This window comes from Catellatospora bangladeshensis, from assembly GCF_016862575.1.
Classification (GTDB): domain Bacteria; phylum Actinomycetota; class Actinomycetes; order Mycobacteriales; family Micromonosporaceae; genus Catellatospora; species Catellatospora bangladeshensis.
In genome coordinates this window covers 54,143-110,671 of record NZ_BONF01000009.1, presented here as the reverse complement: position 1 = coordinate 110,671, position 56,529 = coordinate 54,143, and the positions used below count along the sequence as shown (strand labels likewise).

Sequence of the window (56,529 nt, the reverse complement as noted above, 5' to 3'; positions counted from 1 at the left end):
CGGCGAGCAGGCTGTAGCCGACGACCCAGCCGTTGTTGTTGACGGCCTGCGCGGAGGCGCTCGAGCCGCCCAGCGTGCCGAGGTCGGTCATGGTGCCGTTGCGCCACCGGAACGCCCGCTCCGGCGGGTTCTCACCGGTGCCGACCTGGCTCGCCCCGACCACGACCCCCTGGTCGTTGAGGTCGTACGCGACGCTGCAGCAGGTGCCGGTCAGCGTGCCGAGGTCGACGGCGTGCAGGCCGCCGCTCGCCGCAGCCGGGGCGGCGGTCAGCGACACGGACAGCACGACGGCCGCGGCCGCCGCGGACATGGTCCGCCGGAGTGTCTTCACGGGCGCTCGCTCTCACTGGGGGACGGTGGACATCACGCCGTGTGACGGCGTGATGTCCACAGTCCCCCGTGAGGCACCTGTCACGCAGTCAGCATGCTGACCACGGGTGTCCATTGCGGACCTGTGAACGAACTGTTAAGAAGCCAGCCGGTGCATCCAGGACTCCACGTCGGACGCGGTGCGCGGCAGCCCGTCCGACAGCATCCGGTAGCCGGTCTCGGTGATGAGCAGGTCCTCCTCGATCCGGAAGCCCATGCCCCGCAGCTCCGCCGGGATCAGCCCGTCGTCGGGCTGGAAGTAGATGCCCGGCTCCACGGTCAGCACGTGCCCCGGCGTCAGCGTGCCGTCCAGGTAGTTCTCGGCGCGCGACGCGGCGCAGTCGTGCACGTCCAGGCCGAGCATGTGGCCCGAGCCGCACAGCGTCCAGCGCCGGTACAGGCCGCTCTCCTCGTCCAGCGCCTCCTCCGCCGACACCGGCAGGATGCCGAGATCGGCCAGGCCGTACGCGTACACCCGCATCGCCGCGCGGTGGAAGTCCCGGTAGGCCGCGCCCGGCACCAGCGCGGCCAGCGACGCGTCGTTGGCCTTGCGGCACAGCTCGTACAGGTCGCGCTGCAGCGGGGTGAAGTGCCCGGAGATCGGCACCACCCGGGTGATGTCGGCGGTGTACAGGCTGCGCGTCTCCGCGCCCGCGTCGAGCAGCAGCAGGTCGCCGTCGCGCACCGGGCCGTCGTTGTCGATCCAGTGCAGCGTCGCCGCGTGCGCCCCGGCTGCCACGATCGAGTGGTAGCCGACCTCGTTGCCCTCCAGCCGGGCCCGCTGCCAGAACACGCCCTCCAGCAGCCGCTCCGAGGTGGCCTTCGCCTGCGGCAGCGCCCGCACCACGTCCTCGAAGCCGCGCGTGGTGATCGCGACGGCCTCCTCCAGCTGCGCGATCTCCCAGGCGTCCTTGACCAGCCGCAGCTCGGCGAGCACCGCCTTGAGTTCCGCGTCGCCCGACGACGGCGCGACCGCCGTGTCGACCTCGGCGTCCAGGCCGCGCAGCACCAGCGTCGGGGTGTCCGGCTTCAGCGCGGCGAGCAGCTCGTCCCGGTGGCGGGTGGGCACGCCGAGCGCGCGGGTGCTCTCGCCCAGGGTGGGGCGGCGGCCAGCCCACAGCTCGCCGTAGCGGCGGTCGCGGAAGAACTCGCCGTTGTCGCGGGCGGAGCGCGGGCGCAGGTAGAGCACGGCGTCGCCGTCCGGCTCGACCACGACCACGCCGTCGCTGGACTGGTCGCCGGTCAGCCACACGTACGCCGAGTGCGGCCGGAAGCGGTAGTCCTGGTCGTTGGAGCGGGCCTTGAAGGTGCCCGCCGGGACCACGAGCCGGTGTCCCGGGAACGCCCGGTGCAGCGCGGCGCGCCGGGCCGGCGTCCACCCGGCCACCTCCGCCCGCGGCAGGTCGTGGTGCTCGGAGTCGAGCCAGCCCGTGCGCATGAACTCGTCCAGCGCCGCGGAGACGGGCAGGTCGTGACTACCGGTGTGGAATCGCTGCTCGGCCATGGCGCAGACAGTACCGTACCGCGGTTGACTCCTTACACCCCCGCGTGGGACGGGCCGGTCAGGGCGGCGGCCCGTCCCACGCGCGGGTCAGCTCTTGACCGAGCCGGCCATCATGCCGCCGATGAACCAGCGGCCCAGCAGGATGTACACCAGCAGCGTGGGCAGCGACGTGATCAGCGCCCCGGCCATCGACGCGGCGTAGTCCGGCGACTGCGCCCCGGCCAGCGCGTTCAGGGCGATCGTGATCGGCCCGTTGCGCGTGTTGGACAGGAAGATGGCGAACAGGTAGTCGTTCCACGACGAGGTGAACTGCCAGATCACGGTCACCACGAACCCCGGGATCGAGATCGGCAGGATCAGCGAGCGGAACGTGCGCAGCAGCCCCGCCCCGTCCATCTGGCCCGCCTCGATCAGCTCCTCCGGCACCACGGTGGCGTAGTAGTTCCGGAAGATCAGGGTGCAGATCGGGATGCCGTACACGGTGTGCACGAAGATCAGGGTGGGGATGCCCGACGGCACGCCCAGCCAGAGCACGATCTCCCGCAGCGGGATCATGACCGCCTGGTACGGGATGAACATGCCGAACAGGATCAGCGTGAACACCAGGTCGGCGCCGGGGAAGCGCCAGCGCGACAGCACGAACCCGTTGGCCGCGCCGATGATCGACGACAGCAGCGCCACCGGGACGGCGAGCTGGAACGTGCGCCCGAACGACGGGCCCAGCGCGGTCCACGCCTTCGCCCAGGACGCGAAGGTCCACTGCTCGGGCAGGTTCCACTGGCCGTTGACGCCGATCTCGCGCCCCGACTTGAAGCTCGTGACGACCAGGACGTACAGCGGCATCAGCACGATGAGCACGAAGAACAGCAGCAGCCCGTACCGGATCAGGGCGGCCCACGGAAAGCCGGCCCGGCGCGCCGGGCCGGGAGCCGGGGCCTGCGTCTGGACGGCGGGGTCGGCGACGGCTGCGGTCATGATCGCTTCTCCGAGCGGTTGACGTGGATCAGGTACGGCACCACCACGACCGCGACGACCAGCAGCAGGAACACCGAGATCGCGGCGGCCTTGGCGTAGTCGCGGGTGAGCAGGGTCTGCCAGACGTACACGGCGGGGACCTCGGTCAGCCACTGCGCCCCGGACACCGACATGATCAGGTCGAACATCTTCATGGACATGTGCCCGGTGATGATGAGCGCTGACAGGATCGTCGGGGTCAGCTGCGGGAAGAGCACCTGGCGGTAGAGCTGGAAGGTGGTCGCGCCGTCCACCACGGCGGCCTCGCGCAGCTCCTCGGGAATGCCGCGGAACCCGGCCAGGAACAGCGCCATCACGTACCCGGCGAGCTGCCAGATCGCGGGCATCGCCATGGCGGCCATACCCCAGTCGGGATGGGTCCACCACGGGCTCTCCAGGAAGCCCAGCCCGAGGCCGTGGAAGATCGCGTTGATGCCGCCCGCGCTGTCGCCCTGACCGGTGTTCATCAGCCAGCGCCAGACCACGCCCGAGGCGACGAACGACACCGCCATCGGGAACAGGTAGATCGTGCGGAAGAAGCCCTCCGCCCTGGCCCGCCGCTCCAGCAGCAGCGCCCAGATGAGGCCGAACAGCAGCGTGCCGGCCATGAACACCACCGTGAACACGACGAGGTTCTGCAGCGAGTGCACGAAACGGTCGTTGATGTCGGCGGTGAACAGCTTGGTGTAGTTGTCGAACCCGACGTAGCCCTTGGCGGGCCGGGCGTTGTGGCGGTCCTGCAGGGACAGGTTGAACGTCCAGCCGATCAGGCCGTACACGAAGACGGCCAGCAGGATCAGGGACGGGGAGATGAGCAGCAGCCCGGGAATCCAGGTCCGCCTACGGTGGCGCAACGCGACCTCCTCGTTGAGGAAGGGCACCCTCCTCGGCTCGGGAGGGTGCCCTTCGCTGCCTTGCGGCGAACCTACTTCTTCTTCGGGCCGAACTCCGCTGCGGCCGACGCCAGCGCCGCCTGCAGCGCGGCGACGTCACCGTCGCTGGAGAACTTGCCCTGCGCCGAGGAGACGGCGCCCTGCCAGGTCTGCGCGCAGGCCGAGCCGTGCGGGCAGCTCGGCACCTGGGTCGCGGTCTTCCAGTCGGCCATCGCGGCCTGCTGGTACGCCGGGAAGCCGTCGGTGCCGACGTCGGTGCGGGCCGGGATCGAGCCCTTCTTCTGGTTGAACGCGGCCTGGCCGGTCGCGCTGCCGACCGTCTTCAGCCAGCACTTGGTGCCCTCGGCGTTCTTGGCGCCCTTGGGCAGCACGAACGAGTCGGCCAGCCACTGGAACACGTTGCCGTTGCCCGGGAACACCGACCAGCCGTAGTCCTTGAAGCCCTTGGCGTCGAGGTCGGCCGCCTCCCAGTCACCCATCAGCTGGTACGCCGCCTTGCCGTCCATCAGCAGCTTCTCGGCGTCGGTCCAGTCGAAGGTGTCCCGGTCCTTGTTGGTGTAGGTGAGCAGCTTCTTGTAGTCGTTGATCGCCGCGGTCATTTCCGCGCCGGCCCAGTCGCCGCTGCCGTTCCACAGCGCGTTGAACTTGTCCGGGCCGAGCTTGCTGATCAGCAGCGCCTCGAACAGCATCTGCTGGGTCCAGTCCTTGCCCAGTGCCAGCGGCGCGGCCACCCCGGCGGCCTTCAGCTTGTCAAGGTCGGCGAAGAAGCCCTCCAGCGTCGTCGCGTCCTTGGTGATGCCCGCCTTGGCCAGCACGGTCTTGTTGCTCCACAGCACGTTGGCGCGGTGGATGTTGGCCGGCACCGAGTAGATCTTGCCGTCCACGGTCAGGTTGTCGATGAGGCCCTTGGGGAACGCGTTGGTCAGACCCCACTCGGAGTACTGCGCCGACAGGTCCTCGACCTGGTCGTCGTTGATGTAGTCGGACAGCTCGGCACCCGCGTGCGCCTGGAACGTGTCCGGCGGCTCGTTCTGCTGCAGCCGCGAGGCCAGCACCTGCTTGGCGTTGCTGCCCGCGCCGCCGGCCACCGCGCCGTTGACGAACTTGAAGTCCTTGCAGTCGGTGCCGAATACCCCGACCAGGCCGTCCAGACCGGCCTTCTCACCGCCGTCGGCCCACCAGGTGAAGACCTCGACGTCCGCGCTCGCCGCGCCGGGCTCGTCGGTGCTGCCACAGGCCACGGTCGCGAACATCGTCCCGACCGCGACGGCCACGACCGCCACACGCCTGGAAAGACGCATGCTTCCTCCATCCGAGATTCTTGACATCGTTGTCTCATGCGCCCACACAGACTTGTCCCCTGGCCACGCGGGTGTCAATGCCGGTTACAGATTTGTTGCCGGACACGGCGAAAACTGAGATCCCGGGCACTTCGCCGGTCTACCGCCGTCCAGCTCAGACGGTCAGTTCCGCTCGCTCCATGTCATGCGCCTCGATCGCGGCGGTGTCGGCGTCGTCGGTCACCGCCACGGCGAACGCGGCCAGCCCGATCGCGGTCACGTCCTCGGCGACCGCCCAGTACCGGTCCGGCACGTTCGTGCGGGCGTCCAGCAGGGCACGCACGTGGTATCCGCCGTAGGCGCCCAGGCCCGCGCCCGCCGCGCCCAGCACCGCGCCGGCGAGGGTGCGCCGCAGCCCGCGATCGTCGGACCAGCCGATCACGCCGCCGGCCAGGCCGCCCAGCGCCAGCCGGGCCAGCAGCGGGCCCTTGTTGAGCCGGCTCGGGGTGGCCGGCAGCTTGTCCGCGACGATCTCGCCCGCGGCCGTGGCCACCAGGCTCTTGCGCACGGCCGGACTCGCCAGCAGCTGCGTCTGCACCAGCTTGGAGAACCCGGACTTCTCACGCCGGGCCTTGCCACGGCTCTGCACGGCGACCGCCAGCGCGGCCAGGCCGAGCTGGGAACGCATGCCGGTGGCCACGCCCAGCGCCAGCGGCCGCAGTACGGCGATCGCGCCCATGCCACCAGGCTATGCCGGTCACCGCCACGGCGCGCGGTGAACGAGCCCGCCGGTTCAGGGGGTGCGGGTGGCGAGGAAGCGGGCGGGGTCGTCGAGGATGCCCTGGATGACGGCGCGGGCGGCGCCGATCATGGCCGCGTCGGCGCCGAGGGCGGACGGGCGCACCTCGACCGGTGACCAGGCGGCGGTGAGCACGCGGCGAGACAGTTCGCGTTCCAGGGCGGGCCGCAGCCAGTCGATCAGCTCGGCGTAGTGGCCGCCCAGCACCACCGTGGCGATGTCGAGCAGGTTCACCGCGCCGGACAGCGCCACGCCCAGGGCCGTCCCGGCACGGTCCAGCGCGGCGAGCACGGGCGCGCGGCCGGCACGGGCGCCGTCGGCCAGGCCGGCGAGCACGGGCCGGTCCCCGTCGGCGGACAGGCCTGCCGCGGCCCGGATCGCCTCCTCGCCGGCGTACTGCTCCAGGCAGCCGCGCGCGCCGCAGTGGCACGGCGGGCCCTGCGGGTCGATGGTGACGTGGCCGATCTCGCCCGCCCAGCCGTGCGAGCCGCCGAACAGCTCCCCGTCGAGCACGATGCCGCCGCCGACGCCGATCTCGCCGGACACGTAGAGGAAGCTGTCCAGCCCGGTGGCGTGCCGCTCCCCCAGCGCGGCGAGGGTCGCCTCGTTGCCCGCGCCGAGGTCGAGGCCGTGCAGGGCCGGGAAGTCCGCCGCGGCGGGCAGGGCCACCCCCTGCCAGCCCAGGTTGGGCGCGACGCGGATGGTGCCGCCCTCGATCAGGCCGGGCACGGCCATCACAGCGCCCGCCGGGACGAGCCCGAGGGCGCCGACCGCGGCGGCGGTGCGGTCGGCGAGCCCGGCCAGCGCCCGCCAGGTCTGCGCGGGGGTGCGCTCGCGCTGGTCGAGGTGGCGCAGCTCGCGGTGGCGGACCGCGCCGGCCAGGTCGACCGCGCACACCGCGAGGTAGTCGACGTTGACCTCCATGCCGAGCCCGGCCGGGCCGGTGCCGGCGGGCACGATGCCGGTGCCGGGACGGCCCACGCCGGAGCGCGACACCGGGCGCAGTTCGGCGACCAGCCCTCCGGCGATCAGCTCGTCCACGATGGTGGAGACGGTGGCCCTGGTCAGGCCGGTGGCGGCGGCTATGTCGGCCCGCGACGGCGGCCGGGGCGCGGACGTGACCTGGCGCAGCACCAGCGCCAGGTTGTGGTCGCGCAGGCTGCGTTGACGCACCGGATCATCACGGCGCGGCGGGCGGGCGGGCATGGTCTTGACAATGCCACACCCTATAAGTTCAATGGCTGAACAAACAAGATTTCAGGGAGATGACATGACGCAGCCGACTGCGGCCGACAAGTTCACGTTCGGCCTCTGGACCGTGGGCTGGGCCGGGCGTGACCCGTTCGGCGACGCCACCCGCGACGCGATCGACCCGGTCGAGACCGTGCACCGCCTCGCCGAGCTGGGCGCGTACGGTGTGACGTTCCACGACGACGACCTGATCCCGTTCGGGTCCGACGACAGCGAGCGCGAGCGCGTCATCAAGCGCTTCCAGGCCGCGCTGGCCGAGACCGGCCTGGTCGTGCCGATGGCGACCACCAACCTGTTCACCCACCCGGTGTTCAAGGACGGCGGCTTCACCAGCAACGACCGCGCCGTGCGGCGGTACGCGCTGCGCAAGGTCATGCGCAACATGGACCTGGCCGCCGAGCTGGGCGCGCAGACGTACGTGCTGTGGGGCGGCCGCGAGGGCACCGAGTACGACGGCTCCAAGGACGTGCGCACCGCGCTGGAGCGCTACCGCGAGGGCCTGGACCTGCTCGCGCAGTACTCGACCGACCGGGGCTACGGGCTGAAGTTCGCGCTGGAGCCCAAGCCGAACGAGCCGCGCGGCGACATCCTGCTGCCCACCATCGGCCACGCGCTCGCGTTCATCGAGTCGCTGCAGCACAAGGACATGGTCGGCCTCAACCCGGAGGTCGGGCACGAGCAGATGGCCGGCCTGAACTTCCTGCACGGCATCGCGCAGGCGCTGTGGCACGGCAAGCTGTTCCACATCGACCTCAACGGCCAGCGCGGCATCAAGTACGACCAGGACCTGGTGTTCGGCCACGGCGACATCGTGAACGCGTTCTTCCTGGTGGAGCTGCTGGAGTTCGGCGGCGCCGACGGCGGCCGGGCGTACACCGGCCCGCGCCACTTCGACTACAAGCCCTCGCGCACCGAGGACCTGGACGGCGTGTGGGCCTCGGCGGCCGCCAACATGCGCACGTACCTGCTGCTCAAGGAGCGCGCCGCGGCGTTCCGGGCGGACCCGCGGGTGGCCGAGGCGCGCGAGGCGGCCCGCTACCACGAGCTGGCCGTGCCGACCCTGGGCGCGGGCGAGAGCTACGACGACCTGCTGGCCGACCGCACCGCGTTCGAGGACTTCGACGTCGACGCCCAGGCGGCCAAGGGCGGCGCCTTCGTCCAGCTCAACCAGCTCGCCCTGGAGCACCTCCTCGGCGTCCGCTGACCCGGGCACCATATGAAGATCGCCGTCTCGTGTCGAAACCTCAGGTCACACCCCAGGTTCTGACACGAGACGGCGATCTTCACCTACCGAGCGTCAGGACGCCGTGGCCAGAGCCTGGCGGGTTTCGGCGGGGCGGCGGCGCAGGAGGTTGTCGGCCGCGAAGGCGCCGGGGCCGAGCACCGCGATGATCAGGAACGACCAGCAGAACAGCGCCGCGGTCTCGCCGCCGTTGTTGAGCGGCAGCAGCCCGAGCTCCTGGTGTACGACGAAGTAGGCGTACGCCATCGAGCCGGAGCAGAGCAGCGCGGCCGGGCGGGCGGCCAGCCCGGCGATGACCAGCAGGCCGCCGGCGAGCTGGATGAGGGCGGCCCACCAGCCGGGCCAGGCGGCGAACTCGACGGCCTGGCCGGAGCCGCGGTTGCCGCCGAACCAGCCGAACAGGGAACTCGCGCCGTGGAAGGCGAACAAGAGGCCGGTCACGACCCGGAAGAGGGCGAGCGTGAGCGCAGCCGAACGGGCGGAGGACATGGAGGTCTCCTCAGGGTAGAGATCTGGATGTCGTTTGCCCGGATGTCCTCCACATTAGATTCAGACAGTTGAATCAAGCAACAACTGTCCCATCGATCGGGATTTATGAATCGTGCTCACAACCGGCGCATTCGCGGAATCGGGGAGGCGAGCAGCCACAGCACCCCGGCGAGCGCCCCGACGGTGGCGATCCACAGCGTCTCCCGTACCCCGATCGCCGTGCCCAGCGCACCGCCGACGAGCGCGCCGACGGGCCGGATGCCGTAGTTGATGGTGCGGTGCGCGCCGGTGACCCGGGCCCGCAGCTCATCGGGGATCACGCTGGCCTGCAGTGACCCGGCCGCGGTGTCCAGCAGCATGACGCCGACGCCGGACAGGAACTCGGCGGTGAACACCATGGCCAGCACCAGCCAGTGCGGCCCGCCGGCGAGCGGGATGAGGATCAGCGGGGCCGGGAACATCAGGTAGCCGAAGACGTACATGGGACCGACGCCGAACCGCTCGGCGGCGCGCCGGGCGATCGCGGCCCCGATCAGCGCGCCCACGGCGGCCAGGCCGAGCCCGACGCCGAGGACCGCGGCCGAGATGTTCAGCTCCGTGGTGAGGTACAGGATGACCAGCGCCGCGTACATGTAGTTGAACAGGTTGATGGTGGTGCTGGCGCTGACCGCGGCCCGCATGATCGGGTGCCGGGCGATGAAGGTGAGGCCCTCCCGGAGGCCGAGGCCGCGCCGCGGGACGGGCACGGGCTCCACGACCTCGACCCTGGCGATCATGACGGCGGAGAAGACGAACGACAGCGCGTCGAGCAGCAGCGCGAACGGTGCGCCGACCAGCCGCACCAGCACGCCGCCCACGCTGGCCCCGGCCACCGTCGAGAACGCGCGCGAGCCATTGAGCAGCGCGTTCGCCTGCAGGAAGTCGTCCCGGGAGACCAGCGACACGAACAGCGTGCTCCGGCACACCTCGAACAGCACGCTGAACGTGCCGACCGTGAACGCGACGAGGTAGAGCTGTGTCATGTCCAGCGTGCCGAGCAGGTAGAGGGCCGGGACGGCGAGCAGGGCGACCGCGCGGGCCACGTCGGCGGCGACCATGATCTGCCGCTTGTACGCCCGGCGGTCGGCCCAGCCGCCGAACAGCAGGGAGAACAGCAGGTTGGGCACGAGCGCGGCGGCGGTCAGGTAGCCCATCTCGGCGGGCCCGGCCGCCGCGACGAGCACCGCGAACAGGGGCAGGGCGAGTTCGGTGATCTGATCGCCGAGCAGCGAGACGCTCTGCCCGGTCCAGTACCGGCGGAAGGGGGTCTGCCGCAGCAGGGGTGGGATCCAGCCACGGGTGGCGGCGGGGGTGGCGGTGGCGGTCATGAGGGGTGCCTCCGGGGGTCAGCGCTGCTCGAGGGTCGTCACGTAGTAGCCGAGGTGCACGGGGCGGGCGCCGGGCGGCCGCAGCGACGGATCGGCCTGGCGCGGCCGGTACTCGTCGAACAGCGCGTCGATGCGCCGGGACAGCTCGCCCAGCTCCTCGGGTGTGAGGTAGGCGAGGTCGTCTCCTGGACCTGTGACGGACCGCCACGCGGGCGGGTCGGCGTCGCGGCGGCCCAGCCACTGCATGGCGCGGTCGTAGAGGCGGCGGATGACGACCGCGTCGAGGTGGTCGGCGGCGGCCCGGATCTCGGGGTCGTCGGAGGCGGCGGTCCAGGTGGTGGAGAGCGCGGTGGCGCGCCACGGCTTCTCCCGCGCGTCGGCGCCCTCGACCCGTTCGACCAGGCCGTACTTGGCGAGCTGGCGCAGGTGGAAGGAGCAGCTGGGCACGCTCTCCCGGAGCAGGCCGGCGGCCTGGGTCGCGGTGAGCGGGCCCTCCCGGCGCAGCAGGCCGACCAGGGACATGCGCAGCGGGTGGGCGTACGCGCGCAGGGCGAGGGGGTCGCTGAGGGCGACGGCAGGACGCTCGGACATATTCTAAAGATAGCTTTAGAAAGCTTCCTCTAGAAAGCCGGCCCGCACCGTCGCGTATCCGACATACCGGTCCTTCGATCGAGATAAGTCGATCATGTGTCGCTGCCGGTACTGCCGAGTACCCCGCGCTCAGCAGCACTCACGAAAGTTCTTTCATCGAAGGTCAGGGATGCCTAGGCCTTCCAAAGTTCTCACAGCTTCTATATACATAGCTCTCAGTGGCTACCGTCACACTCCACTGAGTCGGGGAGGACTCGTGAAAAGAACCCTCGCGGCCGGCAGTGTCGCCCTACTCGTGGGCGCCATGCTGTCGGTGTCGGCAACCTCCGGCAGCGCGGCGCCCGCAGGCGCCTCGCCGGTCGGCGTCGCCGCCGCCGAACGCGCCCTCGCGGAACACCCGTCCGACGTTCGCGCGGCATCGGGCGACGCCTACCGCATCGACCGCAGCATCAGCGACGCCAGCGGCACCCACGTGCGTTACGAGCGCACGTTCCAGGGCCTGCGGGTGTACGGCGGCGACTTCGTCGTGCACACCGGCGCCAACGGCGTCTACAAGGGATCGTCGGTCGGCCTGGAGGCCCCGCTGACGCTGTCGACCACCCCGAAGGTCACCAGCGCCAAGGCCGCCCAAGCCGCCCGCGGCCGCTTCAGCGGCACCGTGAGCACGGTCGGCACGCCCGAGCTGTTCGTCGACGCGAGCAGCGGCAAGGGCCGGCTGGCCTGGGAGACCGTCGTGGCGGGCATGCGCCCCGACGGCCAGACCCCGTCGAAGCTGCACGTCATCACCGACGCGGCGAGCGGCGCGTACATCGGCTCGTTCGACGAGGTCAAGCACGTCAACGGCACCGGCAACAGCATCTACTCCGGCGCCGTCACCGTCGACACGACCCTGTCCGGCTCGACGTACACGATGATCGACCCGTCGCACGGCAACGGCCGCACCTGCGACATGAACAACGGCACGTCGACCTGCACCAACTTCACCGACGCCGACAACATCTGGGGCGACGGCACCAACGCCAACCGGCAGTCCGCCGGCGCCGACGCGCACTTCGGCGCGGCGAAGACGTTCGACTACTTCAAGAACGTGCACGGCCGCAACGGCATCTTCGGCAACGGCACGGGCGTGCCCAGCCGCGTCCACTACGGCAACGCGTACGTCAACGCGTTCTGGGACGGCGCGCAGATGACCTACGGCGACGGCTCGGGCAACAGCCGCCCGCTGGTGTCGCTGGACGTGGCCGGCCACGAGATGAGCCACGGCGTCACCGAGGCCCTGGCGGGCCTGGTCTACTCCGGTGAGTCCGGCGGCCTCAACGAGGCCACCTCGGACATCTTCGGCAACATGGTGGAGTTCTACGCCGCCGCGCCGAACGACCCGGGCGACTACCAGGTCGGCGAGAAGATCAACATCAACGGCAACGGCACGCCGCTGCGCTACATGTACAACCCGACCCTCGACGGCTCGTCGCACGGCTGCTGGTCGACCAGCACGCAGAACGTCGACGTGCACTACTCGTCGGGCCCCGGCAACCACTTCTTCTTCAACCTGGCCGAGGGCACCGGCGCGACCGCGTACGGCACCAGCCCGGTCTGCGGCTCGGCCCCGGCCGTGGTCGGCATCGGCCGCACCAAGGCCGAGAAGATCTGGTACCGCGCGCTGGACGTGTACTTCACCTCCAGCACCCGCTACGTGCTGACCAGCAACCCCGGCAACACGTCGCGGGCGTACACGCTGTCGGCGGCCACCGACCTCTACGGCCTGTGCTCGCTGGAGTACAAGACCGTGCAGGCCGCCTGGACCGCGGTCAACGTGGCCGGCAACGACGCCGCCTGCCCGGCGGGCAACGACTTCTCGCTGGCGGCCGCGCCGTCGTCGGGTTCGGTCAACCCGGGCAGCTCGATCAGCAGCACCATCACGTCCACGCTGACCAACGGCAGCGCCCAGACGGTCAACCTGACCGCCTCCGGCCTGCCCGCGGGCGCCACCGCGTCGTTCAGCCCCACGTCGATCACCTCGGCGGGCGGCACCTCGACGCTGACCATCGCCACCACCGGCAGCACCACGCCCGGCACGTACGCGGTGACCATCACCGGCACCGGCGCCAGCTCGACCCGGACCGTGACGTTCAACCTGACCGTCAACGGCCCGCCCGGCTGCTCCGGCACCAACTCCACCGACGTGGCGGTCCCCGACAACACCACCGTGGAGTCGTCCATCACGATCAGCGGCTGCACCGGCAACGCCGGAGCCGGCAGCACGGTCGCGGTCAACATCCTGCACACCTACATCGGTGACCTGGTGGTGAACCTGGTCGCGCCGGACGGCTCGACCTACCTGCTGCACAACCGCACGGGCGGCAGCGCCGACAACATCAGCCAGACCTACACGGTGAACCTGTCCAGCGAGGTCGCGAACGGCACCTGGAAGCTGCGGGTGCAGGACGCGGCGTCGGCGGACACCGGCACCATCGACACGTGGACGCTGAACCTGGTCGGCGGCGGCACCCCCGCCTGCACCGGCACCAACGGCACCGACGTGACGATCCCGGACAACACCACCGTCAACAGCCCGATCACCCTCGCGGGCTGCTCGGGCAACGCGTCGTCGACGTCCACCGTCGCGGTCCAGATCGTGCACACCTACATCGGTGACCTGGTGGTCACCCTCGTCGCGCCCGACGGCTCGACCTACGTGCTGCACAACCGCGCCGGCGGCAGCACCGACAACATCAACCAGACCTACACGGTCAACCTGTCCAGCGAGGTCAAGAACGGCACCTGGAACCTCCGCGTCCAGGACGCCGCCTCGGCCGACACCGGCTACATCAACACCTGGACCCTCACCCTCTAACCCCACCACCCCCCAAGGCGCTGCCCCGGCCCTCCCGCCGGGGCAGCGCCCCTCTTTGTTCCTCCCCTCCCCCGCCGATCTTGCGCGATGTGTGGGTACGACACGCACCAACCGGGCAAATGGGCAACAGTTCGCGCAAGATCGACGCGATCTTGGCGACGGCTGGTGAGGCGCGGCCGGGGGCGGGTTGTTCACAGGGGTGGGTGAAGATGGGGGCATGACGGCTGGGAACTTCGGGGGCGATCCGCTGGTGGAGCGGATGCGCCCGTTCGGGACGACGATCTTCGCGACGATGTCGGCGCTCGCGCTCAAGACGGGCGCGGTGAACCTCGGGCAGGGCTTCCCTGACACCGACGGCCCGGCGGAGATGCTGGACGCGGCCGCGAGGGCGCTGCGCGAGGGGTACAACCAGTACCCGCCCGGTCCGGGGCTGCCGGTGCTGCGCCAGGCGGTCGCCGCGCACCAGCGCCGGTTCTGGGGACTGGAGTACGACCCGGACGGTGAGGTCGTGGTCACCGCGGGGGCGACCGAGGCGATCGCGGCCGCGATCCTGGGCCTGTGCGAGGCGGGCGACGAGGTGGTCTGCTTCGAGCCGTACTACGACTCGTACGCGGCGAGCATCGCGCTGGCGGGGGCGGTGCGGCGGCCGGTGACGCTGCGGCCGGGCGACGGCGGGCGCTACGGGTTCGACCCGGCCGAGCTGCGCGCCGCGTTCGGGCCGCGCACCAGGCTGGTGCTGCTCAACACCCCGCACAACCCGACCGGCAAGGTGTTCACCCGCGAGGAGCTGACCCTCATCGCGCAGCTGTGCCAGGAGTTCGGGGCGTACGCGGTGACCGACGAGGTCTACGAGCACCTGGTCTTCGACGACGCCGGCTCGCCGCACCTCCCGCTGGCGTCGCTGCCCGGCATGCGCGAGCGCACGCTGCGCATCTCGTCGGCGGGCAAGACGTTCTCCTGCACGGGCTGGAAGGTGGGCTGGGCCAGCGGACCGGCCGCGCTGGTGTCGGCGGTGCTGCGGGTCAAGCAGTTCCTCACCTTCGTCAACGCCGGGCCGTTCCAGCCCGCGGTCGCGGTGGCGCTGGGCCTGCCCGACGACTACTTCACCGGTTTCACCGCGGGCCTTCAGGAGCGGCGTGACCAGCTCCGGGCGGGGCTGGCCGAGGCCGGGTTCGGGGTGCTCGCCGCCGAGGGGACGTACTTCATCACCACCGACATCAGGCCGCTGGGCGGCAGCGACGGCATCGAGTTCTGCCTCGGGCTGCCCGAGCGCAGCGGCGTGGTGGCGATCCCGGCGCAGGTGTTCTACGACGACGTGGACGCGGGGCGGCACCTGGTGCGGTTCGCGTTCTGCAAGCGCCCCGAGGTGATCGCCGACGCCGTGGCCCGGCTCAAGCAGTAGAACCGGGCCGCCGCGGGTGCCCGCCCGCGGCGGCCCGGCCGACCGCGGGCTGCCCGGTCCCGCGGTCGATCGACGGCCCGCTCCCTGGCCGTCTTCAGTGGTGGCTGACGGTGGCGCGTGGCATCGCGCCGGACTGGAGCAGCTCCCACATGTGGCGCCGCCGCGGTTTGCCGCTGGACGTACGGTGGATCACGCCGCGGCGGCCGGCGACCACGGTCAGGAACGGGTCGGGGCCGAACTCGCCGCGCAGCTGGGCGGCCACGTCCTCGGTCCACGGGCCGGGGCTCGCCTCGACGAAGACGACCAGCCCCGGGCGGCCCTCACGGAGCGCGCCCACCACGACGACGCTCCCGCGTTCCACCCCGGCCGCGGCGGCGACCTTGACGTCGAGGTCCTCGACGTACACGTTGCGCCCGCGCAGCTTGACGCTCTCCCCCATCCGGCCCAGCACGTACAGCTGGCCCTCGTGGAGGAAACCCGCGTCGCCGGTGCGCAGCTCGCCGTCGACGAAGCGGGACGAGACACCCTCCCGGCCCGCGTGGTATCCGGCGGCGACGGAGCTGCCCCGGACCGCGATCTCGCCGAGGCAGCCGTCGGGCAACTCGCGGCCGTCGTGGTCGACCAGGCGCACGGTCAGCCCGTCCGCCGGGTCGGGCAGCCCGTGGCCGATCATCCAGCCGGAGCCGGGCGGGGTGTCGGCCTCGGACAGCCGTCCCTTGGCGTCGAGCTGCACCGGCTCGCCGAAACGCAGCTTCGCCCAGTCGGGCCGGACCACCTCGGACAGCTCGCCGGGCGGCGGCGAGGTGACGGCCAGGGTGCACTCGGCCAGGCCGTACGACGGCTGGAAGGTCTGCGGCCGGAACCCGGTCCCGGCGGCGAACCGGGCGAACCCGGCCAGCGCCGCGACGTCGGTGGTCTCCGCCCCGATGCAGACCGACTTCCATTCGGTGAGGTCCAGGCCCGCCAGCCGTTCCGGCTTGACGCGGCGGGTGGCGTACGCGAACGCGAACGACGGCGACGCCGACGCCGTGGCCTTGCCCGGCGCGAAGCAGGCCAGCCAGCGCAGCGGGTCGCGGATGAACTGGTCCGGGCGCATCAGCCACAGCGAGCCCTGGTGGCAGATCGGGAACAGGAACAGCCCGATCAGCCCCATGTCGTGGTAGAGCGGCAGCCACGACGCCATCGCGTCGCCGTCGCGCCACGCGTTCATCCGCGCGATGATCCGGAAGTTGGCCGCCAGGTTGTCCCAGGTCACCCGCACGCCGCGCGGGCGGCCGGTGGACCCGGAGGTGAACTGGAGCAGCGCCAGCTCGCCGCGCGGCTGCGGCGTCAGCTCGTCGGTCGCGTCCGCGCACGGCAGCAGCGGCTTGTCGGACCGCCCGGCGGCGGCCATCGCCCGCACCGCGACCGGCTCCAGCCCGGCGCTGGTCACCACGAGGCTCGGCTGCGCCTGCTCCAGGATCGCGGCGACGTGCGCGACGTACTCGTCCTCGCGCTGGAAGCTGGGCGGCACGACGGGGCAGATCGCCGCGCCGGCCGCCCACACCCCGTAGATCACGGTGAGCACCGGATAGCCGGTGGGCATCAGCACACACACCGCGTCACCGGGGCGCACCCCGGCCGCGACGAGCTGCGCCGCCATGCGCCGGGCGGCGGTGGCCAGCTCCGGGTAGGAGGCGTAGGTCCAGCCGCCGGTCTCGTCGGCGAGGTGCACCCCGCGGTCCGGATGCGGCTGCGTTAGCCATCCGGTGTGGATGTCCGGCACGTCGTCCCCCCTGGTCTGGCCGGTGTCGTCTGCTGCGGAGAAGGCGGCTCCAGGGACACCCCCGCATCCCTGGAGCCGCGTGTCAGGCGACCCTGACGGGTGCGCCCAGCCTCGGCGTGAACCGCCCGGTGCGGCCCATGTACTCCTGGTACTCCGCGCCGAACTCGGAGACCGCCAGGCGGCGCTCCTCGCGGGCGGCCGTCAGGTTCAGCGCGATCACGCCGTAGAGGAACGTGGCGCCGGTGACCCAGTGCGGGTGGTAGAGCAGCGCGGCGAACAGCGCGAAGATGAACGACGCGTAGAACGGGTGCCGGATCCAGCGGTACGCGCCGTAGGTGACGATGCTGCGCGGCGCGTCATTCTCCTGGTGCCACAGCGAGATCGGGATGCGGTGCGTGCCGAGCGTCATCCAGATCAGCGCCACCGACGCGACGCTGAACGGCACCGCCGCCACCGCGAGCCACCGCAGCCACGACGCGGGCGCCAGCGCGGCCCAGTCGGCGAAGTACGCCCCCACCAGGAACAGGCAGGCCACGAAGAACGGGCTCGCCGTCGCCCACCAGCGGGCGTTGAGCGAACCGTCGGACCGGAAGAAGATCCGCGGCAGGATGCCGATGAACGCGAAGTTCAGGGTCAGCAGGACCAGGACGGGCTCGTTCAACGCAGGGCGTCCTCTCGTACGGGCAGGGCGGGTGACGAAACAGGGGTGGCGGTGGGGCGGCGACCCGGCAGCCACCAGTTCCACCGGCCCATCAGGCGCATCGAGGCGGGCACGATGACCAGGCGGATCAGGGTGGCGTCCAGCGCTACGGCGACGGCGAGGCCGAAGCCGAGCTGCTGGATCGGGTTGATGCCGGTGAGGGTGAACGCGCCGAACACGGCGAGCATCAGCACCGCCGCGCCGGAGATCAGCGGCGCGGTGCGGGCCAGGCCGGTGGCGACGCTGACGGTGTCGTCGCCGGTGCGCTGCCACTCCTCCCGGACCCGGTTGAGCAGGAACACCTCGTAGTCGGTGCTCAGCCCGAACAGGATGGCCAGCAGCAGGATCGGCACGAAGTTCTGCACGTACCCGTGGCTGACGGTGCCGAGCAGCTCGACGCCGAAGCCGTGCTGGAACACGATCGCCAGCAGGCCGAACGTCGCACCGACCGACAGCAGGTTGAGCACGATCGCCTTCAGCGGCAGCAGCAGCGACCGGAACGTCACCAGCAGCAGCACGTAGATGATCAGGAGCATGATGCCCAGGACGTACGGCAGCTTGTCGCTGATCGCCTGGTTCGCGTCGACGCCCTCGGCGGTCTCCCCGCCGACGACGCCGCGCAAGCTGTCCGACGGCAGCTTCGCCACCTCGGCCCGCACCTGGTCGTAGAGGGCGATGACCCCCGGGCTGGCCGCGTCGCCGTCCGGGATGACCTCCAGCACGACGGTGTCGCGGTCGGCGGAGACGAAGTGCTCGACGGTCTGCCGGGCGTCGGCCGGCATCCGGTCCAGCCCGGCCAGCGCCGCGACCGGGCGGGCCGGGTCGACCGCGCGCAGCACGTCCAGCGGCGAGTCGACCCGCTCGACGTGCGGCAGGCCGCGCAGCCGCTCGGCCAGGCCGGTCAGCGCCGCGCCGTGCGCGTCGTTCAGCTCGCCCGCGACGGTCACCACGACCTGCATCGGCGAGGCGGCGCCGGTGCCGAACTGCTCGCGCATCAGGTCGTAGCCGTAACGGACCGGCGAGGACGTCGGCACCACCCGGGCGTCCGGCGTGAACGTGCTCATGCCCAGGCCGGGCACGGCCAGCGCGATGAGCGCGATCGCCGGGGGCAGCAGCCACAGCACCGGGCGGCGCATGATCCGCATGGCCAGCCGGTACCAGGGGTTCTCGGAGACCTCCAGCGAGCGGGCCCGGCCGCCGGGCAGCTTGACCGCGCCCTTGAGCACCCGGTCGCCGAGCAGGTAGAGCACCACGGGCAGCACGAGCACGCTGCTGAGCACCGCGAACGCCACCACCAGCACGATGCCGAGCGCGATCGAGCCGATCACGTTGAGCGGCACCAGGAACAGCGCGGACGTGGACAGGGCCACGATCAGGCCGGAGAACAGCACCGTCTCGCCGCTGGTGCGCAGCGTGGTGACCAGCGCCTCGAAGCGGTCCCGGCCACGGCGCAGCTCCTCGGCGTACCGGGAGATGATTATCAGCGAGTAGTCGACGCTGACGCCGAGGCCGATCATCGTGGCGGCGTTCTGCACGAAGATGGACAGCTCGAACCGGCTGGCCAGCAGCGACAGCAGGCCGAAGGTGAGGCCGAGCGCGGTCATGCTGACCACGAACGACACCGCGGTGGCGACCACGCTGCGGTACAGCCACAGCAGGATGACCAGGATCAGCGGGAACGCGATCAGCTCCGCCTCGGTCAGGCTGCTCTGGCTCAGCGCGTTGATCTCGCCGAACAGGGACGCGGCGCTGACCAGCGACACCCGCAGGCCCTCGGCGGCGAACCGGTCGGCCAGCTCGCCCTGCACGTCGGGCAGCACCCGGCGCGCGGTGCCGTCGTCGACGTCGAGGCCGACCAGGGTGACCACGGTGCGCCGGTCGTCGCCGACGAACGCGTCGCGCCCGTCGCCGGTGAGGCTCATCCAGCCGTACGAGCTGGCCGCGTCCAGCCGGTCGTCGTCCAGCACGGCGTTGACCGCCCGCCCGGCGCGCTCGGCGAACTGCGGGTCGGCGACGGTGTGCCGCTCGTCGTGGACGAGCACGACCAGGTTGCTCTCGCCCCGGCCGGTGAAGCCCGAGCGCAGCGCCTGGGCGGCGAGCTGGGAGTCGGAGCCGGAGACGTACCAGCCGCCGCCGCTGAGCTTGCCGGCCAGCGGCAGCGCGGCGACCCCGGCCCCGGTCAGCACCACGAGCCAGGCGGCCAGCAGCAGCCAGCGATAGCGGCGGATCGCGTGCGCGAAACGCTCAGCCATGGTCGGCCGCCGCGCGGGCCCGCACGTCGGCGGCCCCCGAGGTGTTCAGCAGCTCGACCAGGTCCCCGACCGTGCTCACCCGGTGCAGGTCCTCCTGGGTGAAGATGGCGTCGAACTCCTCCTGCAGGTCGACGGCCATCTCGACCAGCAGGAAGCTGTCCAGGGCGAGTTCCTTCAGCGTCGTCTCGGGGCGCAGCCGGTCGACCGCGACACCCGAGGTGACGCTGATCCGCTCGGCGACGGCCGCGAAGGTGGCCTGCATCGATTACTCCGTTTCGGTTCCGTGGTAGTGCTCGGTGGTCTCGCCGAGGAACTCCAGGCGCTGGCCGTACTCCTCCAGCGTCTTGGCGTAGACCTCGTCGTCGGCGGCGGTGAACCGGGCCAGCGTCGTGTCGATCAGCTCGGCCCCGTACTTGCCGGACAGGTCGGCGAGGGCGTCGCGGACGTACTTCACGTGCCAGCGCTCGTCGAGCATGATCTTCTGGATGGTCGCCTTCGCCAGCGGATGCGTGCCCGCGTAGCGCTGGTGGCGGCCGTACTGGCCGATCACCCGCTTCTCGAAGACCTGCGTGATCGCCATGACCTCCATGACGTTGGCCGGCATGCCGACCGCCTCCAGATACTGGTCCTGGTAGGCGCGGTTCTGAGGGACCGGCGTCAGGTCCATGTCGTCCAGGCACTTCGTCCAGTAGTTGGCGTGGTTGGCCTCGTCGGTGAAGTGGTGCGTGACGTCGACCAGCAGCGGCCCGCGTACGGTCCGCGCCACCCGCCCGAAGAACAGCGCCCCGTTGATCTCCGAGGCCCGGTAGTAGCTGAGCAGCCAGCGCTCGTTCTCGCTCACGGCCTGCTTGTTCACAGCGCGCCCTCCAGCTGACGGGTCACCGGCTGCCTGCCCCACCGCGACGCGACCAGGTGGTCGCAGACGGCGTCGGCCAGCGCCAGCGGATCGGGCGCCGCGTAGCCCGGCCAGGCCGCGCGCAGCGCCTCGTTGCGGAACGTCTTGTGCAGGTAGAGCTGCGTGCCGAACGGGGCGACCGAGGCCACCGCCTGCTCGATCGGGCCGCCCTTGAGCCGCCGGGCGATGTCCACCATGTCGTCGAAGCTCTGCCGGTCGCAGTAGATCGGGCGCATGAGGTTGCGCCGCCGGAAGTTGTCGTCGCGCTCGTACACGTCGAACGTCAGGTCGATGAGCTGCCCCAGGGTCAGCGTCTGCGCCGGGTCCGGGGTGACGTGGTAGATCCCGGCCGGGACCTCGGGCCGGACCAGGTGCGCGACGGCCGCGCTGGTGAACGCCGCGGTGCCCAGTGCCAGCGGGGTCGACGGCTCGCCCGGCATCAGCGACAGCAGGCCGTAGTAGAACAGCTTGAGCGTGTTGTGGAAGGCGTTGTACTGCACCACCGTGCCGCCGTCGTCCTCGGCGATGACGGTCGGCAGCCGCAGCACCGACAGCGGCAGCCCGCTGTCGAACAGGTGCTGCTCGGCCCGCCACTTGGACCACTCGTAGAAGTTGACGAACCCGGCGTCCTCGTGGCGGCGCTCGGGCACGTCGCCGGTGTGCCGGCCCGCGGTGTACAGCGTGGACAGCAGCGTGAAGCGGCGCAGGTCCGGGCAGCGCCGGGCGAACCGGGCCAGCCGTACGGTGCCGTCCACGTTGACCCGCTGCGCGGTCTCCCGGTCGACGCTGAACCGGGTGACGGCCGCGGCGTGCACGATCGCGGTCACCCGGCGCGGATCGACGTCGGCGAGCGCGTCGTCGCGGGTCAGGTCCGCCCCCACGACGGTGACCCGGCCGTGTCCGGCCGCGCCCAGCTCGGCGTCGAGCCGGTCGCGCTTGGCGGCCAGCTCGGCGGCGTCGGCGGCGCGCACCGCGAGCACGAACTCGTCGCCGGTCGTCTCCAGCAGCGCCGACACGGCACGGCGGCCCAGGTAGCCGTCGGCTCCGGTGATCAGGATGCCCATGCGTGTGCCCCCTCGCTCACAACTGCACCTCGCGGGCCACCGTGCGGGTGGCCACGGTCACCGCCGCCTGGGCGGGCGACGGCCAGTCGGACGGGTCGAGCCCGTGCCGGTCCGTGATCGCCCACAGCCAGCGCTCGATTCCGAAGGCCAGGCAGGCGGTGTTCACCGGCCGCCCGGCCCGGCGCAGCCCGAACGCCGCGCCGAAGTGGTCGTGGTGCAGGTTCACCGACGCGATGGCCAGGTCGCCGCCGTAGGTGGCCTCGTGCTTGCTCGGCTGCAGCCGCTGCATCAGGTACTGCGGGTTGTCGCGCGGCCGGAAGAACGGGTCGGTCGCCGTCGGCCACGCCACCGGCAGGTCCAGCAGCCCGAGGAACTCGTCCACCACCGCGCGGGCCTGCGCCAGGAACGCCTCGGTCTCGTCGTGGGTGCCCAGGCACACGATCTCGCGCATGCTGAACGCCCACTGGCGGCGCAGCGGCTCGTAGCGCTCCTCGTGGCGGTAGCAGGTGTTGCGGGTGGTCAGGTACACCGGCGCGGAGAAGCTGCTGCCCTCGTGCGCGTGGTAGAGGTGGTAGCAGGCGGCCGGGGTGAGCACCGAGGTCACCGGGGCCAGCGGGGTGAGGTCCACCGCACCGGACTCGGTGACCGGCTCCCCGGCCAGGAACTCGTCCAGGTGGGCCGGGTCCAGCCGGGCCGGGAACGTCGCCTGGTGCGGAAACGAGTGCAGGTAGTCCAGCCGCTGCAGCCGCTCGGCGGGCAGCGCGGACGGGTGGCGCTCGTCGGCCGCCTCCCAGACCGAGGCGAGGGTACGGAACGCGCGGTCGCACTCCTCGGCCAGCCGCAGCAGGGGGCCGCTGAGCCCGGCCTGCCCGGTCTCGTACCAGCGCAGCCCGATCGAGGACAGCCCCGCGGACACGGTGACGGTCACGACGCCGCCCGCGCCGGGCCGAACTTCGCCAGCAGCGTGTCGATGTCGCGGAAGTCGCCCGCGCCCAGGTCCTCCACGTCGATCGGCTCGCCGCGCAACCGCTCCAGGAGCAGCAGCAGCTCCGGCACGTGCAGCGAGCGCAGGTAGCGGCGCTCGAACAGCGGAGTGGTGTCGGTCAGCGCGGCCGGGTCCAGGTCCCGGGCCTTGCCGAGGATCCACTCCCGCAGCGCCTGGCGGATCTCGGGCTCAGAATGCATCGACAGGCTCCTTGACCAGGATTCCGGTGGAGGTGAGGTAGCCGAGCAGCTTGGTGGAGGTGCGCCTGCGGTGCTCGCGCTGCGCGGGCGCGGCCCACGCCTGCTCGGCCAGGTCGTACGGGTCGGCCAGCCCGGCGTCGGCGTACACGGCGGGGTTGTAGTACTCGCGCCAGCTGGTGACGAGGAACTGGGTGAGGTGCTCGCGCACGTCCTCGATCAGCTCGTCGTCCCAGGCGGGGGCGCAGGCCTGCCACATCGCCTCGACGAGGCGGCGCCCGAAGATCAGGTGCCGGGCCTCCTCGAAGTGGTGGTTGTTGTTGATGAAGCGGGCGACCGGGTGCAGGCGCTCGTCGCGGCCCTGCCACCAGTTGTAGCGGTCGACGATCTCCTCGAAGACCATGACCCGGGCGAAGAACAGGAAGTCCTCCACGTCGCGCGGCCGCTTCACCTCGAACGACACCTGCTTGGTCGGGTAGACCCGGGCGTAGCGGGTGCAGAAGCCGCCGAAGAAGATGCTGTGCTTGTTCTCCTCGTCGAGGAAGTGGTGCAGGTAGTCGGCCACGTCGGCGAGGTCGCGCCGGTAGAGCCGGGCGGCCAGCCCCTGCATGAGGCCCTTCTCGCCGTGGATGTTGAGGCTGTAGAAGTTGGCCGCCTCGTGGAACGCCAGCCGGCAGCGCGCCCGCTCGTCCAGGGTGTCCCAGACCGGCGTGCCGTACAGGCTGAGCAGCTCCGGCGAGCTGAACCACTCGGTCTCCGGGTCCACCGACTCCGGCCAGTCCACGGCGGTGTACGGGTTCTGGTACGAGCGCTGCGACAGCCGGCTCAGCCGGTCCGAGGTCTCCTTCAGCGACGCGATGGCATCGCGCAGCCGGGCGGCGGCGGTGACGGTCACACGGCCTCCAGGATCAGGCTCTGCCAGTTCAGGCCGAAGCCCGCCATCATCAGCACCACCCGCTGGCCGGGCCGGAGCTGGCCGGACGCGATCAGCTGCGCCAGGTTGACGATGTTGTCCGCCGAGATGATGTGCCCCGCGTCGGGCATGGACGGGAACCACACCCGGTCGAGCGGCACGCCGAGCAGCCGGGCGAGGATCTGCCATGCCTTGTCGTTGGTGTTCTGGGTGACCACCCAGTCCACGTCGGCGACGGTGAGCCCGGCCCGGTCCAGCGACTCCCGGAACAGCCGGTGGGTGAAGGAGAAGTAGGAGCCGACGGTCTCGTCGTCGGTGGCCTGGCCCAGCGCGCCGTTGGTGATCTGGTGCGCGCTCACCAGCCGGAAGCCCTCCGGCTCGCGGCCGACCAGGCAGGCCGCGCCGCCGTCGGAGATCAGGTTGTACGCCTGCTCGTAGATCGCGCCGTCCGGGAAGCGGTCGGCGGTCACGCACAGCACCTTGCGCCAGCTCGGCTCGGCGGCCAGCAGCGCGCCGGCCAGCCGCACCGAGCCGGGCATCGCCGTGCACGCCTGCTGGTTCAGGCCCAGCACCACCGCGTCGGTGAGGCCGAAGTCGGCCTGCAGGCGGCTGGCCGGGAAGTCCATCAGGTGCTTCACGTCGCGGGTGCGGGCGAACTCGCCCGGGTCGCCGATGTTGCCGTTGAGCGGCAGGCAGGTGGCGTAGACGATCGCGTCGATCCCGGTCAGCCGGCCGCTCTCGGCGAGCTGCGCGGTGACCGCCTCGGCGAGGCCGTACGCCGACTCTCCGGGCTCGCACAGGTGGTGCCACGCGAATCCGGCCGACTCCAGGTCCTCGGCCGACGACAGCAGCCGCCCGGCCGCCTCGGACTCGGTGACGTGTGTCTTGCGGGAGCCGAGCGCGTACACGAAGTCGCTCACGTACACGTTGGACATGCGCCATCCCCTCGCGGTCGCCCCAGCCTGCTTGCCCGTCCTCGGGCGGGGTCCATGAAACCGCAGCGTGCAAGCCGAACGGAACGTCACCGCAGCAACCTGCCAGCGCAGGTGCCGGAGGCGGGCGGGGTGTGACCACAAGCTGCCAAGCCGCCGTCCCGAAGTACGGACGCCTGTCGCCGATGCGACGGAGATCGACATCGGCGCAGGTGACATTGTTCTCAGCCGGTGGGAAGGCTGCCCTCAATGCGCAGGTCAGCGTCGGTAATGCGCCGGTCTGACCCTAATCCGCGCCATCGTTCTTCCTGCTGACACCTTTCCGTGATTGCAGGACCGTCCACATTGGCCTACGCTCGCGATCTTGGATGGACATACACCAGGCCGAGGCCGGGTCCAGGTGTTCGTCCGCCACGAGCACGCGGGCGCGAACATCGGCCGGAAACATACTGATCGTAGTTTGTGGATGGATACGGGCGTGGAGGGGCGCACCGCGAAACATCCGAGCGCGACATGTTCCTGCCAGCATTCCGAAACTCGGGGGGAGTTTTGATGAAGGCATCACAGAGCGGCCTGCCGCACCGGGGGTTCCACGAGCCCCGGGCAGGTCACGCCCGGTCACGACCGTTCGAGCCGGCGCCGGACCACCACGACGAGGTGGAGACGGTCCTGTCGCAGGCCCAGGAGCTGATCGAGCGGGCCATGTCGCGGCGGCGCGGCAACGGCCACCACATCCGCCACCTGCCCGGTGACGACGCGGTGTTCCACGCGGTCGCGGGCGAGGCGATCATGCGGGCGCGGCGGGAGGTGCTGTGCGTGCTGTCGGCCGGGGACATCGCCGACGACCGCCGCAACCACACCGTCGACCTGCTCCGGCACGCCGACCGGCGGGGCGTGCGGATCAGGGCGCTGGTGCCCGCAGCCGCCACCGGCCCGCTGGTCGCGGCCGACCGGGCGCTGTACGAGCACCCGGGCTTCCGTTCCTGGGACTTCCAGGGCCAGAACCTCGTCATCACCGACGGCCGTGAGGCGATCCTGCGCAACACCGCCGAGGACCACGCCGCCGCGCAGACGGTGCTGCTGTCCGCCCAGCCGCTGGTGCACTTCCTGCGCAGCGTCTTCGAGGTGAGCTGGGGCGCGGGCACTCCCCTGGCGGAGATCGTCCGGCTCAGCGACAAGCTGCGCGAGGAGACGGCGCAGTCGGTCCTGACCTACCTCGGCGCGGGCGCGAAGGACGAGGTGGCCGCGCGCCGCCTCGGCATGTCCGTGCGCACCTACCGGCGGCACGTGGCGGACATGATGCGCGACGTGAGCGCGACCTCCCGCTTCCAGGCCGGTGTGCGCGCCGCCGAGCTCGGCCTGGTCAGCCGCGTCGGCGGCGCGACGGCGACGGCGATCGACGACGACGGCCCGGCAGAGGGCGATCCCGAATGACACGGCGGCTCCTGGGTTGTGGCCACGACCCGGGAGCCGCCGTGCACCCGATGTCTCAGCCCTCCTCGCGGGTCGCGCGGTCGAGGCGGCGGCGCCAGTCCTCGTGGTCGCGCTGCACCGAGGCCACCGCCTGCACCGCCCCGTAGACCAGGCCGACAGCCATCAGGTAGCCGCCCAGCACGTACAGGGGCACGGTGAGGTCGCCGTCGCGGGTGACGTACGAAACTGCGGCGACCAGCAGGAAGCCGACCATCCCGTAGCTCAGCGCACGGTTTCCGTAGTGCTCGGTGTCGGCGGGGTGGCGCACGGGTTCTCCTTCAGCAGACTGCGCGCAGCGTAGGCCACCCGCGCCGGGTCCGCCGCCCCGGTCAGGGCACGAAGGAGAGGAAGAGGAAGACGCCGAACAGGGTCAGGTGCACCATGCCCTGCATCAGGGTGGCCCGGCCGGGCGCGACGGTCAGCACGGTGACGATCAGGGTGATCGCCAGCAGCACCATGTCCTTCGGGCTGAGCCCGAGGATCAGCGTGTTCGGCAGCCAGATCGAGGCGACCGCGAGCGACGGGATGGTCAGGCCGATGCTGGCCAGCGCCGAGCCCAGGGCCAGGTTGAAGCTGGTCTGCACCCGGTTGCGGGAGGCCGCCCGCACCGCCGCGGCCGTCTCCGGCAGCAGCACCAGCAACGCGATCGCGACACCGACCACGGCGTGCGGGGCGCCCACGGCCACCACGGCCTTCTCGATCGCCGGAGCCTCGATCTTGGCCAGGCCCACCACGACGACCAGGCAGACCAGCAGCAGGACGAGGCTGAGCACCGCCGCCTTGCGGGTGGGCGGGTCGGCGTGGTGGTCCTCGCCGGTGTCCACCGGCAGGAAGTAGTCGCGGTGCCGGACGGTCTGCACGAACACGAACGACGCGTACAGCACGAGCGAGGCGACGCCGGCGAAGGCGAGCTGCGGCCCGGAGTACGTGGGGCCGGGGGCGCTGATGGTGAACGACGGCAGCACCAGGGCCAGGGTCGCCACCGCGCTCAGCGTGGCCAGCGCGGCGGTCACGCCCTCGACGTGGAACTCGACCTCCCGATGTCGCAGCGCGCCGACGAGCAGACATAGTCCCACCACGCCGTTGCACACGATCATGAAGGCGGCGAACACGGTGTCCCGGGCCAGCGGTGACGGTCCCGACCCGGCCGAGGTCATCAGCATGATGATCAGGCCGACCTCGATGACGGTGACCGCGATCGCGAGGATCAGCGTGCCGAACGGCTCGCCGACCCGGTGCGCGACGATCTCGGCGTGGTGCACCGCGACCACGACCGCTGCGATCAGCGCGGCGGCGACCAGGACGATGGCCGGGTTGGACAGCGGCCGTCCCCAGGCGAGCACGAGCACGATCGCGGTCAGCGGCGGGATCGCCGCCCACCACGACAGAGCACGCGCGGTCTTGAGCATGTACCGAGGCTACGGCGGACAAACCGCTTCTACCTGCATAATCCTCGCATCAGGGCGGCCCGTCGTGCCCGTACCGCCGGACGGCACTAGATTCTGCGGGTGCTCTCACGTTCCCGCGCCGCAGTGCCGCGGCGGCTGGCCGCGCTGACCGCCGTGTTCGGGCTCGCCGCCTGCGGCAGCGCCACCCCCGAGGCCGCACCGGCCACGCCCGTGTTCGTGCCCGGCTCGGCCACGCCCGGCCCGTCCGCCGTGGCGAGCCCGAGCCCGAGCGCGGCCGCCTCCGCTTCGCCCGCCGCGGCGTGCGGGGTGTTCCCGGCCGACAGCGTGTGGCGGGCCGACGTGTCGAAGCTGCCCGTGCACCGCTCGTCGGCGGCGTACGTGAACAGCATCGGCGCCGACGCGCACATGCACCCCGACTTCGGCTCGGGCACCTGGGAGGGCGCGCCCATCGGCATCCCGGTGACCGCCGTCAAGCCTGGGCAGACGACCGTCAAGGTGAGCTTCGAGTACGCGTCCGAGAGCGACAAGGGCCCCTACCCCGTGCCCGCCGACGCCAAGGTCGAGGGCGGGCGCGGCAGCGACGGCGACCGCCACGTCATCCTGTACGACGCCGCCGCGTGCAAGGTGTACGAGCTGTACGCCGCGTACCCGTCCGGGTCCGGCTGGCGCGCCGGGTCGGGCGCGATCTTCGACCTGCGCTCGCACAGACTACGGCCGGCGGGCTGGACCTCGGCGGACGCGGCCGGGCTGTCCGTCTTCGCCGGGCTGGCCCGCTACGAGGAGGTCGCCACCGGGCGGATCACCCACGCGCTGCGCATCACCGTGCCGCGCTCGCGCGACTCCTACGTCTGGCCCGCCCGGCACGCCGCGTCCAGCTCGTCCGACGCGAACCTGCCGCCGATGGGACTGCGCCTGCGCCTCAAAGCGAGCGTGAACACGTCCAAGCTGCCCAAGCAGGCCCGCGTCATCGCCGAGGCGATGAAGACCTACGGCGTCATCGTCGCCGACAACGGCTCCCCGTGGTACCTGTCCGGCGCACCCGACGAGCGCTGGTCCAACGACGCGCTGCGGGCGCTGAAGAACCTCCAGGGCTCCGACTTCGAAGCGGTGGACGTGTCCGGGCTGATGGTGTCGAAGAACTCCGGCGCGGTCCGGCCGGGCTGACCGCGGCTACAGCATCGTGGTGGTCACCGTGGCCGGCAGGCCGAGGAACCGGCCGTGGTGGTCGGCGGCGGCCTGCACGGCAGCGGCCTGCCCGGCGTCGAGCGGCGCGTAGAGCAGCACCTCGATCGCGACCTCGCGGCGGCCGACGGTCCGCTTCCAGTGGCCCGCGAGCTGGCTGCCGATGATGAGCACGCCGTTGAAGACGGGCCGGTCCCAGCGCTGCCCGCTGCCGAGACCGGCGACGTTCAGCAGGTGCTTGCTCTCCGAATAACCCACGATGTACTCGTCGTACGCCTGCAGCAGGTGCGCGACCGGCGGGTCCGCGTCGGCGGCCGCCGGCGGGGCGCCCGCGAACCAGTAGGTCAGCCCGTCCGCCTCCAGGCTGTCCAGGCTGGCGCGCACCAGGTCCAGACCGCGCCGGATCTCCGCCTGGGTGAGGCTCGACCACCAGCGGAAGTCCTTGACCGTGGCCGGGCCGTGGCTGGTGAAGTAGCGCAGGGTCAGCTCGGCCAGCGCGGCGTCGGCGTCCAGCGCCCGGGACTGCGGCGCCCGCTCGGCCAGCAGCGCGTACGTGTGCTGCCTGCCGCGCATCGCGCCGCTGCAGATCAGGCCGTTCAGTTCGGCGTTCATCAGGATGTACGCCATCCGGAAGCCCTCGGTGCCGATGCCCGCGCCGTCGAACTCGGCGGCCAGCTCCTTGCGCGTCAGCTGCCGTCCGGTGAGCAGCTCCACGAGCATCGCGTCGCAGCGCGACCGCAGCGGCTCGTCGAGGGCGAGCTGCCGGTAGTAGTAGGCGTTGAGCTGGTGCACGCGCGGCCCGGTCACCGCCAGCAGCCAGCCGATGTCCTCCGGCGCGACGAAGTGCCAGGTCGGCCGCAGCACGTGGGTGCGCAGCACGGCGCCCTCGGCGAACGCGCCGTGCACCACGTCCTCCGCCGCCCCGGCGATGCGCTCGCCGACCGACCAGGTGGCGGGCCCGTAGTCCTGCGACTGCACCGCGCCCAGCCGCGCCACCACCCCGGCCGGGGTGCCGTCGCCGGGTGCGCGCAGGCCGAGGTTGTGCATCCGCCACGAGGCGAGCCGCAGAGCGTCCATTGCCGCGATGCTAGCCGTGACCGGTGACACCGGGCAGGATGGCGGGATGGAGCTGGAGCCGTTCCTGCGTACGGCGGCCGACCTGATCGCCGTGCCGTCCACCGCCGACCGCCCCGCCGAACTGCACCGCGCGCTCGACCTGGTGCTCGGCGTGGTGGGACCGGGATTCACCGTCGAACGGTTCGAGTCCGGGGGCAAGCCGAGCGCGCTGCTGTACCGGCCCGTCGACGGCCCGCGCCCGGCGTTCCCGGTGATCCTCAACGGTCATCTGGACGTGGTGCCCGGGACGCCCGAGCAGTTCACGGCCCGGCGCGAGGGCGAGCGCCTGTACGGCCGGGGCACCCAGGACATGAAGGTGTCCGCGCTGGTGATGGCGTACGTGTTCGCCGAGCTGGCCCCGGTCCTGCCGTACCCGCTGGCGCTGCAGCTGGTCACCGATGAGGAGGTCGGCGGGCGCAACGGCACCCTGCACCAGCTGGAACAGGGGGTCACCGGGCAGTTCGTGGTCATCGGCGAGCAGAGCGGGCTGGAGATCGTCACCGACTCCAAGGGCATCCTGCAGGCCCGGCTAGCCGCGACCGGCCGGGCCGCGCACAGCGCCTACCCCTGGCAGGGCGACAACGCACTGCTCACGATCATGGAGGCGGTGCGGGCGCTGCACCAGGCCTACCCGCTGCCGCAGACCGAAGCCTGGGCCACGACCGTGAACCTGGCCAGGCTGGACACCCCGAACAGCGCTTTCAACCAGGTCCCGGCGTCGGCCGAGGCGTGGCTGGACATCCGCTTCCCGCCCGGCGAGCCGGGCTTCGACGGGCGTACCGCCGAGCAGATCGCCGCCCACCTGGGCGACATCTGCGGTCCGGGCATCACCGTCACGGTCGAGCACGCCGACGCGCCGCACCACGCCGACCGGGCCCGGCCGGAGGTGGCCGCGCTGCGGCACGCCGCGCAGGCCCAGGGCTTCCCCGCCGGTTTCCTGCGCAAGCACGGCGCCGCCGACGGCCGCTTCTACTCCCAGCGCGGCATCGACGCGGTCATCTTCGGCATCGGCGGCGCGGGCCTGCACGGCCCCGACGAGTACGCCGATCTGACCACGGTCATGCCGTACTACCGCGCGCTGCGCGAGCTGCTGCAGGGTCTGCCCGGACGGCCGTGACGGCACACCGTGGCTCCGGCCGCGAGCTGCTGCGCGATGATAGGGGCGTGACCGACGTACCGATCCGCGACGACATGATCCGGCTGGGCCAGTTCCTCAAGCTGGCGGGGGTGATCGAGACCGGCGGCGAGGCGAAACTGCGCATCGCCGACGGCGACGTGACCGTGAACGGCGAGGTGGAGCTGCGCCGTGGCCGCCAGCTGCACCGCGGCGACACTGTCGTCATCGACACCCACCGCCTCCGCGTCGTCTGAGCCTTCCCCGCCCTCCCCGTCCCTCCGGTGGCGCAACTCCTGGTTCGCGGTCTCGGCAGCCTGGAAGGCGCGTCTCCGTCAGGGGCGCACGCCGGGATCGGCGGTGGCGGCCGGGCCGGGGCGCGTGGTGGCGAGGTGGGTGGCGGCGGCCGCGGCGAGCAGTCCCGCGGCGAGCGCAAGGATGAGCCTCGCCCCGGTCGTGTGGAGCAGGAACGCGCCCGGCAGGCCGGTGGCCGCAGCAGCACCGGCGGCGGTCACCGCCACGGCGACGCCCCAGAACAGCCACGGCCGGGTGGGCCGGACCGGCGGTGCGCCGTGCCAGGTCCGCAGCAGGCGGGATCGCCCGGCGTGCGTCGCCAGCGCGAGCGCGGCGAGCGCCCCGCCCGCGCTGGATGCCAGATCCAGCACGGGCACGGGTTCGGTGATCCGGTCCCAGACGAGGTGGCTCGCCGAAGCCAGCAGGGCCGAGGCCACGCTTACGGCGAGCACGGGACGGACGGCGCCGAGCACGCCGTAGTCGCGTAGCGCCAGTGCAACCGGACGCACCGGCAGGTGCGCCGCTACCAGCGGGGCCGCCGCCCGCACCAGCGCCGCGCACACCAGCGTCACCGGCAGGCAGAACAGGAACAGCCCCGGCCACTGGTGCGACAGCGGGAAGACCGGCAGCCCGGAGCCGTCCAGCGCGTACGCCAGATCCGGCGCGGCCGCCCCGACGGCCAGCGCCACGCCGTCGAACCAGCGGGGCCGCCACAGCTTGAGCGGCAGCGGCAGCGCGGCGTGCGAGGGGAAGGTCAGCGGCACCGCCGCAGGCTATCGATTGCCGCGAGCGGCGTCAGTCCCGTCAGTGCCGAGCAGCGGCGTGAGCACGCCATCGTGGATCGCGACCGGCACGGCCGAGCAGGCGGGTGAACGGGTCGGCATCGGCCGGGACCGGCACCTCCTCCCCGAACACGCCCATCTTCCGCGGCATGTCCCCGAGGTCGTCGGCGAGCGTGTGCAGCTCGGCGACGGCATCCGCGTCGGGGGTGAACTCCTGGCCGGTGGCCACGGCCAGGTCCCACGGATGCAGCACCAGGTCGAGCAGCACCATCCGGCCGATGGTCAGCTGAGGCAGGCCCATGTTCACCGAGACGCCCTCCAGCGCCGACTCCGGCGTCCACGCCGCGACCAGCGCATCGGTCTCGGCGGCGAAGCGGACACGCCAGTCGGTGCCGAGCACGTCCGGGGTGCCCGACCAGTCGGTGGGCTCCTTGCGGGCCAGGCCCTCGAAGTTGTCCACGACCTGGAACAGGTGGTTGATCAGGTCGCCCACGCCGTACTCGGCGCAAGGGGTGGGCGCGCCGAGCTGCTCGTCACGGATCGCGGCGAGCACCGGCGCGGCCCGGTCGGCCGAGGCGCGCAGTAGGTTCGAGATGGTCGTCATACCGTCACGGTAGGCAGCGGTCAGCCAGGGGGTCTTGAAGAAATGCGACAGCCGCGCCGCGACACCCGGGGCATCGTCGACCCTGCCGAGCTGATGCGCCGGGTGCGGTTCCGGCGCCTCGCGCCCGCGGCGGGGCTGGCCGGGCTGGTCGAGCACCACTGGTTCGTGGACTGGGACCTCGACGAGCCGTACGAGCAGCACGTGGTCGGCCATCCGGCGGTGAATCTGGTGGTGATGCGGACCGGGGACGGCGAGCCGGTCACTGCGGAGGTGTCCGGGGTGAGCCGCCACCTGTTCTCGATCAAGCTGGCGGAACGGGGCTGGGTGCGGGGCGTGCAGTTCCGGCCGGGCGCCTTCCGCGCGTTCTCCGGCGCCTCCCCCGCCCCGCTGACCGACCGCAGGGTCCCGCTCGCGCGGGCGCTGCCGTCGCTCGGCACGGTGGCGGCGCTCGACGGTCTGCCGGACGAGCAGGCGGCGGCACTGCTCGACGGGTTGCTGCTGGGCCTGCGGCCGGAGCCTGACGAACAGGTGCGGTCCGCGATGGAGCTGGCGGACCGGGTCCGCCACGATCGGGGCGTACGCCGGGTCGACGACCTCGCCCGTGATGCGGGCCTGTCCACCCGCTCGCTGCAACGGCTGTTCACCGAGTACGTCGGGGTGAGTCCCAAGTGGGTGATCCTGCGCTACCGCGTGCACGAGGCGATCGAACGGGCCGGGGGCGCGGTGGACTGGGCCGTGCTGGCCGCCGAGCTGGGCTACAGCGACCAGGCCCACCTGGTACGCGAGGTGACGGCCGCGATCGGCATGTCCCCGGCGGCGTACGCTGCGGCGATATCCCGTTGAACGGGCGAGGCGGGCCGGGCATGCTCGTCCGGGAACAGCCCCGGAGGACGGAGATCCCGCGTGGAACTGCGGACCGCACGACCCGATGACGCCGCCGACGTGGTCGCGCTGCGCGCCGCCGTGTACCCGTACCTGGTGCGCGGGGTCGACTCGACGCGCCAGATGATCGCCGACCCGCCGGACGGCGGCTGGACCGCGTTCGTCGCGGAGGACGGCGGCCGGGTCGTCGGCTGGGTGTCGGCGTTCCGGAACACGACCACGTCCGAGGACGGCTTCGGCGACATCTCGCTGCTGCACGTGCACCCCGAACACCGGGAGCGCGGCGCCGGGACCGCGCTGTTCGGCGCGGCCCGCGAGCACCTGGCCGGGCTCGGGGTGCGCCGGGTGCGCGCCTGGGCGCAGACGGATTCGCTGGACTTCGCCCGTGCGCGCGGGTTCACGCCGAGCCGCGAGGTCCGCTACTCGGCGCTGGAGGCGCGGCTCGCCCCGCCGGTGCCGGACGCGCCGCCCGGCGTCACCACCGTCCCGCTGTCCGCCCTGGACGCGCGCGCCGTGTACGCCGCAGACGTCGCCGCGAGCGCGGACGAGCCCGGCGACGTACCGAAGGACGCGGTCTCCTTCGAGACCTGGCGCTACGAGGTGTGGGACCACCTAGGCCTGGACCGCGAGGCCAGCACCGCCGCGCTGCACGGCACCGAGATCGCCGCGTTCACGCTGGTCAAGCGCGACGGCTCGCGGATGTGGTCGGACATGACCGCGACCATGCCACAGCACCGGGGGCGGGGCCTGGCGCGGCTGGTCAAGACCGTGGCGCTGCATCGGGCGGCCGAGCGGGGCGTAACGATGGCGTACACGTCCAACGACGAGTCGAACGCGCCGATGCTCGCGGTCAACGCCCGCCTGGGCTACCAGCCGGTCGCCGCGCAGTGGTCCTGCCTGGGCGAGCTGGGCTGACTCAGAGGACCCTCGTCAGCACGAGCGGGCCGGGCTCGTCGGGCACGGCCGCGAAGTCGTAGCGGACCAGGTCGGGGCCGAGCGCGAGCAGGGTGACCGAGCTGGAGCCGTAGCGCAGGTCGTCGCCGAAGGTGCGCCGCAGGATGAGCGCGGCGTCGTCCTCCCGCGCGACGCCCTGCCCGGCGGCGAGCCCGAGCCAGTCGCCCCAGCCGCCGGCCGGGTCGGGGCGTACGCCCGCGCGCAGCGCCGCGAGCAGCCGCGCGGCACGCGGCTCGGCGGGGTCGGCGCCGCTGTTGACGACCACGGTGACGCCCTCGGGCAGGGCCGTCTCGTCCCGCTCAGCGCCGTCCCAGCTCACCATGGACGCGCCGGTCAACCCGGCGGTGACCAGGTAGAACGGGTCGAAGGCGGCGAGGTCCGCCGGCAGCGGCGCACCGGAGGCCGCCAGCAGCGGCAGCTCGCCCCGGGAGCGGCGGCCGTGCTCGGGCGCGAGCTGCCCGCGCCCGTTGAGCACGAACGCGGCACGCCGGGCAGCCGGGTCGACGGCCAGCCAGGTGCCGCCCGCGACCAGGTCGATGCCGCCGAGCAGGCCCGGGTGGCGGGGCCAGTGCGCGCCGGGCGCCTCCCACGGCCGCATCAGCAGCTCGTCGCGTACGGCCAGCGCCAGCAGCGGGACCGGGAATGACGGCTCGAAGCTGACCGCGACGGTGCACATGATCGCCACTGTAGCCGTGCCGCCACCGGGCCGCCGTGCGCGCAGGACTCACCTCGGTCGTATGTGGACGTGAGCCGTCTGGGCGCACGGTCAGCGGACGTGCCGGACCAGCCAGTCCCGGGCCAGCGTCGCGGCCTGCTGCAGGGTGCCCGGCTCCGGGAACAGGTGCGTCGCGCCGGGCACGACCTCGACGGCGTGCTCGCAGGTGAGCTGCGCGGCGGCCTGCCGGTTGAGCTCCAGCACGGTGTGGTCGAGCCCGCCGACGATGAGCAGGGTCGGCGCGCGTACCGCCGCCAGCCGCCCGTCGGCGAGGTCGGGGCGGCCGCCGCGGGACACCACCGCCGCGACGCCGTCGCCCGCGTCGGCGGCGGCCCACAGCGCGGCGGCGGCGCCGGTGCTGGCGCCGAACAGCCCGACGGGCAGGCCCCGCGCCGCCTGCTGCCCACGCACCCAGCTGAGCACCTCGGACAGCCGCCCGGCGAGCAGGCCGATGTCGAAGACGTTGCCGCGGTCGCCCTCCTCGGCCTCGTTGAGCAGGTCGAACAGCAGCGTGCCGAGCCCGGCGTCACGCAGGTAGCGGGCGACGTACTGGTTGCGAGGGCTGTGCCGGCTGCTGCCGCTGCCGTGCACGAACACCACCAGGCCGGCGGCCTGCGGGGGTATCGCGAGATGCGCGCCGAGCGCGGCTCCGGTCACCGGGATGACGACCTCGGCGGCGGTGCCGTTGCCTGCGGACGTCATGTCCTCCACCCCTCCATCCTCCTGCGGCGACGGCGCGACCGCCGCCTTAACGACCCTTTACGCCGCTGAAACTTGCACGTAACCTGAGTCAACCTTTGCAAGGTCTTGCAACGCTCCGCCTCCCCAAACGCCCGTTACGGGAAGGAACCGTCATGCATCGCCTCTGGAGGGCCCTGCTCGCCGCCACCCTGACGGCCGCCGGGCTCACCCTCGTCGCCCCCACCGTTCCCGCATCCGCCGGCATCGACACCCAGACGCTCGGCGGGCGCTACTCCGGCAGCAACATCAACTTCCGGGTGTACTCGTCCCGCGCCACCCGGATCGCGGTCTACGTCTACGCCGCCGCCACCGGCGCCCAGGAGAAGGCGTCCTACGTGCTGACCAAGGGCACCGGCGACGTCTGGGCGGTCACCGTCAGCACCGCCACCCTCCAGGCGGCGGGCGTCACCGGCACCGTCTACTACGGCTACCGGGCCTGGGGCCCGAACTGGCCGTACAGCGCGAGCTGGACCAAAGGCTCCAGCACCGGATTCGTGTCAGACGTGGACGCCTCCGGCAACCGGTTCAACCCGAACAAGCTGCTGCTGGACCCGTACGCCCGCGAGATGAGCCACGACACCGCACTGCCCGACGGGGTCGCCTCGGCCTACTCGTCCGGCCCGGCCAACCGCGCGGTGGACACGGGCACGATCGCGCCCAAGGGCATCGTGCTGGCCGCCGACGCCACGAGCTTCGGCACCAAGCCGACCCGGGCCTTCAAGGACGACATCGTGTACGAGGTGCACCTGCGCGGCCTCACCAGGAGCGACACGAGCATCGCGGCGGCCGAGCGCGGCACCTACAAGGCGGCCGGGCAGAAGGCGGCCTACCTGGCCTCGCTCGGCGTCACCGCGGTGGAGTTCCTGCCGCTGCAGGAGACGCAGAACGACGCCAACGACACCAACCCGAGCAGCACGACCGGCGACAACTACTGGGGTTACATGACCCTGAACTACTTCGCCCCGGACCGGCGCTACTCCTACGACAAGTCCCCCGGCGGGCCGACCCGCGAGTTCAAGGCGATGGTCAAGGCGTTCCACGACGCCGGGATCAAGGTGCTGGTCGACGTGGTCTACAACCACACGGCCGAGGGCGGCGCGATCGGCGACAAGAACACGTACCACATCTTCTCGTGGCGCGGGCTGGACAACCCGGCGTACTACTCGCTGACCAGCGACATGCAGGGCTCCATGGATCACACGGGGCTTGGGCACGACTTCAACACCCGCAACCCGGCCGCGCAGAACCTGATCGTGGACTCGGTCGCGTACTGGAAGAACACCCTCGGGGTGGACGGCTACCGGTTCGACCTGGCCTCGGTGCTGGGCAACACCTGCCAGCACGGCTGCTTCAGCTACAGCCGCACCGACGCGAACACCGCGCTGAACCGGCTCACCGCCGAGCTGCCGGCCCGCCCGGCGGCCGGCGGCAGCGGCGTGGACTGGATCGCCGAGCCGTGGGCCATCGGCACCGGCACGTACCAGGTCGGCAACTTCCCGGCGGCGTGGTCGGAGTGGAACGGCATCTACCGCGACACGCTGCGCCGTGACCAGAACAAGCTGGGCGTGGACGCGGTCACCCCGAGCGAGCTGGCCACCCGGTTCGCGGGCTCGTCGGACCTGTACGGCGACGACGGCCGCCGCCCGTGGCACTCGGTCAACTTCATGGTGGCCCACGACGGGTTCACCCAGAAGGACCTGTACTCGTGCAACGCCAAGAACAACGGGCAGGCCTGGCCGTACGGGCCGTCGGACGGCGGCAGCGACGACAACATCTCCTGGGACCAAGGCGGGGTGGCCGCCGACCAGCGCAAGGCGGCGCGCAACGCGTTCGCGTTCCTGATGCTGTCGGGTGGCACGCCGATGATGACCGGCGGCGACGAGACGCTTCGGTCGATCAACTGCAACAACAACCCGTACAACCTCGACTCCTCGGCGAACTGGCTGGACTGGTCGCTGACCACGGACGAGACCAACTTCAAGACCTACACCCAGCGGATGATCGCGTTCCGCAAGGCGCACCCGGCGCTGCGGCCGGTGAACTTCTACACCGCGTCCGACACCAACGCCAACGGCATGGGCCAGCTGGAGTGGTTCACCCCGGCCGGGGTAGCGCCGGACTCGGCGTACTGGAGCAGCGCGGGCAACCACGCGCTGGCCTGGCGGATCGACGGCTCGGAGTTCGGCGACCCGGCCGCGGCGCTCTACACGGCCTACAACGGCTGGTCGGGCGACGTGACCTTCACGCTGCCCGCCCCGCCCGCGGGCAAGCAGTGGTACCGGGTCACCGACACGGCACCCTGGGCCGAGGGCGCCGGACAGGTCGCCGCGCCCGGCAGCGAGGCGCTGATCGGCGGCGCCGGGACCGCCTACGTGCTGCGCGGCCGGGCGGTGCTGCTGCTCATCGCGAAGTAGCCGCATCGCGAGAAGGTGCTGTTCATGCTGCTAAAACGGCATGAACAGCACTTCTCTTTCCATAGCATCGGGCGTATGAGGCCCGTGGTCGCCGGCATCGTCACCGCTCTCGTGCTCTGCGCGGCGATCTATCTGGGCAGCCGCGGCCTGCACAACTTCGACTCGGCGCTGGCCCCCTACGCCATCGCCAGCGTGTTCCTGGCCTTCGGCATCGCCTACCGCTACACCGTGTGGATCTCGTCGCCGGGCGCGCGGCGGCTGTTCAAGAAGGGCTGGGGCGCGGCCCTGTCCTGGCAGAACATGCGTCGCGCGCCGACCGCGCTGCCCCGCATGATCGCCACGTACCTCGGCTTCCAGAAGTTCCTCGGGGCGCGGTCGCGCTCGCGCTGGGCGGCCCATCAGCTGATCTTCTGGGGCTGCGTGCTCGCCGCCCTGATCACGTTCCCGCTGAGCTGGGGCTGGTTCACCTTCACCTCCCCCACCGGCTCCGGGCCGCAGTACTCGATGAACCTGTGGGGGTTCAGCCTGGCGAAGTTCGACGCGCTGTCGGTCGTCGGCTGGATCGCGTTCCACGGGCTCGACCTGGCCGCCGTCCTGGTGATCGCCGGGGCGACGTACTTCCTGGTCCGGCGGATGCGCGACCGGGAGGCCGGCACCGGCCAGCGCTTCGGCTACGACCTGGTGCCGCTGCTCGCGCTGATCATCATCTCGGTGACGGGGCTGCTGCTCACCTTCTCCAGCGTCTTCCTGCACGGCGGCGGCTACCAGTTCCTGGCCGTGCTGCACATGGCCGCGGTCGTGCTGACGCTGCTCTACCTGCCCTTCGGCAAGTTCTTCCACATCGCGCAGCGCCCGGCGGCGGTCGGCATGCAGCTGTTCAAGTACACCGAGCACGGGTCGGTGCAGCCGTGCCGGGTGTGCGGCGAGCCGATCGACACCACGGCGTACGTCGAGAACCTGCGCGGCACGATGCAGGACCTGAAGCTCGGCTTCGACCAGGTCGTGCTGACCTGCCCGCGCTGCAAGCGGCTGGCGCGCGGCCAGGCGTACCGCACCGAAGTGAAGCGAGGGTTCTGACGTGACGATCCCGCTCGACCCGGACATCAGCCCGCCCGGCACCACCCGGTTCCGGGACGCGGGCGGCATCCCGGCCGACCGGTGGCGGGCGATCCGCGGCGAGGAGACGCTGGTGCCCACGCACTGCTGCTTCTGCGGCGTGCAGTGCGGCATGTACCTGCGCGTGCACGAGGGCAAGGTGTTCGGCCTCGAGCCGCGCGACCACGACATCAACCGGATGCGGCTGTGCCCGAAGGGCCTCAACGCGTACCAGCAGGTCAACCACCCGGACCGGCTGACCGCGCCGCTGCTGCGCCGCACTCGCACCGACGACCTGCGGCCGGTCTCCTGGGAGCAGGCACTGGACGTGGCCGCCGAGCAGATCCGGCGCATCCAGGCCGACCACGGCCGCGACGCGTTCGGCATGCTCGGCGGGGCCAGCCTGTTCACCGAGAAGACGTACCTGGTCGGCAAGTTCGCGCGGGTGGCGCTGCGCACCCGGCACGTGGACTACAACGGCCGGCTGTGCATGGTCAGCGCGGCCGGGGCGAACAAGCTGAGCTTCGGCATCGACCGGGCCGCCAACCCGTTCGCCGACATCCTGCTCACCGACTGCCTGCTCATCGCCGGGTCCAACGTGGGCGAGTGCTTCCCGGTGATGACCCAGTACCTGTGGGGCGCGCGGGACCGGGGCGCGAGCCTGATCGTGGTGGACCCGCGCGAGACCAGCATCGCGCGCACCGCCGACGTGCACGTCGCGCTGCGCCCCGGCACGGACGCGGCGTTCTTCGACGCGGTGCTGCACGTGGTGATCGCCGAAGGGCTGGTCGACCAGGAGTACGTCGACGCGCACACCACCGGCTGGGACGAGGTGAAGGCGGCGGTCGCCGAGTTCACCCCGGACCGGGCGGCCGAGATCTGCGGCATCCCCGCCGCGCAGGTCGTGCAGGTGGCGCGAATGTTCGCCACCGCGCCCCGGGCGATGGCCTGGCACGCCCGCGGCATCGAGCACCACACCCAGGGCGTGGAGAACTGCCTGTCGGTGATCAACCTGTGCGTGGCCACCGGCAACCTGGGCCGCCCCGGCGCCGGCTACGGCACCATCACCGGCCAGGGCAACGGCCAGGGCGGGCGCGAGCACGGCCAGAAGTCGGACATGCTGCCCGGCGGCCGCTCCATCAGCGACCCGGTGCACCGGCGGCAGGTCGCCGAGATCTGGGGCATCGACGAGGCCGACCTGCCGCTGGCGGGCACCTCGATGATGGAGATGGTGCACCAGATGCGCCGCGGCGAGATCCGCGGCCTGCTCGGCGTGTGCAACAACCCGTTCGTGTCGCTGCCCAACTACCACGTGGTCAAGGAGGGGTACGACGCGCTGGAGTTCCACGCCCAGTGCGACTTCTTCCTGTCCGAGACCGCCGCCAACGCGCACCTGGTGCTGCCGGTGACGGTGTGGGCCGAGGACGACGGGGTGATGGCCAACGCCGAGGCGCGGGTGGTCCGCCACCGCAAGGCGCAGGAGCCGCCGCCGAGCGTGCGCACCGACACCTGGGTGCTGTGCGAGCTGGCCAGGCGGCTGGGTGCCGGGGACAAGTTCGCCTTCACCGGCTCCGAGCAGGTGTTCGAGGAGCTGCGGATCGCGTCGCGGGGCACGGTCAACGACTACTACGGCATCACCTACGCCCGGCTCGACGAGACCGGCGGCATCGCCTGGCCCTGCCCTGACGTGACGCACCCGGGCACGCCGCGGCTGTTCGAGGACGGGCGCACGGCCCACGCCGACGGGAAGATCCACATGCAGGCGGTGGGCTGGCACCCGCCGGCCGACCCGTACGACGACCAGTTCCCCATGTCGCTGACCACGGGGCGCACCGTGGCGCACTTCCTGTCGGGCAACCAGACCCGGCGGCTGGGCGGGCTGGTCGAGCAGACACCCCGGCCGTGGATCGAGGTGCACCCGTCGCACGGGTTCGCCAACGGCGACCCGGTGACCGTGCACACCCGGCGCGGCTCGGCCACGTTCCCGGCGCTGGTCACCGAGGCGATCCGGCCGGACACCGTGTTCGTGCCGTACCACTGGCCGTTCCCGGTGGCCGCCAACGAGATGACCATCGACGCGCTCGACCCGCGCTCGAAGATCCCCGAGTACAAGGTGTGCGCCTGCCGGATCGAGGCCGCCGCCGAGATCACGCCGGTGCCCCCGCCGCCGATGCCGCCGGGCCGGGAGTCCTACGCCGAGGCGCAGCGCGCCCGCGCGGAGCGGCTGCCGCCCACCTCGTCACAGGGAAGGGGGACGTCACAGCCATGATGGGCCGCACCATCGTCATCGACCCCGGCCGGTGCATCGGCTGCCAGGCGTGCGTCTCGGCGTGCCGGGAGTGCGACTCGCACCGGGGCCGCTCGATGATCCACCTGGACTACCTGGACCAGGGCAACAGCGTCGCGTCCAGCCCGACCGTGTGCATGCACTGCGAGGACCCGCTCGCGCCGTGCGCGCAGGTGTGCCCGGCCGAGGCCATCCTGGTCACCCCGGACGGGGTGGTGCACGACGCGGACAAGAGCCGCTGCATCGGCTGCGGCAACTGTGTCAACGCCTGCCCGATGGGCGTACCGAAGATCGATCTGGCGGCGAAGCTCCAGTTCAAGTGCAACCTGTGCTACGACCGGACGTCGTACGGGCTGGCCCCGATGTGCGCCACGGTGTGCCCGACCGGCTCGATCTTCTACGGCACGCTCGACGAGCTGCGCAGCGAGCGGCCCGGCGTCGAGGTGGCCAGCACGTTCGACATCGACGGGACCATCCTGTCCACCGGCGTGGCCGTGGTGGTGCCCGGGGACCGCCCGCGCGACCTGCCGCTGCCCGGTGGCGCGGGCGAGCACCCGCGCGTCACGGGCAGCCCGCAACCGGCCGGTCATCTGGAGCCGAACGCCGACAACGTCCTCGGGGAGCCACTGTGAGCACGAGGAGCGCAGCGAAGCGGAGCACCGCAGGCGCGAACCACGGAGCACGGCTGTGAGCGTTGACGAGCAGGAGGTCGCGGCGCTGCGGGAGCGCATCGCGGCGGACTCGCTGACCAGCCGGCGGGACTACCTGCGGCTGGCGGTGACCATGTCGGGCGGGCTGGCGCTGGGCAGCGCGGTGACGGCCGCCGGGATCTTCCACCGGCACGGCGACGGCGCCGCCCCGCCGAAGCTGGTGACGGCGGCGCTCGCGCCGGGCGAGTCGGTCGCGTTCAGCTACCCCGGCGAGGAGGACCGGGCCGTGGCGCTGCGGATGGCCGACGGGACGCTGGTCGCGTACTCGTCGATCTGCACGCACCTGGCCTGCGCGGTGCTGTGGCGGGCCGACCGGGGCGAGCGGGGCGAGCTCTACTGCCCCTGTCACGAGGGCGTGTTCGATCCGCGCACGGGCGCGGTCACCGCCGGTCCCCCGCCCCGGCCGCTGCCACGGGTGCTGCTGGAGGAGCGCGCCGACGGCATCTACGCGGTGGGCACGCTGCGATCCGGAGAGGAAGCTTGATGACCCACGACCGCTATCCGCGCATCAGGCCCACCAGCGGGTATGCCGACCCGCGCATCCGCAGCACCGGCCCCGGGCCGGGCGCCGGGGTCGAGACCGATCCGGAGCGCTCGTCGATGCTGTCCGGGCGGCTCGCGCTGGTGCTGTCCATCGTGGTCGGCCAGCTGTGGGCGATCACGATCGGCCTCAACGCCTGGATGATGGGGCAGACCCGCACCGCGTGGTGGGCGGCGGCGTTCAGCGTCGCCTCGTTCCTGGTCGCGCTGTGGGCGTGGCGGCTGGGCGAACGGCGCGACCGGTGACCGCCCGCGGCCAGGCTCCCGTGGACACGGTGCCGCGCGGGGCGTACGTCAACCTGATCCTGGCCGCGCTCGGCTTCCTGCTCACCGCCTGGGCGTGGGGCCTGATCTCACCCTTATCGGCGGTGTACAAGCAGCAGCTGGGCCTGACCTCGCTGCAGCAGTCGATCCTGGTGGCGGTGCCGGTGCTGGTCGGCTCGCTGGGCCGGATCCCGGTCGGCGGGCTCACCGACGTGCTCGGCGCCCGCAAGGTGCTGCCCGCGATCGCGCTGCTCACGATCCTGCCGGTGCTCGCGCTGAGCGTGGCCGGCGACTCCTACCCCGCGATGCTGGCCGTCGGGTTCTTCCTGGGCCTGGGCGGCACCCCGTTCGCGGCGGCGATCCCGCACGGCAACGGCTGGTTCCCGCCCGCCAAGCGCGGCTTCGCGCTCGGCGTCATCGGGATGGGCATGGGCGGCACCGCGATCGCCGCGCTGCTCACCAAGCCGATGCGGGAGATCGGGCCGAACGCGCAGTTCTACCTGTGCGCGATCGTGCTGGCGGTCTACGGCGTGGTGGCCTGGCTGGTGCTGCGCGACCCGCCCGGCCGGACCGTGCCGAGCGAGCCGTTCAGCCACCGGTTCTCCGAGGCGGCACGGATGCCGATGACCTGGCCGCTGTCCGGCCTGTACGCGGTCACCTTCGGCGGCTACGTCTCGTTCGCCGTCTACCTGGTCACCTACCTGCAGAGCCAGTACGGCCTCGAACAGGGCGACGCCTCGCTCAAGGCGGCGGGGTTCACGCTGGTCGCGGTGGTGTTCCGGCCGCCGGGCGGCTGGCTGTCCGACCGGATCGGCGCGGCGAAGGTGCTGTGCGGCTGCCTGGCCGTGCTCGCGGTGATGGCGGCCTGGCAGGCGTTCGCGCCGCCGCTCTACCCCTGGGCGACGTTCACGTTCCTGGTGATGGCAGCGATGCTGGGCGCCGGCGCTGGCGCGGTGTTCTCGCTCGTCGCGCAGGTGGTGCCAGGGCCGAAGGTGGGCGCGGTGACCGGCATCGTCGGCGCGATGGGCGGCCTCGGCGGCTTCGTCCCGCCGCTGGTGATGGGCGCGGTGTACGGCGCCACCGGCAGCTACACCCTCGGCCTGCTCGCGCTGGCCGTGGTGGCGCTCGCCGCGCTGGCGTACTCGTGGACCCAGCGCAACCGCCGCCCGGCCGTCGCCGGGCATTGAGAGCTGCTTTCGCATTCGGGCCACATCGTGGCCGGACCGTGCCTACGATGCTCACACAAGCACGGACAAAGGCGTGTAAACCATCAGAGAGGCCTACGAGATGAGCGCGACGGACACTAGTCACGACCTCGACACCATGGGGCCGGTCGACTACCTGGTGATCGAGTTCCCGGGCAACAAGATGACCGGCGAGGGCATCCCGCTGCTGCTGGACCTGGTGGACCGGGGCATCGTGCGCATCCTCGACCTGGCGTTCATCCGCAAGGACGCAGACGGCACGATCAGCGCGATCCGGGTCGAGGACATGGACGCCGCGGGCGCCCGCGAGTTCGCGGTTTTCCAGGGGGCGTCGTCCGGGCTGCTGGGCCGCGACGACCTGCAGGAGGCGGCCAACGCGATCGAGCCCGGCAACTCGGCCGGGATCCTGATCTACGAGAACGTCTGGGCGGCGCCGCTGGCGCGGGCCTGGCGCCGCGGCGGGGCGCAGATGGTGGCCAGCGGCCGGATCCCGGTGCAGGAACTGCTGGCCGTGGCGGAGGCGGGCGCGTAACCGACGCGCCCACGGAACGGGGGAATGATCATGGGACTGATTCGTGGGGTGGCCCGGACCGCGGTGATCGCCGGTACCGCGACGGCGGTGTCCAACCGCGTCTCGCGCCGGCAGGCCGGCCGCTGGGCGGACCAGGAGCAGCAGCAGTACGACCAGCAGCAGCAGTACGCCGAGCAGTACCACCAGCAGCAGATGGCGCAGCAGCAGTACGCGCAGCAGCAACAGCAGTACGCCCAGCAGCAGCAGTACGCGCAGCAGCCGCCGGCCGCCGCGGGCGGTGACGTGATGCAGGACAAGCTGGCGCAGCTGAAGACCCTCGCCGACCTCAAGGCGCAGGGTGTGCTGACCGACGCGGAGTTCGAGCAGCAGAAGGCCGCGATCCTCGCCGGCTGAGGTACACCGCCACCCGCTTTGCTCTGCACACAAATACGCGACCGTTGCGTATTTGTGTGCAGAGCAAAGGCTCGAGAAAGCGAGCGGCCATGGCAGTCGACCAGCAGGCCGGTAAGGAAACCTCGGTCCCGTGGTACGGCCGGGCTGCCGACGACGTGGCCCGCGAGTTCGGGGTGCCGATCGAGCAGGGCCTGTCCGCCGACCAGGTGCAGCGGCGGCTGGCCGAGCACGGCCCGAACCGGCTGGCCGGGGGCAAGAAGGAGTCGGCGGTGGCCGCATTCCTGCGGCAGTACCGGGACTTCATGCAGATCGTGCTGCTGGTCGCCGCCGTGGTGAACCAGCTCGTCACGCGCGAGTGGGGCACCACGCTGGTGCTGGCCGGGCTGACCGTGTTCAACGCGGTGATCGGCCTGCGCCAGGAGGCCAAGGCCGAGGAGAGCGTGCGGGCGCTGGCCCAGATGCTCAAGACCGTGGCCCGGGTGCGCCGCGACGGCCAGGCGGTCGAGGTCGACGCCGAGCAGCTGGTGCCCGGCGACATCGTGCTGGTCGAGGCGGGCAACCGGGTGCCCGCCGACGGCCGGATCTGCGTCGCCGCCACGCTGGAGATCGAGGAGGCGGCGCTGACCGGCGAGAGCCTGCCGGTCGGCAAGAGCCCGGACCCGGTGCCGGGGCGGGACGTGCCGCTGGGCGACCGCACCTGCATGGCGTACATGAACACGTCGGTCACCCGCGGCCGGGGCGAGATGATCGTGACCGCGACCGGCATGGGCACCGAGATCGGGCACATCGCGCACCTGCTGGCCGGCACCGAGGCGGACAAGACGCCGCTGCAGAAGCAGCTGGACAGCCTCTCGAAGATCATCGCTACCATCGCCGGCATCGCACTGGCGCTGGTGGTGCTCATCGGCCTGGCCCGCGGCGAGTCGTTCAACACGCTGTTCATCACGGGTGTGGCGCTGGCCGTGGCGGCCATCCCGACCGGCCTGCCCGCCGTGGTCACCGCGCTGCTGTCCATCGGCACGCAGGAGATCGCCCGCCGCAACGCCATCGTCAAGCGGCTGCCCGCCGTGGAGACGCTCGGCTCGACGTCGGTGATCTGCTCCGACAAGACCGGCACGCTGACCCTGAACAAGATGACCGCGCGCGAGCTGGCGATCCCCGGCGAGAACCGGTTCACCGTCACCGGCGAGGGCTACCGCACCGAGGGCGAGATCAAGCACGTCGGCGGCGCCCGCCTCGACCTGGACCCGTACCTGCTGCCGATGGCGCTGTGCGCGGACGCGGTGCTGGACGGCGAGAATCTGATCGGCGACCCGACCGAGGGCGCGCTGATCGTGCTGGCCGCCAAAGGCGGGCTCGACCTGGCCGAGACGCGGCGTGCCTATCCGCGCATCGCGGAGGTGCCGTTCGACTCCGACTACAAGTTCATGGCCACGTTCCACCACATGACCAGCGACGCCGGTGCACCGGTGGTGCGCTGCTACGTCAAGGGGGCGCCGGACGTGCTCATCGCGCGGGCCGCGTCGTACCGCAAGCCGGACGGGACCGTGCTGCCGGTCACCGACGCCAACCGGCACCTGGCCACCGACGCCAACGATCGCATCGCCGCGGCCGGCGAGCGGGTCATGGTGGTCGCGCAGCGCGACTTCGACCCGGCCGCGTTCGACCCGTCCGGCGACCTGATCGGGCAGGTGCGGGACCTGACGCTGCTGGCGATGGTCGGCATCGTGGACCCGCCCCGGCCGGAGGCGAAGGCGGCCATCGCCGAGTGCCGCGAGGCGGGCATCCGGGTCCGGATGATCACCGGCGACCACGCGACCACGGCCGCGGCGATCGCCAAGGAGCTGGGCATCGAGGGCCGGGCGGTGACCGGCACGCAGTTCGCGGCGATGAGCGACGAGGAGCTGCTGGCCCGGCTGCCCGAGCTCGGGGTGATCGCGCGGGTCGCGCCGGAGGACAAGCTGCGCCTGGTGCGGCTGCTCAAGGCCAGCGGCAACGTCGTGTCGATGACCGGCGACGGCGTCAACGACGCCCCGGCGCTCAAGGCCGCCGACATCGGCGTGGCCATGGGCATCACCGGCACGGAGGTCTCCAAGGAGGCCGCCGTCATGATCCTCACCGACGACAACTTCGCCACCATCGTCAAGGCCGTCGAGTACGGCCGCGGCCTATACGACAACCTGCTCAAGTACCTGCGCTTCCAGATGTCCACGCTGGTCGCCTACATCGCGATCTTCCTGGTCGCGGGGCTGCTGGACATCGCGGCCGGTACGCCGCTCAACCCGCTGCAGATCCTGTGGCTGAACATGGTGGTGGACATCCCGATCGCCATCGCGCTCGGCTTCGACGACCCGACCAGCGGGCTCATGCGCCGCCCGCCCCGCCCGGTCGGCGCGCCGGTGCTGTCGGCCACGGACTGGGTCCGGCTGTGCGTGCTCGGCGCGGTGATGACGGTCGGGTCGCTGTGGGCGTACCAGATCGGGTTCGCCGCGGGCGGCGCGGTGGTCGGCGCGACCATGCTGCTGACCACGCTGTCGCTGTTCCACCTGGTCGCCGGGCTGCTGTCGCGGGACCAGCTGAACACGATCTTCGACCGCGACGCCATCCCGAGCGTGGCGCAGCTGCGCCGCTACGGCTTCGCACTGCTGGCGATCATCCTGGTCACCCTGCTCGACCCGCTGGCGCGCATCTTCGGCACCACCGGTCTCAGCCTGCGGCTGTGGTGCATCGCGATCGCCATCGCGCTGTCCCTGCTGGTGGTCGAGGAACTGATCAAGCTCGTGCTGCGCCGCCGGCATCACCGCGTGCCGGCCCGCCCCGAAGCGGCGACCGTGCCCGGCGGCACCGCCGCGTAGAGAGGAACCGTCCATGGCGTTCAACCTGCGCAACCGCAGCTTCCTCAAGGAGCTCGACTTCACCCCCGAGGAGCTGCGCCACCTGCTTCAGCTCTCGGCGGAGCTGAAGGCGGCCAAGCGCGGCGGCTACGAGCAGCCCCGGCTGCGCGGCAAGGAGATCGCGCTGATCTTCGAGAAGACCTCGACCCGCACCCGGACCGCGTTCGAGACCGCCGCGCACGACCAGGGCGCCCAGGTCACCTACCTGGAGCCGACCGGCTCGCAGATCGGGCACAAGGAGTCGATGAAGGACACCGCCCGGGTGCTCGGGCGCACCTTCGACGCGATCGAGTATCGCGGCTCGGCGCAGGAGCACGTGGAGACGCTCGCCGCGTACGCGGGCGTGCCCGTCTACAACGGCCTGACCGACGAGTTCCACCCGACGCAGATCCTCGCCGACATGCTCACCATGCAGGAGCACGTGGACAAGCCGCTGCACGACGTCGCGTTCTGCTATCTCGGCGACGCCCGCAACAACATGGGCAACTCGCTCATGGTCGGCGGCTGCAAGTTCGGGATGGACGTGCGGCTGTGCGCGCCGGAGCACCTGTGGCCGCGCGAGGACCTGGTCAAGACCTGCCACGAGATCGCCGCCGAGACCGGCGCCCGGCTCACCCTCACCGCCGACGTGGACGAGGGCGTACGCGGTGTCGACTACCTCTACACCGACGTGTGGGTCTCCATGGGCGAGGACAAGTCGGTGTGGGGCGAGCGCATCGAGCTGCTCAAGCCGTACCAGGTGAACGCGGACGTGCTGGCCCGCACCGGCAACCCGAAGGTCTCCTTCATGCACTGCCTGCCGGCGTTCCACAACCGGGAGACCAAGGTCGGCGAGCAGATCTACCAGGAGTACGGCCTGGACGCGCTGGAGGTCACCGACGACGTGTTCGAGTCGAAGCACTCCATCGTGTTCGACCAGGCCGAGAACCGGCTGCACACGATCAAGGCCGTGCTCGTGGCGACGCTGGGCGACTGAGATGCGCGTGGTGGTGGCGCTGGGCGGCAACGCGCTGCTGCGGCGCGGCGAGCCGATGACGGCCGAGGCGCAGCGGGGCAACGTACGGGTGGCCGCGCCGCTGCTGGCCCAGGTCGCGCAGCGGCACCAGCTCGTGCTCACGCACGGCAACGGCCCGCAGGTCGGCCTGCTCGCGCTGCAGGGCGCGGCGTACGCCGGCGCGGAGCCGTTCCCGCTGGACGTGCTCGGCGCGCAGACCGAAGGCATGATCGGGTATGTCCTCGAACAGGAGCTGGGCAACCTGCTGCCCGCCGAGGTGCCGCTGGCGACCGTGCTCACGATGATCGAGGTGGACCCGGCCGATCCGGCGTTCGGCGACCCGAGCAAGTTCGTCGGCCCCGTCTACGACCGGGCGCAGGCGCAGCGTCTCGCGGCGGAGAAGGGCTGGACCGTCAAACCCGACGGCTCGCACTGGCGCCGGGTGGTGGCCTCCCCCGAGCCGCGGCGCATCTTCGAGATCCGCCCCATCCGCTGGCTGCTCGACAAGGACGTCGTGGTGATCTGCGCCGGGGGCGGCGGCGTGCCCACCATGTTCCAGCCCGGCGAGCCGCGCACCCTCACCGGCGTCGAAGCGGTGATCGACAAGGACCTGGCCGGTGAGCTGCTGGCCCGCGAGGTCGACGCCGACCTGTTCGTGATGGCCACCGACGTGGACGGGGTGTACCTCGACTGGGGCGCCCCGCAGCAGCGGCGCATCGAGCGCGCGAGCGCCGGGCAGCTGCGCGGGCAGGGGTTCGCGGCCGGGTCGATGGGGCCGAAGGTGCAGGCGGCGGTGCGTTTCGTCGAGCGGACCGGGCGGCGGGCCGCGATCGGGAGCCTGGCCGACATCGCCGCGATCGTGGACGGCACGGCCGGGACCCAGGTCCATCCGGATGACGGCGGCGAGGCAGGGAGGTAGGCGATGGAGCGGTTCGGGGTCCACTCGGAGGTGGGCACGTTACGCAAGGTCATGGTGCACCGGCCGGAGCTGAGCCTGCGCCGGCTCACCCCCGCCAACCACGACGACCTGCTCTTCGACGACGTGCTGTGGGTCGAGCGGGCGCAGTACGAGCACGACCAGTTCGTGGCGCGGATGCGCGAGCACGGCGTCGAGGTGTTCTACCTGCAGGACCTGCTCGGCGAGGCGCTGGCGGCGAGCGACCCGGCCCGGCAGCGGGTGATCGAGCTGGCCGCCTCCGAGTACACCGTCGGGGTGTCGCTGGTCGACGCCGTACGCGACGTGCTCGACAAGCTGCCCCCGCCGGAGCTGGCCCGGCACCTGATCGGCGGCCTCACCGTGGCCGAGGCCGGGCTCGACCTCGGCCCGCTGCGGCAGTCCTCGCTGCCCGCCGCGGCGCTGGACGACGAGAGCGCGTTCGTGCTGCCGCCGCTGCCGAACAGCCTGTTCACCCGGGACTCGTCGTGCTGGATCTACGGCGGTGTCTCGGTCAACCCGATGTTCTGGCCCGCCCGGCGGCTGGAGGCGTACAACGTCGCCGCGGTGTACCGGGCCCACCCGATGTTCGCCGACGCCAGGTTCGACTACTGGTATCCCGAGCTGGGCGACGACGGCCGGTTCCAGGTGGAGGACTTCGGCCGGGCCACCCTGGAGGGCGGCGACGTGCAGCCGATCGGCAACGGCACGGTGCTCATCGGGCTCAGCGAGCGCAGCTCCGCGCGCATGATCGAGCAGGTCGCGCGGGCGCTGTTCGCCGCGGGCGCGGCCGAGCGGGTGATCGCGGTGGTGATGACCAAGGACCGCGCGCACATGCACCTGGACACCGTGCTGACGATGCTCGACCGGGACGCGGTCACCGTCTACCCGAAGGTGATCGAGCAGGTGCGCGCGATCAGCCTGCGGCCCGGCAGCTCACCCGGGCGCTTCCACGTCACGCGGGAGCGCGACCTGCTGTCGGCCATGGCCGACGCGCTGGGCGTGGGCCGGCTGCGGGTGGTGGAGACCGGCGGCGACGCCTACCAGCAGGAACGTGAGCAGTGGGACGACGGCAACAACGTGGTCGCCCTCTCCCCCGGCGTGGTCGTCGCGTACGAGCGCAACGAGCACACCAACGCCAAGATGCGCGCCTTCGGCATCGAGGTGATCACCATCGAGGGCTTCGAGCTGGGCAAGGGGCGCGGCGGCGGCCACTGCATGACGTGCCCGCTGCTGCGCGACCCCCTCTGAGCCGCGAGCGAGCCGGGAGACGCCCATGACCGACGCCCGCAGATGGCTGCTGATCGCCGTCGCGGTGCTCGCCGTGCTGGCGATGCTGCTGTTCGCGCGGGGCGTCGCGCACCACCGCGGCTGGCAGATCGGCGACCGCGCCGCCGCGACGGCGACGGGCGTCCGCGATGCCTGAGCCCACCGCTGAGCCTGGCAGCGCCTCCGCCGAGCCGGGCAGCGCCTTCGGCGACCGGCAGCCGCGGCCGCCGACGATGCTGGACGCGCTCCTGCCCGTGCTGGTCCTGATCGCGCTGCTGACCACGACCGTCGCCCTGTTCGGCATCGACGCGACCAACGGGCCGCTGCAGGTGGCGCTGCTGCTGGCCGCGGCTTTCGCGAGCCTGATCGCGTTCAAGAACGGGCACACCGTGGCGGCGGTGGCCGAGGCCGCGATCGGCGGCGTCACCTCGGCCGTCGGGGCGGTGTTCATCCTGCTCGCGGTCGGCGCGCTGATCGGCACCTGGAACATGGCCGGGACCATCCCGACCGTGGTCGACATCGGCATCCAGCTGATCAGCCCCGCCTGGTTCTTCTTCACCGCGGCGGTGGTCTGCGCGGTGGTAGGCATGGTCACCGGCAGCTCGTGGACCACGGCCGGCACCCTCGGCGTCGCGTTCGTGGCGATGGCCACCGTGATGCAGCTGCCCGTAGCCGTCGCCGCCGGTGCGGTGATCTGCGGGGCGTACTTCGGCGACAAGATGACGCCCCTGTCGGAGACCACCATCCTGGTGCCGCAGCTGGTCGGGCGCGGCCTGACAGTGAACGCGCACATCCGCAACATGATCTGGACCGCCGGGCCCGCGCTCGGTATCAGCCTGATCCTGTTCCTGATCATCGGGTTCCGCAACCGGCCCGCCGCGGAGGTCAGCACGGCCGCCGCCGAGGAGGCGCTGCGCGGCGCGTTCAACACGGGCCTGCTCAGCCTGCTGCCGCTGCTGCTGCTCATCGCGTTCGCGCTGCTGCGGTATCCGCCGTTCCTGTCCATCCTCGGCTCGGCGCTGTTCGCGGGCCTGCTCGCGCCGTTCACCCAGCCCGAGGCGGTACGCGCGTTCGTCGCCGACCCGTCGCTCGGCCCGGTCACCACGGGGATCGAGGCGCTGTTCGGCGCGATGGCGACCGGTTTCGTCAGCCACTCCGGGGCGCCGAAGGTGGACGAGCTGTTCTCCCGGGGCGGCATGGCCGGCATGCTCACCACGGTCTGGCTGATCCTGGGGGCGCTGTCGTTCGCCGCGGTCATGGAGCACGCCGGGTTCCTGCAGCGGCTGCTCGCCCCGATCGTGGCCCGGGCCCGCAGCCGCGGCACGCTGATCCTGGCCGCCAACTCCAGCGCCATCGGGCTCAACGTCATCGCCGGTGAGCAGTACGTCGCCGACGTGCTGCCGGCCCGCATGTTCCGCGACGAGTTCGCCCGGCGCGGCCTGGCCCCGGAGGTGCTGTCGCGCGCCGTGGAGGACTCCGGCACGGTCACCTCGGTGCTGGTGCCGTGGAACACCTGCGGGGCCTACATCTCCGGGGTGCTCGGCGTGCCGACCGCGGCGTACCTGCCCTACTGCTTCTTCAACCTGCTCAGCCCGGTGCTGGACGTGCTCTACGGCTTCCTGGGTTTCAAGGTCGCGACCGTGCCGCCCGAGCCGGAGACGGGAGACGTCGATGAGCGAGCACCCTGAACAGGCCGCGCCCGCGCCGAAGCGGTCCCGGTTCACGCTGCCGTCGGCGTACACCATCCTGTTCGGGCTGATCGTGGTGATGGCGGTCGCGACCTGGCTGATCCCGGCCGGGGCGTACGACAGCGACGCCGAGGGCAACCCGGTGCCGGGCACCTACCACGAGGTGCCCGCGACGCCGCAGCGCATCGTGGTCGACTCGCTGACCGCGCCGATCAACGGCCTCTACGGCATCGAGGACGAGGCCGGCACGATCAGCTACTACAACAGCGGCGTGCTGTTCGGCGCGATCGACGTGGCCCTGTTCATCATCGTCATCGGCGGCTTCCTCGGGGTCACCATGCAGACCGGCGCGATCCAGGCGGGCATCGGCCGGCTGGTCGCCCGGCTGCGGGGCCGGGAGAAGTGGATGATCCCGATCCTGATGTCGGTGTTCGCGCTGGGCGGCACCACGTTCGGCATGGCCGAGGAGAGCCTGGCCTTCTACGCCCTGGTCATCGCGGTCATGGTCGCGGCCGGGTACGACACCGTGACCGCGGCGGCGATCCTGCTGCTGGGCTGCGGCATCGGGGTGCTCGGCTCGACCATCAACCCGTTCGCCACCGGCATCGCGTCCGGCTTCGCGGGCATCCCGATCAGCGACGGCATCGGCCTGCGCATCCTGATCCTGCTGATCAGCCTGGCCGTGGGCATCTGGTTCGTGCTGCGCTACGCCGAGCGGGTGCGCCGCGACCCGGCGAAATCGCTGGTCGCGGACATGAAGGCGGACAACGACGCGCACTTCAAGCTGTCCGCCGACGACGCGACGCGGCAGCTCACCGGGCGGCACAAGGCCATCCTCGCCGTGTTCGGGCTCGCCTTCGTGGTGATGATGTACGCCGTCATCCCCTGGTCCGACCTCGGCATCCCGCTGCCCACGCTGTGGTGGTGGTTCCCCGAGATGACCGCGTCGTTCCTGTTCTTCTCCGTCCTCATCGGCCTGCTCGGCGGCATGAACGAGGGCAGGCTGACCAGCTCGTTCGTGGACGGCGGGCGCGACCTGCTCGGGGTGGCGCTGATCATCGGCATCGCCCGCGGCATCACCGTGATCATGAACAACGGCCAGATCACCGACACCGTGCTGCACTGGGCCGAGCTGGCACTGGGCGACGTGGGCGCGGCAGGCTTCGCCATCGTCATGTACACGCTGTTCCTGCCGCTGTCGTTCCTGATCCCGTCGTCGTCCGGGCTGGCCACCGTGGCGATGCCGATCATGGCGCCGCTCGCCGGGTTCCTCGGGGTGCCGCAGGACCTGGTGGTGACGGCGTACCAGAGCGCCAACGGCCTGATGAACCTGTTCATCCCGACCTCGGCGGTGGTGATGGGCGGGCTGGCCATCGCCCGCGTCCCGTACGGCCGCTATCTGCGCTGGGTCTGGCCGCTGCTGGCGATCCTGGCCGGGGTCACCGTGGTGCTGCTCGGCGTGGCCGCCGTGCTCAGCTGAGCAGTGCCCGGCGGGACGATGTTCGGCCGCACGGGTCAGTTCCGCTCGGACGCGGGCACCCGGGTGCGGGGGTCGGTCCAGCGCTCGGCGATGGGCACCGCCGACAGCCCGTGCGCGAGCACGCTGAGCAGCACCGTGGCCATGACGAGCGCGGCGACCAGGGCTGCGGCCGCGCCGGTGAGCTGCTGCAACGCGATCAGCGCGAAGATCACGCTGGGCAGGCCGCGTGGCCCGAGCCAGGACAGCAGCAGCACCTCGCGCTTGAACCGGCGCAGGCCGATCAGGCTCGCCGCGACCGGCAGCATCCGGACCAGGGTCAGGCTGAGCACGGCGTACAGCACGATCCGCCAGTCGAGCACGTCGCCGATGACCTGCGGGATGAGGGAGCCGAACAGGAACCACACCCCGGCCGCCAGCAGCCCGACCACGTCGTGCGCGGTCTGCAGGTGCGCTTCGGGCAGGTCCTGGTCCACCGCGCGTACGGCCATGCCCGCCACGAACCCGGCCACGATGCCGTTGCCGTGCACCGCGTGCGCGGCCTCGAACGCGAGCAGCGCGATCGCCAGGTACGCCAGCCGCTCGGCGCGGGCCGTGCTCCAGCCGCGCTTGCGGGCCGCCCGCAGCACCCGGGCCGCCGCCCCGCCGACGAGCACGCCCACTACCAGGGCGAACGCGATCTCGCGGACCGTCTGCACCAGCACCTGGCCCGCCTGCCGGTCGTGGTCGGCGGCGACGGCCGCGGCGAGGAACGCCAGCACCAGCGGCGCGGCCAGGCCGTCGTTCAGGCCGCTCTCCACGGTGACGGCGGTGCGCAGGTCGTGCGGGATGCGACGGTCGTGCACCAGCACCGCGGCCAGGCTGGAGTCGGTGGCCGCCAGCGCCGCCGCCACCAGTGCGAGCACCCACGCGCCCGCGAGCGGGAACAGCGCGACGCCGAGCAGGAACCCCGCGGCCACGGTCAGCGGGAGCGCGATCAGGATCAGGCGCAGCGGCAGGTGACCTGCCTCGCGCAGGCGGCGCAGGCTGATCTCGGTGGCGTCGGTGAACAGCACCAGCGCAAGCGTCGCCTGCAGCAGGTGCTGCATGGCGGGGGACGCCAGGTCGAGGCGGACCGCCGGCTCGTCGCCGACGGCGAGCAGCAGCCCGGCCAGCAGCAGCGCGACGGGAACGGTGACGCTGTAGCGCGCCGCGCGGGCCGAGACGGTCGCCCAGGCGATCAGCACGATCGCGAGGCTGATCAGGCCGTACACGGCCGATGCCCGGTCTTGCTGTCCGAAATATCCCGCGAAGGCACGACATCATTGTGTCATCGCCGAGCGGTGCCGCCGGGCCGTCCGGCGTCAGGGGCCGAGCTTGCGGCTGCCCGTCTGGCCGTCGAGGTTCCAGCGCAGGTCCAGGCGGCATCCCGGGGCGGACTGGAACTGCGCCACGCCCTGCAGGTGCCCCCCGGCGAAGAACTGCTGCTCCGGCGTCAGCTCCACCTGCGGCGGTTTCAGGTCGGCACCGACCCGCGTGCGACCCAGCGGCACCGGCGCGTGCGTGGACAGGAACAGCGCCACCAGGTCCGCCATCGCGCCGCCGACCAGCGGGCACGGGCCGCGCAGGTCGGTGCCCGCATCCTGCGCGCGCAGATAGTCGAAGTGCTCACCCTGGTACACCGCGGCATACCGGGGCTGGGGCAGGCCGTCCCACACGTTCGCCGGCGGGCCAAGGTCCTCCAGGAACAGGCCGCCGCCGTTGCCCTCCGCCCAGGCGAAGAACGTCGGGCGGCCGATCCCGGTGAGCACGGCGCTGCGATCGGTCAG

The 56,529-nt window shown here is 71.8% G+C and carries 54 protein-coding genes (2 of these 54 only partly in view); 25 read left to right on the top strand and 29 right to left on the bottom strand.

Going from position 1 to position 56,529, the window contains the following annotated elements; all coding sequences use genetic code 11:
• The 7 genes from Cba03nite_RS07755 to Cba03nite_RS07725 all read right to left on the bottom strand — a co-directional run.
• Positions 1-331 carry the 5' portion of a hypothetical protein gene (locus Cba03nite_RS07755; protein ID WP_203743560.1) on the bottom strand. 665 nt of this gene lie to the left of the window's left edge, so only the first 331 of its 996 coding nucleotides appear in the window; its start codon is at positions 329-331; its stop codon lies off the left edge, out of view.
• A 135-nt stretch (positions 332-466) separates the two neighbouring features.
• Positions 467-1,873, bottom strand: a complete 1,407-nt coding sequence (locus tag Cba03nite_RS07750) for an aminopeptidase P family protein (RefSeq protein WP_203743558.1) — start codon at positions 1,871-1,873, stop codon at positions 467-469.
• 87 nt (positions 1,874-1,960) lie between these two features.
• Positions 1,961-2,848 (bottom strand): carbohydrate ABC transporter permease, encoded by an 888-nt coding sequence (locus Cba03nite_RS07745; protein WP_203743556.1) that lies wholly within the window; start codon positions 2,846-2,848, stop codon positions 1,961-1,963.
• Positions 2,845-3,741 (bottom strand): carbohydrate ABC transporter permease, encoded by an 897-nt coding sequence (locus Cba03nite_RS07740; protein WP_203743554.1) that lies wholly within the window; start codon positions 3,739-3,741, stop codon positions 2,845-2,847. The genes Cba03nite_RS07745 and Cba03nite_RS07740 overlap by 4 nt, the downstream gene beginning before the upstream one ends.
• A gap of 71 nt (positions 3,742-3,812) precedes the next feature.
• A complete protein-coding gene (locus tag Cba03nite_RS07735) occupies positions 3,813-5,081 on the bottom strand; it encodes an ABC transporter substrate-binding protein (RefSeq protein WP_203743552.1) in 1,269 nt (422 codons plus the stop codon).
• Between the two features lie 154 nt (positions 5,082-5,235).
• A complete protein-coding gene (locus tag Cba03nite_RS07730; protein ID WP_203743550.1) occupies positions 5,236-5,799 on the bottom strand; it encodes a DUF4126 family protein in 564 nt (187 codons plus the stop codon).
• A gap of 54 nt (positions 5,800-5,853) precedes the next feature.
• On the bottom strand, positions 5,854-7,032 hold the full coding sequence (locus Cba03nite_RS07725; protein WP_308442749.1) for an ROK family transcriptional regulator: 1,179 nt from the start codon (positions 7,030-7,032) through the stop codon (positions 5,854-5,856).
• A gap of 97 nt (positions 7,033-7,129) precedes the next feature.
• Here Cba03nite_RS07725 and xylA point away from each other — a divergent pair, with 97 nt between their 5' ends.
• Positions 7,130-8,314 (top strand): xylose isomerase, encoded by a 1,185-nt coding sequence (gene xylA, locus Cba03nite_RS07720; protein WP_203743546.1) that lies wholly within the window; start codon positions 7,130-7,132, stop codon positions 8,312-8,314.
• 93 nt (positions 8,315-8,407) lie between these two features.
• Here the strand turns inward: xylA and Cba03nite_RS07715 are convergent, their stop codons facing one another.
• From Cba03nite_RS07715 to Cba03nite_RS07705, 3 genes are all read right to left on the bottom strand, one after another.
• The gene (locus Cba03nite_RS07715; RefSeq protein WP_203743544.1) at positions 8,408-8,842 is read right to left on the bottom strand and encodes a DoxX family protein; all 435 of its coding nucleotides are present in this window, start codon (positions 8,840-8,842) and stop codon (positions 8,408-8,410) included.
• 116 nt (positions 8,843-8,958) lie between these two features.
• Positions 8,959-10,209 (bottom strand): MFS transporter, encoded by a 1,251-nt coding sequence (locus Cba03nite_RS07710; RefSeq protein ID WP_203743542.1) that lies wholly within the window; start codon positions 10,207-10,209, stop codon positions 8,959-8,961.
• Positions 10,210-10,227: 18 nt separating this feature from the next.
• The gene (locus tag Cba03nite_RS07705; protein WP_203743540.1) at positions 10,228-10,800 is read right to left on the bottom strand and encodes a winged helix-turn-helix domain-containing protein; all 573 of its coding nucleotides are present in this window, start codon (positions 10,798-10,800) and stop codon (positions 10,228-10,230) included.
• A 256-nt stretch (positions 10,801-11,056) separates the two neighbouring features.
• Between Cba03nite_RS07705 and Cba03nite_RS07700 the strand changes: the two genes are divergently transcribed.
• Together Cba03nite_RS07700 and Cba03nite_RS07695 are read left to right on the top strand one after the other, a co-directional pair.
• A complete protein-coding gene (locus Cba03nite_RS07700) occupies positions 11,057-13,654 on the top strand; it encodes a M4 family metallopeptidase (RefSeq protein ID WP_239125548.1) in 2,598 nt (865 codons plus the stop codon).
• Positions 13,655-13,871: 217 nt separating this feature from the next.
• Entirely contained in the window at positions 13,872-15,056 is a 1,185-nt protein-coding gene (locus tag Cba03nite_RS07695; RefSeq protein ID WP_203743538.1) for a pyridoxal phosphate-dependent aminotransferase, read from the top strand.
• Positions 15,057-15,150: 94 nt separating this feature from the next.
• On the opposite strand, the gene Cba03nite_RS07690 is transcribed toward Cba03nite_RS07695, so the two are convergent.
• From Cba03nite_RS07690 to Cba03nite_RS07645, 10 genes are all read right to left on the bottom strand, one after another.
• The gene (locus Cba03nite_RS07690) at positions 15,151-16,821 is read right to left on the bottom strand and encodes an AMP-binding protein (RefSeq protein WP_203743536.1); all 1,671 of its coding nucleotides are present in this window, start codon (positions 16,819-16,821) and stop codon (positions 15,151-15,153) included.
• A gap of 82 nt (positions 16,822-16,903) precedes the next feature.
• Positions 16,904-17,482 carry a methyltransferase family protein gene (locus Cba03nite_RS07685; protein WP_203743534.1) on the bottom strand — a complete coding sequence of 193 codons (579 nt, stop codon included), beginning with the start codon at positions 17,480-17,482 and terminating at the stop codon, positions 16,904-16,906.
• Complete coding sequence (locus Cba03nite_RS07680; RefSeq protein WP_203743532.1) at positions 17,479-19,773, bottom strand: MMPL family transporter; 2,295 nt, start codon at positions 19,771-19,773, stop codon at positions 17,479-17,481. Before Cba03nite_RS07680 ends, Cba03nite_RS07685 begins: the two co-directional genes overlap by 4 nt.
• Positions 19,766-20,035, bottom strand: coding sequence for an acyl carrier protein (locus Cba03nite_RS07675; RefSeq protein WP_203743530.1), 270 nt, complete (start codon positions 20,033-20,035; stop codon positions 19,766-19,768). The genes Cba03nite_RS07680 and Cba03nite_RS07675 overlap by 8 nt, the downstream gene beginning before the upstream one ends.
• Positions 20,036-20,038: 3 nt before the next feature.
• Positions 20,039-20,614, bottom strand: a complete 576-nt coding sequence (locus Cba03nite_RS07670) for a ferritin family protein (RefSeq protein WP_203743528.1) — start codon at positions 20,612-20,614, stop codon at positions 20,039-20,041.
• Between the two features lie 11 nt (positions 20,615-20,625).
• Positions 20,626-21,732 carry an SDR family oxidoreductase gene (locus tag Cba03nite_RS07665; RefSeq protein ID WP_203743526.1) on the bottom strand — a complete coding sequence of 369 codons (1,107 nt, stop codon included), beginning with the start codon at positions 21,730-21,732 and terminating at the stop codon, positions 20,626-20,628.
• Positions 21,733-21,748: 16 nt separating this feature from the next.
• Positions 21,749-22,660 (bottom strand): class-II aminoacyl-tRNA synthetase family protein, encoded by a 912-nt coding sequence (locus Cba03nite_RS07660; RefSeq protein ID WP_203743524.1) that lies wholly within the window; start codon positions 22,658-22,660, stop codon positions 21,749-21,751.
• Positions 22,657-22,917: a hypothetical protein gene (locus Cba03nite_RS07655; protein WP_203743522.1), complete on the bottom strand. Its 261-nt coding sequence runs from the start codon at positions 22,915-22,917 to the stop codon at positions 22,657-22,659. Before Cba03nite_RS07655 ends, Cba03nite_RS07660 begins: the two co-directional genes overlap by 4 nt.
• Positions 22,907-23,809 carry a diiron oxygenase gene (locus Cba03nite_RS07650; protein ID WP_203743520.1) on the bottom strand — a complete coding sequence of 301 codons (903 nt, stop codon included), beginning with the start codon at positions 23,807-23,809 and terminating at the stop codon, positions 22,907-22,909. The genes Cba03nite_RS07655 and Cba03nite_RS07650 overlap by 11 nt, the downstream gene beginning before the upstream one ends.
• Positions 23,806-24,762 (bottom strand): 3-oxoacyl-[acyl-carrier-protein] synthase III C-terminal domain-containing protein, encoded by a 957-nt coding sequence (locus Cba03nite_RS07645; protein WP_203743518.1) that lies wholly within the window; start codon positions 24,760-24,762, stop codon positions 23,806-23,808. The genes Cba03nite_RS07650 and Cba03nite_RS07645 overlap by 4 nt, the downstream gene beginning before the upstream one ends.
• A 549-nt stretch (positions 24,763-25,311) precedes the next feature.
• Between Cba03nite_RS07645 and Cba03nite_RS07640 the strand changes: the two genes are divergently transcribed.
• On the top strand, positions 25,312-26,193 hold the full coding sequence (locus tag Cba03nite_RS07640) for a hypothetical protein (RefSeq protein ID WP_203743516.1): 882 nt from the start codon (positions 25,312-25,314) through the stop codon (positions 26,191-26,193).
• A 55-nt stretch (positions 26,194-26,248) separates the two neighbouring features.
• On the opposite strand, the gene Cba03nite_RS07635 is transcribed toward Cba03nite_RS07640, so the two are convergent.
• Together Cba03nite_RS07635 and Cba03nite_RS07630 are read right to left on the bottom strand one after the other, a co-directional pair.
• Positions 26,249-26,500: a hypothetical protein gene (locus Cba03nite_RS07635; protein WP_203743514.1), complete on the bottom strand. Its 252-nt coding sequence runs from the start codon at positions 26,498-26,500 to the stop codon at positions 26,249-26,251.
• Positions 26,501-26,561: 61 nt separating this feature from the next.
• Entirely contained in the window at positions 26,562-27,641 is a 1,080-nt protein-coding gene (locus Cba03nite_RS07630; RefSeq protein WP_203743513.1) for a calcium:cation antiporter, read from the bottom strand.
• Between the two features lie 99 nt (positions 27,642-27,740).
• Between Cba03nite_RS07630 and Cba03nite_RS07625 the strand changes: the two genes are divergently transcribed.
• Positions 27,741-28,805, top strand: coding sequence for a hypothetical protein (locus tag Cba03nite_RS07625; protein ID WP_203743511.1), 1,065 nt, complete (start codon positions 27,741-27,743; stop codon positions 28,803-28,805).
• 6 nt (positions 28,806-28,811) lie between these two features.
• Here the strand turns inward: Cba03nite_RS07625 and Cba03nite_RS07620 are convergent, their stop codons facing one another.
• Entirely contained in the window at positions 28,812-29,900 is a 1,089-nt protein-coding gene (locus Cba03nite_RS07620) for a winged helix DNA-binding domain-containing protein (protein WP_203743509.1), read from the bottom strand.
• A 46-nt stretch (positions 29,901-29,946) separates the two neighbouring features.
• Here Cba03nite_RS07620 and Cba03nite_RS07615 point away from each other — a divergent pair, with 46 nt between their 5' ends.
• Both Cba03nite_RS07615 and Cba03nite_RS07610 read left to right on the top strand, forming a co-directional pair.
• The gene (locus Cba03nite_RS07615; RefSeq protein WP_203743507.1) at positions 29,947-31,056 is read left to right on the top strand and encodes a M20 family metallopeptidase; all 1,110 of its coding nucleotides are present in this window, start codon (positions 29,947-29,949) and stop codon (positions 31,054-31,056) included.
• A gap of 47 nt (positions 31,057-31,103) precedes the next feature.
• Positions 31,104-31,310 carry an RNA-binding S4 domain-containing protein gene (locus Cba03nite_RS07610; RefSeq protein WP_203743505.1) on the top strand — a complete coding sequence of 69 codons (207 nt, stop codon included), beginning with the start codon at positions 31,104-31,106 and terminating at the stop codon, positions 31,308-31,310.
• Positions 31,311-31,388: 78 nt separating this feature from the next.
• Here Cba03nite_RS07610 and Cba03nite_RS07605 read toward each other — a convergent pair whose 3' ends face one another.
• Together Cba03nite_RS07605 and Cba03nite_RS07600 are read right to left on the bottom strand one after the other, a co-directional pair.
• Positions 31,389-32,111 (bottom strand): DUF4184 family protein, encoded by a 723-nt coding sequence (locus Cba03nite_RS07605; RefSeq protein ID WP_203743503.1) that lies wholly within the window; start codon positions 32,109-32,111, stop codon positions 31,389-31,391.
• A gap of 40 nt (positions 32,112-32,151) precedes the next feature.
• A complete protein-coding gene (locus tag Cba03nite_RS07600; protein ID WP_203743501.1) occupies positions 32,152-32,733 on the bottom strand; it encodes a TIGR03086 family metal-binding protein in 582 nt (193 codons plus the stop codon).
• 42 nt (positions 32,734-32,775) lie between these two features.
• Between Cba03nite_RS07600 and Cba03nite_RS07595 the strand changes: the two genes are divergently transcribed.
• On the top strand, positions 32,776-33,576 hold the full coding sequence (locus Cba03nite_RS07595; protein ID WP_203743499.1) for a helix-turn-helix domain-containing protein: 801 nt from the start codon (positions 32,776-32,778) through the stop codon (positions 33,574-33,576).
• A 60-nt stretch (positions 33,577-33,636) separates the two neighbouring features.
• Complete coding sequence (locus Cba03nite_RS07590; RefSeq protein WP_203743497.1) at positions 33,637-34,530, top strand: GNAT family N-acetyltransferase; 894 nt, start codon at positions 33,637-33,639, stop codon at positions 34,528-34,530.
• A 1-nt stretch (position 34,531) separates the two neighbouring features.
• Here Cba03nite_RS07590 and Cba03nite_RS07585 read toward each other — a convergent pair whose 3' ends face one another.
• A complete protein-coding gene (locus Cba03nite_RS07585) occupies positions 34,532-35,245 on the bottom strand; it encodes an NRDE family protein (RefSeq protein WP_203743495.1) in 714 nt (237 codons plus the stop codon).
• 90 nt (positions 35,246-35,335) lie between these two features.
• On the bottom strand, positions 35,336-35,986 hold the full coding sequence (locus Cba03nite_RS07580; RefSeq protein ID WP_203743493.1) for a dienelactone hydrolase family protein: 651 nt from the start codon (positions 35,984-35,986) through the stop codon (positions 35,336-35,338).
• Between the two features lie 152 nt (positions 35,987-36,138).
• On the opposite strand from Cba03nite_RS07580, the gene Cba03nite_RS07575 reads away from it, so the two are divergent.
• The 16 genes from Cba03nite_RS07575 (at position 36,139) to Cba03nite_RS07500 (ending at position 54,724) form a co-directional block, all read left to right on the top strand.
• Entirely contained in the window at positions 36,139-38,439 is a 2,301-nt protein-coding gene (locus Cba03nite_RS07575) for a glycogen debranching protein (protein WP_203743491.1), read from the top strand.
• Positions 38,440-38,514: 75 nt separating this feature from the next.
• On the top strand, positions 38,515-39,516 hold the full coding sequence (locus Cba03nite_RS07570; protein WP_239125547.1) for a hypothetical protein: 1,002 nt from the start codon (positions 38,515-38,517) through the stop codon (positions 39,514-39,516).
• A 1-nt stretch (position 39,517) separates the two neighbouring features.
• The gene (locus tag Cba03nite_RS07565) at positions 39,518-41,803 is read left to right on the top strand and encodes a molybdopterin oxidoreductase family protein (RefSeq protein WP_203743489.1); all 2,286 of its coding nucleotides are present in this window, start codon (positions 39,518-39,520) and stop codon (positions 41,801-41,803) included.
• Complete coding sequence (locus tag Cba03nite_RS07560; RefSeq protein WP_203743487.1) at positions 41,800-42,453, top strand: 4Fe-4S dicluster domain-containing protein; 654 nt, start codon at positions 41,800-41,802, stop codon at positions 42,451-42,453. The genes Cba03nite_RS07565 and Cba03nite_RS07560 overlap by 4 nt, the downstream gene beginning before the upstream one ends.
• Before the next feature lie 55 nt (positions 42,454-42,508).
• Positions 42,509-43,015, top strand: a complete 507-nt coding sequence (locus Cba03nite_RS07555) for a QcrA and Rieske domain-containing protein (protein WP_239125546.1) — start codon at positions 42,509-42,511, stop codon at positions 43,013-43,015.
• Positions 43,015-43,317 (top strand): DUF6755 family protein, encoded by a 303-nt coding sequence (locus Cba03nite_RS07550; protein ID WP_203743485.1) that lies wholly within the window; start codon positions 43,015-43,017, stop codon positions 43,315-43,317. Before Cba03nite_RS07555 ends, Cba03nite_RS07550 begins: the two co-directional genes overlap by 1 nt.
• Entirely contained in the window at positions 43,314-44,522 is a 1,209-nt protein-coding gene (locus Cba03nite_RS07545; protein WP_239125545.1) for a nitrate/nitrite transporter, read from the top strand. Before Cba03nite_RS07550 ends, Cba03nite_RS07545 begins: the two co-directional genes overlap by 4 nt.
• Positions 44,523-44,622: 100 nt before the next feature.
• Positions 44,623-45,072, top strand: coding sequence for a DUF6325 family protein (locus tag Cba03nite_RS07540; RefSeq protein WP_203743483.1), 450 nt, complete (start codon positions 44,623-44,625; stop codon positions 45,070-45,072).
• Between the two features lie 30 nt (positions 45,073-45,102).
• On the top strand, positions 45,103-45,465 hold the full coding sequence (locus Cba03nite_RS07535) for an SHOCT domain-containing protein (protein WP_203743481.1): 363 nt from the start codon (positions 45,103-45,105) through the stop codon (positions 45,463-45,465).
• Between the two features lie 89 nt (positions 45,466-45,554).
• On the top strand, positions 45,555-48,320 hold the full coding sequence (locus tag Cba03nite_RS07530) for a cation-translocating P-type ATPase (RefSeq protein ID WP_203743479.1): 2,766 nt from the start codon (positions 45,555-45,557) through the stop codon (positions 48,318-48,320).
• 13 nt (positions 48,321-48,333) lie between these two features.
• Positions 48,334-49,335 (top strand): ornithine carbamoyltransferase, encoded by a 1,002-nt coding sequence (gene argF, locus Cba03nite_RS07525; protein ID WP_203743477.1) that lies wholly within the window; start codon positions 48,334-48,336, stop codon positions 49,333-49,335.
• Between the two features lies 1 nt (position 49,336).
• Positions 49,337-50,272 (top strand): carbamate kinase, encoded by a 936-nt coding sequence (gene arcC / locus Cba03nite_RS07520; protein ID WP_203743475.1) that lies wholly within the window; start codon positions 49,337-49,339, stop codon positions 50,270-50,272.
• Positions 50,273-50,275: 3 nt separating this feature from the next.
• Positions 50,276-51,538, top strand: a complete 1,263-nt coding sequence (locus tag Cba03nite_RS07515) for an arginine deiminase (protein WP_203743473.1) — start codon at positions 50,276-50,278, stop codon at positions 51,536-51,538.
• Between the two features lie 25 nt (positions 51,539-51,563).
• Positions 51,564-51,713: a hypothetical protein gene (locus Cba03nite_RS07510; protein ID WP_203743471.1), complete on the top strand. Its 150-nt coding sequence runs from the start codon at positions 51,564-51,566 to the stop codon at positions 51,711-51,713.
• Entirely contained in the window at positions 51,706-53,244 is a 1,539-nt protein-coding gene (locus Cba03nite_RS07505; protein ID WP_239125544.1) for a Na+/H+ antiporter NhaC family protein, read from the top strand. The genes Cba03nite_RS07510 and Cba03nite_RS07505 overlap by 8 nt, the downstream gene beginning before the upstream one ends.
• Complete coding sequence (locus Cba03nite_RS07500) at positions 53,228-54,724, top strand: YfcC family protein (RefSeq protein ID WP_203743469.1); 1,497 nt, start codon at positions 53,228-53,230, stop codon at positions 54,722-54,724. Before Cba03nite_RS07505 ends, Cba03nite_RS07500 begins: the two co-directional genes overlap by 17 nt.
• Before the next feature lie 35 nt (positions 54,725-54,759).
• Here the strand turns inward: Cba03nite_RS07500 and Cba03nite_RS07495 are convergent, their stop codons facing one another.
• Positions 54,760-55,974 (bottom strand): cation:proton antiporter domain-containing protein, encoded by a 1,215-nt coding sequence (locus Cba03nite_RS07495; RefSeq protein WP_203743467.1) that lies wholly within the window; start codon positions 55,972-55,974, stop codon positions 54,760-54,762.
• Positions 55,975-56,064: 90 nt separating this feature from the next.
• On the bottom strand, positions 56,065-56,529 hold the final stretch of the coding sequence (locus Cba03nite_RS07490; RefSeq protein ID WP_203743465.1) for an alpha/beta hydrolase. 654 nt of this gene lie beyond the right edge of the window; only the last 465 of its 1,119 coding nucleotides appear in the window; its start codon lies beyond the right edge, outside the window; the stop codon is at positions 56,065-56,067.

What these genes read in the sequence shown, in the direction of transcription:
- Cba03nite_RS07735 (WP_203743552.1), bottom strand. Translation starts at nt 5,081, where the DNA reads ATGCGTCTTTCCAGGCGTGTGGCGGTCGTGGCCGTCGCGGTCGGGACG.
- Cba03nite_RS07745 (WP_203743556.1), bottom strand. Translation starts at nt 2,848, where the DNA reads ATGACCGCAGCCGTCGCCGACCCCGCCGTCCAGACGCAGGCCCCGGCT.
- Cba03nite_RS07575 (WP_203743491.1), top strand. Translation starts at nt 36,139, where the DNA reads ATGCATCGCCTCTGGAGGGCCCTGCTCGCCGCCACCCTGACGGCCGCC.
- Cba03nite_RS07560 (WP_203743487.1), top strand. Translation starts at nt 41,800, where the DNA reads ATGATGGGCCGCACCATCGTCATCGACCCCGGCCGGTGCATCGGCTGC.
- Cba03nite_RS07600 (WP_203743501.1), bottom strand. Translation starts at nt 32,733, where the DNA reads ATGACGACCATCTCGAACCTACTGCGCGCCTCGGCCGACCGGGCCGCG.
- Cba03nite_RS07515 (WP_203743473.1), top strand. Translation starts at nt 50,276, where the DNA reads ATGGAGCGGTTCGGGGTCCACTCGGAGGTGGGCACGTTACGCAAGGTC.
- Cba03nite_RS07630 (WP_203743513.1), bottom strand. Translation starts at nt 27,641, where the DNA reads ATGCTCAAGACCGCGCGTGCTCTGTCGTGGTGGGCGGCGATCCCGCCG.
- Cba03nite_RS07580 (WP_203743493.1), bottom strand. Translation starts at nt 35,986, where the DNA reads ATGACGTCCGCAGGCAACGGCACCGCCGCCGAGGTCGTCATCCCGGTG.
- Cba03nite_RS07675 (WP_203743530.1), bottom strand. Translation starts at nt 20,035, where the DNA reads ATGCAGGCCACCTTCGCGGCCGTCGCCGAGCGGATCAGCGTCACCTCG.
- Cba03nite_RS07665 (WP_203743526.1), bottom strand. Translation starts at nt 21,732, where the DNA reads ATGGGCATCCTGATCACCGGAGCCGACGGCTACCTGGGCCGCCGTGCC.
- Cba03nite_RS07750 (WP_203743558.1), bottom strand. Translation starts at nt 1,873, where the DNA reads ATGGCCGAGCAGCGATTCCACACCGGTAGTCACGACCTGCCCGTCTCC.
- Cba03nite_RS07615 (WP_203743507.1), top strand. Translation starts at nt 29,947, where the DNA reads ATGGAGCTGGAGCCGTTCCTGCGTACGGCGGCCGACCTGATCGCCGTG.
- Cba03nite_RS07510 (WP_203743471.1), top strand. Translation starts at nt 51,564, where the DNA reads ATGACCGACGCCCGCAGATGGCTGCTGATCGCCGTCGCGGTGCTCGCC.
- Cba03nite_RS07500 (WP_203743469.1), top strand. Translation starts at nt 53,228, where the DNA reads ATGAGCGAGCACCCTGAACAGGCCGCGCCCGCGCCGAAGCGGTCCCGG.
- Cba03nite_RS07505 (WP_239125544.1), top strand. Translation starts at nt 51,706, where the DNA reads ATGCCTGAGCCCACCGCTGAGCCTGGCAGCGCCTCCGCCGAGCCGGGC.
- Cba03nite_RS07680 (WP_203743532.1), bottom strand. Translation starts at nt 19,773, where the DNA reads ATGGCTGAGCGTTTCGCGCACGCGATCCGCCGCTATCGCTGGCTGCTG.
- Cba03nite_RS07535 (WP_203743481.1), top strand. Translation starts at nt 45,103, where the DNA reads ATGGGACTGATTCGTGGGGTGGCCCGGACCGCGGTGATCGCCGGTACC.
- Cba03nite_RS07620 (WP_203743509.1), bottom strand. Translation starts at nt 29,900, where the DNA reads ATGGACGCTCTGCGGCTCGCCTCGTGGCGGATGCACAACCTCGGCCTG.
- Cba03nite_RS07710 (WP_203743542.1), bottom strand. Translation starts at nt 10,209, where the DNA reads ATGACCGCCACCGCCACCCCCGCCGCCACCCGTGGCTGGATCCCACCC.
- Cba03nite_RS07640 (WP_203743516.1), top strand. Translation starts at nt 25,312, where the DNA reads ATGAAGGCATCACAGAGCGGCCTGCCGCACCGGGGGTTCCACGAGCCC.
- Cba03nite_RS07730 (WP_203743550.1), bottom strand. Translation starts at nt 5,799, where the DNA reads ATGGGCGCGATCGCCGTACTGCGGCCGCTGGCGCTGGGCGTGGCCACC.
- Cba03nite_RS07550 (WP_203743485.1), top strand. Translation starts at nt 43,015, where the DNA reads ATGACCCACGACCGCTATCCGCGCATCAGGCCCACCAGCGGGTATGCC.
- Cba03nite_RS07595 (WP_203743499.1), top strand. Translation starts at nt 32,776, where the DNA reads ATGCGACAGCCGCGCCGCGACACCCGGGGCATCGTCGACCCTGCCGAG.
- Cba03nite_RS07570 (WP_239125547.1), top strand. Translation starts at nt 38,515, where the DNA reads ATGAGGCCCGTGGTCGCCGGCATCGTCACCGCTCTCGTGCTCTGCGCG.
- Cba03nite_RS07645 (WP_203743518.1), bottom strand. Translation starts at nt 24,762, where the DNA reads ATGTCCAACGTGTACGTGAGCGACTTCGTGTACGCGCTCGGCTCCCGC.
- Cba03nite_RS07715 (WP_203743544.1), bottom strand. Translation starts at nt 8,842, where the DNA reads ATGTCCTCCGCCCGTTCGGCTGCGCTCACGCTCGCCCTCTTCCGGGTC.
- argF (WP_203743477.1), top strand. Translation starts at nt 48,334, where the DNA reads ATGGCGTTCAACCTGCGCAACCGCAGCTTCCTCAAGGAGCTCGACTTC.
- Cba03nite_RS07705 (WP_203743540.1), bottom strand. Translation starts at nt 10,800, where the DNA reads ATGTCCGAGCGTCCTGCCGTCGCCCTCAGCGACCCCCTCGCCCTGCGC.
- Cba03nite_RS07655 (WP_203743522.1), bottom strand. Translation starts at nt 22,917, where the DNA reads ATGCATTCTGAGCCCGAGATCCGCCAGGCGCTGCGGGAGTGGATCCTC.
- Cba03nite_RS07530 (WP_203743479.1), top strand. Translation starts at nt 45,555, where the DNA reads ATGGCAGTCGACCAGCAGGCCGGTAAGGAAACCTCGGTCCCGTGGTAC.
- Cba03nite_RS07540 (WP_203743483.1), top strand. Translation starts at nt 44,623, where the DNA reads ATGAGCGCGACGGACACTAGTCACGACCTCGACACCATGGGGCCGGTC.
- Cba03nite_RS07695 (WP_203743538.1), top strand. Translation starts at nt 13,872, where the DNA reads ATGACGGCTGGGAACTTCGGGGGCGATCCGCTGGTGGAGCGGATGCGC.
- Cba03nite_RS07585 (WP_203743495.1), bottom strand. Translation starts at nt 35,245, where the DNA reads ATGTGCACCGTCGCGGTCAGCTTCGAGCCGTCATTCCCGGTCCCGCTG.
- xylA (WP_203743546.1), top strand. Translation starts at nt 7,130, where the DNA reads ATGACGCAGCCGACTGCGGCCGACAAGTTCACGTTCGGCCTCTGGACC.
- arcC (WP_203743475.1), top strand. Translation starts at nt 49,337, where the DNA reads ATGCGCGTGGTGGTGGCGCTGGGCGGCAACGCGCTGCTGCGGCGCGGC.